General features: G+C 65.2%; 38 protein-coding genes, 4 tRNA genes and 1 riboswitch (2 of these 43 only partly in view). Of the genes, 13 read left to right on the top strand and 29 right to left on the bottom strand.

Annotated features, from left to right (window positions below):
• The 4 genes in view from AC07WS_RS03595 to AC07WS_RS03580 are tightly spaced (at most 38 nt apart) and all read right to left on the bottom strand, a layout consistent with a single transcriptional unit that may run on beyond the window.
• A protein-coding gene (locus AC07WS_RS03595; RefSeq protein WP_494727741.1) for a chemotaxis protein CheA crosses the window boundary here: on the bottom strand, positions 1–928 show its beginning. 1,256 nt of this gene lie to the left of the window's left edge; the window shows 928 of its 2,184 coding nt (coding positions 1–928); it begins with the start codon at positions 926–928; the stop codon falls past the left edge of the window.
• 38 nt (positions 929–966) lie between these two features.
• The gene (locus tag AC07WS_RS03590) at positions 967–1,275 is read right to left on the bottom strand and encodes an STAS domain-containing protein (protein ID WP_494727740.1); all 309 of its coding nucleotides are present in this window, start codon (positions 1,273–1,275) and stop codon (positions 967–969) included.
• A 16-nt stretch (positions 1,276–1,291) separates the two neighbouring features.
• Entirely contained in the window at positions 1,292–1,660 is a 369-nt protein-coding gene (locus AC07WS_RS03585) for a response regulator (protein ID WP_116993658.1), read from the bottom strand.
• A gap of 21 nt (positions 1,661–1,681) precedes the next feature.
• Positions 1,682–2,812: a methyl-accepting chemotaxis protein gene (locus AC07WS_RS03580; RefSeq protein ID WP_494727739.1), complete on the bottom strand. Its 1,131-nt coding sequence runs from the start codon at positions 2,810–2,812 to the stop codon at positions 1,682–1,684.
• Between the two features lie 303 nt (positions 2,813–3,115).
• On the opposite strand from AC07WS_RS03580, the gene AC07WS_RS03575 reads away from it, so the two are divergent.
• Both AC07WS_RS03575 and aqpZ read left to right on the top strand, forming a co-directional pair.
• On the top strand, positions 3,116–4,663 hold the full coding sequence (locus AC07WS_RS03575) for a response regulator (protein WP_494727738.1): 1,548 nt from the start codon (positions 3,116–3,118) through the stop codon (positions 4,661–4,663).
• Between the two features lie 95 nt (positions 4,664–4,758).
• On the top strand, positions 4,759–5,451 hold the full coding sequence (gene aqpZ / locus AC07WS_RS03570; RefSeq protein WP_494727737.1) for an aquaporin Z: 693 nt from the start codon (positions 4,759–4,761) through the stop codon (positions 5,449–5,451).
• Between the two features lie 5 nt (positions 5,452–5,456).
• Here aqpZ and AC07WS_RS03565 read toward each other — a convergent pair whose 3' ends face one another.
• Complete coding sequence (locus AC07WS_RS03565) at positions 5,457–7,076, bottom strand: methyl-accepting chemotaxis protein (protein WP_494727736.1); 1,620 nt, start codon at positions 7,074–7,076, stop codon at positions 5,457–5,459.
• A gap of 275 nt (positions 7,077–7,351) precedes the next feature.
• On the opposite strand from AC07WS_RS03565, the gene AC07WS_RS03560 reads away from it, so the two are divergent.
• Positions 7,352–7,939 (top strand): Crp/Fnr family transcriptional regulator, encoded by a 588-nt coding sequence (locus AC07WS_RS03560; protein WP_494727735.1) that lies wholly within the window; start codon positions 7,352–7,354, stop codon positions 7,937–7,939.
• A 163-nt stretch (positions 7,940–8,102) separates the two neighbouring features.
• On the opposite strand, the gene panD is transcribed toward AC07WS_RS03560, so the two are convergent.
• Complete coding sequence (gene panD, locus AC07WS_RS03555; protein WP_117012711.1) at positions 8,103–8,459, bottom strand: aspartate 1-decarboxylase; 357 nt, start codon at positions 8,457–8,459, stop codon at positions 8,103–8,105.
• A 200-nt stretch (positions 8,460–8,659) separates the two neighbouring features.
• Between panD and AC07WS_RS03550 the strand changes: the two genes are divergently transcribed.
• Complete coding sequence (locus AC07WS_RS03550; RefSeq protein ID WP_494727734.1) at positions 8,660–10,384, top strand: GGDEF domain-containing protein; 1,725 nt, start codon at positions 8,660–8,662, stop codon at positions 10,382–10,384.
• Position 10,385: 1 nt separating this feature from the next.
• On the opposite strand, the gene AC07WS_RS03545 is transcribed toward AC07WS_RS03550, so the two are convergent.
• Together AC07WS_RS03545 and AC07WS_RS03540 are read right to left on the bottom strand one after the other, a co-directional pair.
• Positions 10,386–11,972 carry a serine hydrolase gene (locus AC07WS_RS03545; protein WP_494727733.1) on the bottom strand — a complete coding sequence of 529 codons (1,587 nt, stop codon included), beginning with the start codon at positions 11,970–11,972 and terminating at the stop codon, positions 10,386–10,388.
• Between the two features lie 2 nt (positions 11,973–11,974).
• Positions 11,975–13,819: a M1 family metallopeptidase gene (locus AC07WS_RS03540; RefSeq protein WP_494727732.1), complete on the bottom strand. Its 1,845-nt coding sequence runs from the start codon at positions 13,817–13,819 to the stop codon at positions 11,975–11,977.
• A gap of 91 nt (positions 13,820–13,910) precedes the next feature.
• Positions 13,911–14,095, top strand: a riboswitch (yybP-ykoY riboswitch).
• A gap of 12 nt (positions 14,096–14,107) precedes the next feature.
• Here AC07WS_RS03540 and AC07WS_RS03535 point away from each other — a divergent pair.
• Both AC07WS_RS03535 and AC07WS_RS03530 read left to right on the top strand, forming a co-directional pair.
• Positions 14,108–14,683 carry a TMEM165/GDT1 family protein gene (locus AC07WS_RS03535; protein ID WP_494727731.1) on the top strand — a complete coding sequence of 192 codons (576 nt, stop codon included), beginning with the start codon at positions 14,108–14,110 and terminating at the stop codon, positions 14,681–14,683.
• A 107-nt stretch (positions 14,684–14,790) separates the two neighbouring features.
• Positions 14,791–15,045: a hypothetical protein gene (locus AC07WS_RS03530; protein WP_494727730.1), complete on the top strand. Its 255-nt coding sequence runs from the start codon at positions 14,791–14,793 to the stop codon at positions 15,043–15,045.
• A 6-nt stretch (positions 15,046–15,051) separates the two neighbouring features.
• On the opposite strand, the gene AC07WS_RS03525 is transcribed toward AC07WS_RS03530, so the two are convergent.
• The 3 genes from AC07WS_RS03525 to AC07WS_RS03515 form a co-directional block, all read right to left on the bottom strand.
• Complete coding sequence (locus tag AC07WS_RS03525; RefSeq protein WP_494727729.1) at positions 15,052–17,208, bottom strand: CehA/McbA family metallohydrolase; 2,157 nt, start codon at positions 17,206–17,208, stop codon at positions 15,052–15,054.
• 206 nt (positions 17,209–17,414) lie between these two features.
• The gene (locus tag AC07WS_RS03520) at positions 17,415–26,087 is read right to left on the bottom strand and encodes a glycoside hydrolase family 94 protein (RefSeq protein ID WP_494728045.1); all 8,673 of its coding nucleotides are present in this window, start codon (positions 26,085–26,087) and stop codon (positions 17,415–17,417) included.
• Between the two features lie 177 nt (positions 26,088–26,264).
• Positions 26,265–28,310 carry an aminotransferase class V-fold PLP-dependent enzyme gene (locus AC07WS_RS03515; protein ID WP_494727728.1) on the bottom strand — a complete coding sequence of 682 codons (2,046 nt, stop codon included), beginning with the start codon at positions 28,308–28,310 and terminating at the stop codon, positions 26,265–26,267.
• 120 nt (positions 28,311–28,430) lie between these two features.
• Here AC07WS_RS03515 and AC07WS_RS03510 point away from each other — a divergent pair, with 120 nt between their 5' ends.
• Entirely contained in the window at positions 28,431–28,907 is a 477-nt protein-coding gene (locus tag AC07WS_RS03510; RefSeq protein WP_494727727.1) for an Lrp/AsnC family transcriptional regulator, read from the top strand.
• A 62-nt stretch (positions 28,908–28,969) separates the two neighbouring features.
• Positions 28,970–30,133, top strand: a complete 1,164-nt coding sequence (locus tag AC07WS_RS03505; protein WP_494727726.1) for an HPP family protein — start codon at positions 28,970–28,972, stop codon at positions 30,131–30,133.
• 59 nt (positions 30,134–30,192) lie between these two features.
• Here AC07WS_RS03505 and AC07WS_RS03500 read toward each other — a convergent pair whose 3' ends face one another.
• Positions 30,193–30,840, bottom strand: coding sequence for a PEP-CTERM sorting domain-containing protein (locus AC07WS_RS03500; protein ID WP_494727725.1), 648 nt, complete (start codon positions 30,838–30,840; stop codon positions 30,193–30,195).
• 223 nt (positions 30,841–31,063) lie between these two features.
• On the opposite strand from AC07WS_RS03500, the gene AC07WS_RS03495 reads away from it, so the two are divergent.
• Positions 31,064–32,881, top strand: a complete 1,818-nt coding sequence (locus AC07WS_RS03495; RefSeq protein ID WP_494727724.1) for a DUF885 domain-containing protein — start codon at positions 31,064–31,066, stop codon at positions 32,879–32,881.
• 35 nt (positions 32,882–32,916) lie between these two features.
• Here the strand turns inward: AC07WS_RS03495 and AC07WS_RS03490 are convergent, their stop codons facing one another.
• Positions 32,917–33,375 (bottom strand): acyl-CoA thioesterase, encoded by a 459-nt coding sequence (locus AC07WS_RS03490; protein ID WP_494727723.1) that lies wholly within the window; start codon positions 33,373–33,375, stop codon positions 32,917–32,919.
• 200 nt (positions 33,376–33,575) lie between these two features.
• Between AC07WS_RS03490 and AC07WS_RS03485 the strand changes: the two genes are divergently transcribed.
• The gene (locus tag AC07WS_RS03485; protein WP_494727722.1) at positions 33,576–34,982 is read left to right on the top strand and encodes a sensor histidine kinase; all 1,407 of its coding nucleotides are present in this window, start codon (positions 33,576–33,578) and stop codon (positions 34,980–34,982) included.
• On the opposite strand, the gene AC07WS_RS03480 is transcribed toward AC07WS_RS03485, so the two are convergent.
• From AC07WS_RS03480 to AC07WS_RS03415, 14 genes are all read right to left on the bottom strand, one after another.
• Complete coding sequence (locus AC07WS_RS03480) at positions 34,979–35,587, bottom strand: ArsR family transcriptional regulator (protein ID WP_494727721.1); 609 nt, start codon at positions 35,585–35,587, stop codon at positions 34,979–34,981. The two genes, AC07WS_RS03485 and AC07WS_RS03480, sit on opposite strands and share 4 nt — an antisense overlap.
• A gap of 336 nt (positions 35,588–35,923) precedes the next feature.
• Positions 35,924–40,156: a DNA-directed RNA polymerase subunit beta' gene (gene rpoC / locus AC07WS_RS03475; RefSeq protein ID WP_494727720.1), complete on the bottom strand. Its 4,233-nt coding sequence runs from the start codon at positions 40,154–40,156 to the stop codon at positions 35,924–35,926.
• A gap of 74 nt (positions 40,157–40,230) precedes the next feature.
• A complete protein-coding gene (gene rpoB / locus AC07WS_RS03470; RefSeq protein ID WP_494727719.1) occupies positions 40,231–44,337 on the bottom strand; it encodes a DNA-directed RNA polymerase subunit beta in 4,107 nt (1,368 codons plus the stop codon).
• A 268-nt stretch (positions 44,338–44,605) separates the two neighbouring features.
• A complete protein-coding gene (gene rplL / locus AC07WS_RS03465; protein WP_161098688.1) occupies positions 44,606–44,977 on the bottom strand; it encodes a 50S ribosomal protein L7/L12 in 372 nt (123 codons plus the stop codon).
• 71 nt (positions 44,978–45,048) lie between these two features.
• The gene (gene rplJ / locus AC07WS_RS03460; protein WP_026334850.1) at positions 45,049–45,588 is read right to left on the bottom strand and encodes a 50S ribosomal protein L10; all 540 of its coding nucleotides are present in this window, start codon (positions 45,586–45,588) and stop codon (positions 45,049–45,051) included.
• A 261-nt stretch (positions 45,589–45,849) separates the two neighbouring features.
• Complete coding sequence (gene rplA, locus AC07WS_RS03455) at positions 45,850–46,545, bottom strand: 50S ribosomal protein L1 (RefSeq protein WP_117012693.1); 696 nt, start codon at positions 46,543–46,545, stop codon at positions 45,850–45,852.
• Between the two features lie 2 nt (positions 46,546–46,547).
• Positions 46,548–46,979: a 50S ribosomal protein L11 gene (gene rplK, locus AC07WS_RS03450; RefSeq protein ID WP_117012692.1), complete on the bottom strand. Its 432-nt coding sequence runs from the start codon at positions 46,977–46,979 to the stop codon at positions 46,548–46,550.
• A 121-nt stretch (positions 46,980–47,100) separates the two neighbouring features.
• The gene (nusG, locus tag AC07WS_RS03445; RefSeq protein WP_117012691.1) at positions 47,101–47,715 is read right to left on the bottom strand and encodes a transcription termination/antitermination protein NusG; all 615 of its coding nucleotides are present in this window, start codon (positions 47,713–47,715) and stop codon (positions 47,101–47,103) included.
• Positions 47,715–48,098 (bottom strand): preprotein translocase subunit SecE, encoded by a 384-nt coding sequence (gene secE / locus AC07WS_RS03440; protein ID WP_008444107.1) that lies wholly within the window; start codon positions 48,096–48,098, stop codon positions 47,715–47,717. Before secE ends, nusG begins: the two co-directional genes overlap by 1 nt.
• A gap of 36 nt (positions 48,099–48,134) precedes the next feature.
• A tRNA-Trp gene (locus AC07WS_RS03435) sits at positions 48,135–48,210 on the bottom strand.
• 66 nt (positions 48,211–48,276) lie between these two features.
• A complete protein-coding gene (gene tuf / locus AC07WS_RS03430; RefSeq protein ID WP_117012690.1) occupies positions 48,277–49,467 on the bottom strand; it encodes an elongation factor Tu in 1,191 nt (396 codons plus the stop codon).
• Between the two features lie 106 nt (positions 49,468–49,573).
• Positions 49,574–49,648, bottom strand: a tRNA-Thr gene (locus AC07WS_RS03425).
• 30 nt (positions 49,649–49,678) lie between these two features.
• Positions 49,679–49,752 (bottom strand) — tRNA-Gly (locus AC07WS_RS03420).
• A 58-nt stretch (positions 49,753–49,810) separates the two neighbouring features.
• Positions 49,811–49,894, bottom strand: a tRNA-Tyr gene (locus tag AC07WS_RS03415).
• A 206-nt stretch (positions 49,895–50,100) separates the two neighbouring features.
• Between AC07WS_RS03415 and AC07WS_RS03410 the strand changes: the two genes are divergently transcribed.
• Positions 50,101–53,373 carry a bifunctional diguanylate cyclase/phosphodiesterase gene (locus AC07WS_RS03410; RefSeq protein WP_494727718.1) on the top strand — a complete coding sequence of 1,091 codons (3,273 nt, stop codon included), beginning with the start codon at positions 50,101–50,103 and terminating at the stop codon, positions 53,371–53,373.
• Here AC07WS_RS03410 and AC07WS_RS03405 read toward each other — a convergent pair.
• Both AC07WS_RS03405 and AC07WS_RS03400 read right to left on the bottom strand, forming a co-directional pair.
• Positions 53,360–54,889: an HDOD domain-containing protein gene (locus tag AC07WS_RS03405; RefSeq protein WP_494727717.1), complete on the bottom strand. Its 1,530-nt coding sequence runs from the start codon at positions 54,887–54,889 to the stop codon at positions 53,360–53,362. The genes AC07WS_RS03410 and AC07WS_RS03405 overlap by 14 nt on opposite strands.
• Before the next feature lie 43 nt (positions 54,890–54,932).
• Complete coding sequence (locus AC07WS_RS03400; protein ID WP_494727716.1) at positions 54,933–56,516, bottom strand: DUF3369 domain-containing protein; 1,584 nt, start codon at positions 56,514–56,516, stop codon at positions 54,933–54,935.
• A gap of 239 nt (positions 56,517–56,755) precedes the next feature.
• Here AC07WS_RS03400 and AC07WS_RS03395 point away from each other — a divergent pair, with 239 nt between their 5' ends.
• Both AC07WS_RS03395 and AC07WS_RS03390 read left to right on the top strand, forming a co-directional pair.
• Entirely contained in the window at positions 56,756–57,235 is a 480-nt protein-coding gene (locus AC07WS_RS03395) for a chemotaxis protein CheW (protein WP_494727715.1), read from the top strand.
• A 19-nt stretch (positions 57,236–57,254) separates the two neighbouring features.
• On the top strand, positions 57,255–57,671 hold the 5' portion of the coding sequence (locus AC07WS_RS03390) for a methyl-accepting chemotaxis protein (protein WP_494727714.1). Its footprint extends 1,320 nt past the window's final position; 417 of the gene's 1,737 nt are visible here — the first part of the coding sequence; its start codon is at positions 57,255–57,257; its stop codon lies off the right edge, out of view.

Below are 57,671 nucleotides of genomic sequence, written 5' to 3'. Positions count from 1 at the left end.
GCTGCTGCGGCGGCGTGTCCTCGGCGCGGTTGCCGGGATTCGATTGCTGCTGCAGCGCGCCCTCCAGCTCGTGCGCGGTGACGCTGCCGCAGCGCACCAGGATCTCGCCCAGCCGCGCGGCCTGCTCCGGCAGCGCGCGGATCAGGTCGACGTAGTGCGACACCTTGCTGTGGGGCGGGATGATGCGGATCTCGCAGTCGTCCTGCACGAACTCGAACACGCCGGCGATGGCCTCGCGGTCGGCCGTGCTGTCGAAGGCGATCTCGAAGCCCAGGTAGCACAGCTCGGCGTCCATGTCGTCGGCGGCCGGCAGCGCGTCGGGCACGGTGGCGATGCCGACGATCTTGCCCAGCTTGGCCAGGTAGCGCAGGAAGGCGATCGGGTCCATGCCGTTCTGCAGCACGCCGCGGCCGAAGCGCAGCGAGATGTGCCAGTAGTCGCTGTCGCCCCGTTGCTGGTCGATGCGCTCGACGCCCGGCTCGGCGTGCACCGCCAGCGGCGCCTCCGGCGGCGGCGCGTGCGTCTCGGCCGAGCCGCCGGCCATGTGGCGGCGCAGCTGCTGCAGCAGCATCTCGCCCTCGGGCGCGGTGTCGGGGTCGGCCTCCAGCTGGCCGGCGGCCAGCGCGTCGGTCATGCCGGACAGGTAGTCGCAGCACGACAGCAGCAGCACGATCATCTCGTCGTAGAGCGTGACGCGGCCGTCGCGCACCTCGTCGAGCAGGCTCTCGACCACGTGAGTGAAGGCGACGATGTGGTCCAGGCTGAACAGCCCGGCCGAGCCCTTGATGGTGTGCGCCGCGCGGAAGATGGCGTTGATCGCCTCGCCCTGGTCGCCGGCGATGTCGACGTTGAGCAGCGCGTTCTCCATGTCTTCCAGCAGCTCGCGGCTCTCGGTGATGAAGGTCTGTAGTGCTTCGTCCAGGTTCATGGTCATGCCCTCGGAACAAAAATAGACAGATGAATGGTTCAGGCGTGTATCAGCAGGGCGTCGCCGAAGAAGGCGCCCAGGTCCAGCATTTGGAAGATCTCCACCACCGCCGGGCTGTGCTTGACCAGGCGCAGCTCGCGCTGGTGGGCGTTGGCGGTCTGCTTGGCCAGCATCAGCACCTGCAGGCCGGCCGTGTCGAGCTCGGTCACGCCGGACAGGTCGATCTCCAGCACCTGGGTCTTGCGCAGCGCGTCCAGCACGGCCGTCTTCAGGTCGGCCGCGCGGTAGATGGTCAACTCGCCGTCGAGGGCGAGGCGGGCGACGGCGCCGCCGCTTGCATCGGACATGGCGTCCTCCGTTTGGTTAGGGCATCACAAGTTTGGCCACCGCGCCCAGCAGCACCTCGGGCTTGAACGGCTTGACCACCCAGGCCTTGGCGCCGGCCGCCTTGCCCTCCTCCTTCTTGCTCTCCTGCGACTCGGTGGTGAGCATGATGACCGGGGTGAATTTGTACAGCGGCAGCTGCTTGAATTCGCGCACGAAGGTGATGCCGTCCATATTCGGCATGTTGACGTCGCACACCACCAGGTGGATCTTCTGGCCGGTGCATTTGGACAGCGCATCGACGCCGTCGCGCCCTTCGATGACATCGTAGCCGGCGCCCTTGAGCGCGATGCCGACCACTTGGCGCAGGGAGGCCGAATCGTCGACCACCATGATGGTTTTAGCCATGTTCCGTCCCTCGTTTAAACGTCAGAAAAAGGTGATCTCGTCGGCCGCCGCGGCCACCGGCGCGGCGTGGCTGGAACCGCTGTGCACCGCGTGCTCCTCGGCCATGGCATAGGTCTTCTGCAGATCGCTCAGCAGCGGCTGGGCGTCCAGCGGCTCCAGCACCTGGGCCGCGTGGTAGCGCTCGCGGTTGTCGCGCAGCAGCGCCGGCAGCTGCTCCATGTTCTCGCGCACATGCGCCATCACCTGGCTGACGCGGTCCTGGAACTGCAGCTGCACCAGCGCCTCGCCCACCTCGCCCTGGATGCCGATGCTGTCCTGCTTGAGCTTGTCGGCCGACTGCACCAGCGCGTCGGTCATGGCGCGGAAGTCCTGCAGCACCGAGACGATCATGCCCTCGGCCGACTGCATGGACTTGTCCTCCTGCTCGCTCGACTGCTCGGCCGCCTGGCTGGCGGCCAGGATGGCGCTGCTGATCAGGCCGACGCGGTTGGAGATGTTGCGGCCGGTCTCGGCCGAGCGGCTCGACAGGTTGCGCACCTCGGTGGCCACCACCGCGAAGCCGCGCCCGGCCGGGCCGGCGCGCGCCGCCTCGATGGCGGCGTTGAGCGCCAGCAGATTGGTCTGGGCGGCGATGCTGGCCACGCCCTCGGCCATGTCGCGCAGCTCGCGCGTGAAGCGTTCCAGGTCCTTGATCTGCGCCAGCATCGCGTGCTTGGACGACATGGCCGACTTCATCGACGTCACCACCGAGCCGAGCTGGGTTTCGCTGCGCGCGAAGATTTCCGTCATGGCGTTGCCGCCGCCCTGGCCGCGGTCGTGGCTGGAGACGTGGACCGCGTCGTCGAGCTTGTCGACGATGCTGGAGAAGCGCCCGGCCAGGTCGGCCACCGCCTCCTCCATCTGGCTGCGGGAATTCTCGATGTGGCGGCACCAGATCGGCAGCACGGCGTCGCCGAAGCGTTCGCGCGCGGCCAGGTAGTCCTCGATCATGGCGCGCTCGCCGCCGCCGGCGCCGCCGGCACCGCGCACGCTCCAGGCCGCGGCGGCCAGCAGCAGCGCCGCCCACAGCACGGTGTACCAGCCCCACGCGCTCCAGCCGGCCGCGATCGTCCCCAGGGCGCCCCCGCCGGCCAGACCGAAGGGGACCAGCATCTTACTGTCGAATCCGCTATTGTTCTTCACTGGACGCCACCCCACTGTAGTCTCCCGGCGCCTCGTTCGGGGGACGCCGTGAATCCAACTGTATCTCAGAAACAAAGCCCGCGCCACAATGTAGGTGGCGATTTAATTGTATCGGTTGTTTTACGCGACAGCACTCTAAATTGCTTCCGAAGAGAAATAATTTAACGTTAAGATGTGGGCCTGTGCGCCCGCTCCCGCGCCCCTGTTGCACCCGCGCAACCGCCTGCCGGACGGCGTCCGCCGGACCACTCACTATCACGTTGGAACCTGCCTATGCCCGCCTTGAATATCGATCCCTCGCTGCCGCTGCTGGTGGTGGACGACAACCAGCAGATGCGCTCCGTGGTCAAGGGCATCCTGGCCGACCTCGGCTTCGTCAACGTGTTCCTGGCCGGCAGCGGCGAGGAAGCCTGCCGCATCCTGGCCGAGCGGCCGATCGCCGCCGTCATCTCCGACCTCGACATGCCGGGCATGAGCGGCCTGCAACTGCTGCAGTGGGTGCGCGCCAGGCTGGCCGACGCCGAGCTGCCCTTCCTGCTGCTGCCGAGCGAGGCCAACCGCGAAGGCTTGCGCGCGGCGGCCCAGGCCGGCGTGACCGATTGCCTGATCAAGCCCTTCACCTTGGCCACCTTCCACAGCAAGCTGCAGGCGATGTTCCAGTCGCGCGGCGACGCCGCGGCGCGGCGCGCGGCGCTGCGGCGCGCCGCCATGGCGGCCGAGCCGGCGCCGCTGATCGGCCTGGAGCGGCCGCTGGAGGAGCGCCTGCGCGAGGCCACCGTGCTGGTGGTGGACGACATCGCCAGCAACATCAAGGTGATCGCCGGCATGCTGGCCGAGGACGGCTACGGCGTGAAGGTGGCGATCTCCGGCAAGAAGGCGCTGGAGATCATCCCGGCGCACCGGCCCGACCTGATCCTGCTCGACGTGATGATGCCGGAGATGGACGGCTTCGAGGTGTGCCGCCGGCTCAAGGCCGACCCGGCCACGGCCGACATCCCGGTGATCTTCCTGTCGGCCAAGGACCAGGCGGACGACATCGTCGGCGGGCTGGAGCTGGGCGCGGTGGACTACGTGACCAAGCCGGTCGATCCGGCCATCCTGAGGGCGCGCCTGCGCACCCACCTGCGCCTGGCCGGCACCATGGCCGAGCTGCGGCGGCAGAACTGCGCGGTGGACGACAACGCCCGGCTGCGCGAGGAAGTCGAGCGCCTGAGCCGCTACGACCTGGCCACGCCGCTGGCCGAGGTGCTGGACGCCAGCGCCCGGCTGCTGGCCGATCCGGCGCTGGCGGCCAGCCCGGCGCAGCGCGTCCAGCTCGACGCGCTGGACCAGGCGGCGCGGCGCGCGCTGCGGCTGGCCGGGCTGTCGCTGGAACTGTGCCGCATCGAACAGGGCGCCTGCCAGCCGCGGGCGGTGCCGGTGGCGCTCAACCCGCTGCTGGCGCGCGCCACCGCCGCCGTCGCCCACAGCCATCCGGTGATGCTGCCGGCCGCGGCCGCCACGCTGCTGGGCGACCCGGCGCTGTGCCACCTGCTGTTCGAGCACCTGCTGCTGAACGCGGCGGCGCAGACCCCGGCCGGCACCTCGATCGTGCTGGGCGCCACGCTGGAGGACGGCGGCTGGGCGCTGACGCTGGAATACGCCGGCGTGCTGCCGGCCGCGCAGCGCGCCTGCCTGCACGGCCTGGCCGAGCGCCCGGCCGCCGAGGGCGCGCTGCCGATGTACGCGGCGCGCCTGCTGGCGCAGGTGCAGGGCGGCGCGCTGGGCGCCCAGGACGACGGCGCGCGCACCCGTTTGCTGCTGCGCTTGCCGTCCGCTTGAAAACTCTGCACTCGACATTTGCGCGCTTCCCGGTTAGATTGCCAACGTTGCATGGAAATGATGCAAATTTGACTATCAAATTTATGGGGAATCAAATGAAACAATATGGCGCGGAATTTTTTGGAACGTTTTGGCTGGTGCTCGGCGGCTGCGGCAGCGCGGTGCTGGCGGCGGCTTTTCCCGGCGTGGGCATCGGCCTGCTGGGCGTCTCGCTGGCCTTCGGCCTGACGGTGCTGACCATGGCCTACGCCATCGGCCACATCTCGGGCTGCCACCTGAACCCGGCGGTGTCGATCGGCCTGTGGGCCGGCGGCCGCTTCCCGGCCAATAAGCTGGTGCCCTACATCGTGGCGCAGGTGCTGGGCGCCATCGTCGCCGGCGGCGTGCTGTACACCATCGCCAGCGGCAAGGCCGGCTTCGACGTCATGGGCGGCTTCGCCTCCAACGGCTACGGCGCCCATTCGCCGGGCGGCTACTCGCTGCTGGCCGCGCTGGTGACCGAGGTGGTGATGACCATGATGTTCCTGCTGATCATCCTGGGCGCCACCGACGAGCGCGCACCGAAGGGCTTCGCGCCGCTGCCGATCGGCCTGGGCCTGACGCTGATCCACCTGATCAGCATCCCGGTCACCAACACCTCGGTCAACCCGGCGCGCAGCACCGGCGTGGCGCTGTACGTGGGCGACTGGGCCACCAGCCAGCTGTGGCTGTTCTGGGTCGCGCCCATCGTGGGCGCGCTGCTGGGCGCCGCGATCTACCGCTACATCGGCGCGCCGGAAAAGGCGTAAACCGTTTAGACCGTTCCGGCCAGCGCGGGGCGCGCGCCGCCGCAGCCCCGCGGCGCCGGCCGCCCCGGCCCGGCGCCGTCCAGCTTGAAGATGCTGACGGCCGCCGCCAGCTGGGCCGCCTGCTCCTGCATGGCGTCGGCCGCGGCGGCGGCCTGCTCCACCAGCGCGGCGTTCTGCTGCGTCACCTGATCCATCTGCGTGATCGAGCTGTTGATCTGCTCGATGCCGTTGGTCTGCTCGCCGCTGGCGGTGCTGATCTCGGCCATGATGGCGGTCACCCGGCCGATGCTGCTGACCACCTCCTCCATCGTGCTGCCCGCCTGGCCCACCAGGCGCGTGCCGGCCGCCACCTTGCCGACCGAATCGTCGATCAGCGCCTTGATCTCCTTGGCCGCGCCAGCCGAGCGCTGCGCCAGGTTGCGCACCTCGGACGCCACCACCGCGAAGCCGCGCCCCTGCTCGCCCGCGCGCGCCGCCTCGACCGCCGCGTTCAGGGCCAGGATGTTGGTCTGGAAGGCGATGCCGTCGATGACGCCGATGATGTCGACGATCTTCTTGGACGAGGCGTCGATCGAGGCCATGGTCTGCACCACGTCCGACACCACGGCGCCGCCGCGCTGCGCCACGTCCGAGGCCGACGCCGCCAGCACGTTGGCCTGGCGCGCGTTGTCGGCGTTCTGCTTGACGGTGGCGGTGAGCTGCTCCATCGACGAGGCGGTCTCCTCCAGCGAGCTGGCCTGCTGCTCGGTGCGCGCGGACAGGTCCAGGTTGCCGGCGGCGATCTGCGAGGAGGCGGTGGAGATGGCGTCGGTGCCGCTGCGCACGTCGCTGACGATGCGCACCAGGCCGCCCGACATGCGGTGCAGCGCCTGCAGCAGCTTGCCCGGCTCGTCCTGGCTGTAGCTGGCGGCGCTGCGTCCGCGCTCGACCAGGTCGCCGCCGGCCACGCACTCGGCCAGCGCCACCGCCTCGTTGATGGGACGGGTGATGCCGGTCGTCAGCCACCAGGCGAACGCCACGCTGAAGGCCACCACCAGCGCCGCCATCGCCATCAGCAGCAGGCGGCTGTCCTTGGCCACCTGGTCGATGCGGGCGGCGGAAGCGTCGATTTCCTTGCGCTGGTGGTCCAGCATTTTCTGCAGCATCGCCTCGTAGGTCTTGGCGGCCGGGAGGTAGACGTTGTCGAGCAGGCGGGTGGCCTCGTCGGCGTCGCCGGCGGCCTTGGACTTCATGACGCCGTCGCGCGCGGCCACGTAGGCCTTGCGGGTGTTGACCAGGTCGGCCATGAGGGCCTTGTCGTCGTCGGTGGCCAGCTCCTCGATCTTCTTGATCAGGCCCTGGGCGTAGGCGGTCGTGGTCTTGGCCTCGTCGGCGAAGAAGGTGGCCAGCACCGGATCGGCGCTCTTGGCCACGGCGGTGGTGCGGCGGATGCCGGCGAACACCAGGCGGTACCAGTCGGCGATCAGGCGCTCCTTGGCCAGCGGCAGCTCCATCATGGCGCGGGTGGACTCGGCCACGCCCTGCAGGCGGTAGATGCCCAAGCCGGTGTTGAGGATCAGGATAGCCAGGATGACGGCGAATCCCAGCGATAAACGCCGCCCGATGCTGAGGTCACTTATCTTCATTCCAGTCTCCGTTCGCTTGAAATGGGGGCCGGCCTGACCCTGCCGGCCGGCGTTTTATCAGTCTATGGTAACGCCGATTCCAGCAGCCGTTCAACTAGTTGAAGTCTGAAATATATTTTCGATTTACATTCCAATTCACAACAAAACTTGCGTTACGGACTGAGAAAACGTTTACACTTCCGGTGTTATGTACGGCCAATTCCATGCCGGGACGAAGACCACCACCAAAAATGAACCAGGCATTCTTAGAACACAGAGCAAAGTACCGGGAGATCGTGGCCCGGCGTTTCAAAGTCACGCCGGACATGTATGACGAGGTGACGCGCCTGCTGGCGCCGCTGGCGGTGGCGGCCAGCCTGCGCAAGGGCGAGTATCTGCAACGCATCGGCACGGTGGCGGGCAGCGTGTACTGGCTGCACAGCGGGGTGGCGCGCACCGGCTTCATCACCGAGACCGGCAACGAGGTGACGCTGCATTTCCTGACCGACGGCGAGACGGCGGCCGCGCACGACGACCTGCTGCGCGCGCGCGACGACGAGCCGGCGCTCAATTTCGTGGTGGCGGAGACGGCGGTGCACGGCTATCGGCTGGACTGGCTGGAGATCAGCCGGCTGGCGCACAGCAACGGCCTGCTGCGCGATTACTACCTGAAGGTGTCGGAGCGCGGCATCATCGACCAGAGCCGGCGGCGCTACCTGAGCGCCTCGCCGGCGCAGGGCAGGCTGAGCGCGTTCCGGCGCGAGTATCCGGGGCTGGAGCAGCGCATCTCGCAGAAGGTGGTGGCGTCCTTCCTGGGCATCACGCCGCAGTACATGTCGCAACTGCTGCGCAACGACGAGAACAAGATCGGGGGTCAAGTCTGACATTCGGACACGAGCCCGGCTGTCGCACGGGGGTCAAGTCTGACATTCGGACACGAGCTCAACCGTAGGCGCCGCCTACGGTTGAGCTCGTGTCCGAATGTCAGACTTGACCCCCAGCCCACGGCGCAGTTCGTGTCCGAATGTCAGACTTGACCCCAGTCGTTTATTTCATGCCCTTGATCTTGTTCTTGTCGTCGACGAACACGACCTTCGGCTTGTAGTCCCTGGCCTGCTCTTCGCTCATCGGCGCGTAGGTGCAGATGATCAGCAGGTCGCCCAGCTGGGCGCGGCGCGCGGCGGCGCCGTTGAGCGAAATCTCGCCGGTGCCGCGCAGGCCCGGGATCGCATACGTGGCGAAGCGCTCGCCATTGTTCACGTTGTACAGCTCGATCTTCTCGTTGACCCAGATATCGGCCGCGTCCAGCAGATCCTGGTCGATCCCGCACGAACCCTCGTAATTCAAATCCGCCTGCGTGACCGTCACCCGGTGCAGCTTGGAGCGCAGCATAACTCGTTGCATAGACATCTTCTTCTTCCCTCAATTATTAAACATTCAAGCTTTGCATCCACACAAACCGCCGTGCCGTGACGCGAGGCCGCCATCCTACCATTAGCCGCACGCCGCCGTCTCATTTCGCGCCGAGGCCGCCCTCAACAACCACAGCGGCCGCGCTTTGTGGCATATTGCCAACTAGCAAATAGGAATGCAGGTTGGCAGCAATGAGATTAACCCGATTATTCGCCCTCACCGGCGCGGTGCTGGCGTTGCTGGTATGCGGCATGCTGGGACGGCTGTTGTGGGGCGAGTGGGTACACTACCGCGCCGCCGGCACCGGTCACCAGACGCTGCAACTGATGCGGCGCGCCATGATCGCCGCAGAAAAACTCTCCTTCGAACGCGGCCCGGTCAACGCCGTGCTGGGCGACGGCGTGCCGGCCGACCCGGCCTACCGCGAGCGGCTGCGGCGCGCCCGCGCCGACACCGACCTGGCGCTGGCCCGGCTGCGCGACGAGCTGGCCGTAGACAGCGGCCCCGGCATCCCCGCCACCGCGCTGGCGCCGCTGCGCGCGGCGCTGGCCACGGCGCGCCTGACGGTGGACCAGCTGGCCGCGCAGCCGCCGCCCGAGCGCACGCCGGAACGCCTGAGCGCGGCCGTCGAACGCATGTTCGCGCTGGTGCCGCTGGCGCTCGACGCCGTGACCGGCTACACGCGCGCCTCGGAGCAAGTCTATCCCAGCATCGCCCGCATCCTGATGAAGGCGCGCCTGACGGTCGAGCTGCGCGAGTACGCCGGCCGCCTCGGCTCGGCGCTGACGGTGCCGCTGGCGGCCGGCAGCCCGCTGGCCGAGAGCGACCACCAGCGCCTGCAGTTCCTGCGCGGCCGCATCGAGCAGCTGCGCCAGCTGATCAAGATCCCCGGCAGCGACAGCGACAGCGAGCCGCGCGTGCTGGCGGCGCTGGCGCGCATGGACCAGGCCTATTTCGAGGCCGGCCTGCGGCTGGTGGCCGACATCGAGCAGGCCAGCCGCGCGGGCCGTCCCTACGGCATGAACACCGGCCAGTTCGCGCAGCGCTACGTGCCGTGCATGGGGCCCATCCTGGCGCTGCGCGACGTGCTGCTGGACGAGGCCCAGGCCCAGGCGCTGCGCGACTTCGAGGCGGCGCGGCGCGAGCTGATGCTGGCCGTGATGGTGGGCGCGGCCATCCTGCTGGCGCTCACGCTGCTGCTGCTGATCGTGCGGCGGCGCGTGGTGATCCCGCTGCTGCGCGCCACGCGCGCCGTGGTCCGGCTGGGCAACGGCGACTTCTCGCCGCCGCCCACCGGCGCCCGCCGCGACGACGAGATCGGCGACATGCTGCGCGCGCTGGCCACGCTGCGCGCCAACAGCATGGACCGCCAGCGGCTGGAACTGGAGCGCGTGCGCCTGATCGAGGAACTCAAGCTGCGCGCCGACACCGACTATCTGACCGGCATCCTGAACCGGCGCGCCTTCACCGCGGCCGGCAACCTGCGCCTGCGCGGCGCGCGCGAGCACGACGAATCGCTGGCAGTGATCCTGTTCGACGTCGACCACTTCAAGTCAGTCAACGACTCCTACGGCCACGACGCCGGCGACCAGGTGCTGATCCGCATCGCCGAGGTGGTGCGCGACAGCCTGCGCGACGGCGAGATCGTGGCGCGCTACGGCGGCGAGGAGTTCGTGGTGATGCCGGCCTACTGCGGCATGGAGGCAGCACGCGCGCTGGCCGAGCGGCTGCGCGAGGCCATCGCGCGCGAGCCGCTGACGCTGAGCGACGGCCATATCCTGCGCGTGACGGCCAGCTTCGGCGTGGCCGTGGCGCACGGCCCGTACGCGGCGCTCGACGACCTGTTCCACTCGGCCGACCTGGCGCTGTACCGCGCCAAGCACAATGGCCGCAACCGGGTCGAGAGCCAGGTCTAGCCTACTTCGCGACCTTGTCGGCCTTGGCCGGCTTGACCGGCGTGAAATTGAGGTCGCGGAAGTCGTAGCTGAAGTCCGTCTCCATCGACACCGGCTCCATCTTCATGCGCTCGATGCTGGCGTCCGGATTGAGCGCGAACGTGACGTAGGCGTCGGCGTTGAAGTTGCGCTCCTTCCAGCGCACGATGAAGGTGTCGTGCTGGAAGTGCTCCAGCTCCCCCGTCAGGTCCGGCGTGCGGCTGAAGCGCATGATGTGCTTCCCGCCTTCGGCGCGTATGGTCGCCTTGCCGTACCACGGGTCTTCATACTCGCCGTCGTAGGACGCCAGCGGCAGCGACGGCGTCGACTTGGCGGTGCGCGCGCTGACCTCCTTGCCCTGCCGTTCCAGCTCCTCCTTGTGCGCGGCCGCTTCCTGCTCGGCGTACAGCTTGATCCAGTCGCTGGCCGGCACGTCCAGGTACTGGTCCAGGATGCGCCAGTACAGCGACGCCATCGCCGGACTGTTCTCGGCGTTGGTCAGGATGGCGATGCCCAGCCTCTCTTCCGGCACCATCAGCACCGTCGAATAAAAGCCCTGCAGCGCGCCGCCGTGCATGGCGATCTTGCGGCCCTTGTAGTCGCGCAGGCTGAAGCCCAGGCCATAGGCCGAGAAATTGGGCTTGGTCGCGGCCAGCGCGGGCTTCGGTTCGCGGATGCGCATCGGCGTCTGCTCGGACCACAGCTCGCCCAGCTGCTTGGCGCTGATCAGCTGCGTGCCGTTTTCCAGCTTGCCGCCGCCCAGCAGCATCGTCATCCAGCGCGCCATGTCTTCCGCGCTGGTGTTGATGCCGACCGCGCCCACCGCGTTCTCCACCGGCATGGGCTTGACCACCGCGGCCTTGTCGTTGATCTTGCTGTGCGGCGCGGAGTAGTCGGCGCTGGCCAGCATTTCGGCCACGCTGGTGGTGGTGCTGTTCATGCCCAGCGGCGCCAGGATGCGCTCGCGGATGGCCGCGCCCCACGGCTTGCCGGCCTTGGCGGCGACGATCTTGCCGGCCACGATGTAGAGCAGGTTGTCGTAGGCGTAGCTGTTGCGGAAGCTGGTGGCCGGCTTCACGTAGCGCAGCCGCGCGATGATCTCGTCGGTGCTGAAATTGGTGGTCGGCCACCACAGCAGATCGCCCGCGCCCAGACCCAGGCCGCTGCGGTGCGTGAGCAGGTCGCGCACCGTCATCGCGCCGGTGACGTAGGAGTCGTACATCTGGAAGTCCGGCAGGTGCTTGGTGACCGGATCGTCCCAGGCGATCTTGCCCTCGTCGACCAGCATCGCCAGCGCGGCGGCGGTGAAGGCCTTGGAGTTGGACGCCACTTCGAACAGCGTCTTGCCGTCCACCGGCGCCGGGTCGCCCAGCTTGCGCACGCCGTAACCCTGGGCGGAGATTACCTTGCCGTCCTTGACGATGGCGATCGCCATGCCGGGCACGTCGAAGGTTTTCAGCGCGAGCTTGACGTCGGCGTCGAGGTTGTAGGCCGGCGCGGCGGCCAGCGCCGGGACGGAGACCGCCAGCACCAGCAGCGCGGCGCTCAGGGTACGTGAGATTTTCAGCATCGTTATTTTTTGAATTGTTTGTCGACCGATCCCTGGGTGACCGGATGATAGTGCTCGCGCGCCTTGGCGTAGACCGACTTGGCCCATTCCCGGTCGCCCGGATTCTTCAGCAGCGCGGTGTACAGCGGCACCACGAACTTCTGGCGGCCCACGCTCATCAGGAAGGTGTTGAGCGGCTCGCGCACGTTGTAGCCGGCCTTGATCGACGCCAGGTAGAAGCGGTAGGCGATTTCGTTGTTGCCGCTCTTGCCCAGCGCGAAGGCCTGGTCCAGCTCCTGCAGCTGCGTGGCGTTGGCCTTGCCGTCGATATCGTTCAGAAAGTGCATCCACTCCAGCGCGATCCAGTTCTTGCCGTTCAAGTCCCTGGTCGGCAACTCGCCCTTGAGCCACGCGGTGCGCTGCGCGTCCAATGCGGCCAGGCGCGGCGAGGCCGCGTGCTTCGCGCTGGCCGGAATGCCGGCGCCGTACAGCCACTCGTCGAGCTCCGCCTGCGGCATCACGTCGGGATGCGCGTCCAGCAGGTTCTTCTTCAGGTAGGCCACGAATTCGTCGGTGGTGGCGGACTTGAACGCGTGCTGGTCGAACCAGCCGCGCAGGAAGGGATCGAACACCTCGCGGCCGGCGCGCTGCTCCAGGGTGCGCAGCAGCCACGCGCCCTTGGGATAAACCAGGCCGCTGTCGGTGTAGCTGGCGGAGCTGGTGTCGGCATCGCGCGTGACCAGGGCCTGTTTGGCGGCCGGGATGGACGGCAGCGAGGCCATGGCCTCCTCCTGCTCCACCTGCAGGTTCATCTCCGCCACTTCCTCGCCGTACAGCTTCTCGACGATGCGGGTGGTGACGTAGGTGGTGAAGCCCTCGTTGAGCCAGAAGTGCTTCCACGAGGCGTTGGTCACCAGGTTGCCGGACCAGGAGTGCGCCAGCTCGTGCGCGATCAGGTCCACCAGGCTGCGGTCGCCGGCGATCATGGTCGGCGTGAGGAAGGTCAGGCGCGGGTTCTCCATGCCGCCGATCGGGAACGACGGCGGCAGCACGATCATGTCGTAGCGCTCCCACCGGTACGGGCCGTACAGGCCCTCGGCTGCGCTGATCATCTTCTCGGTGTCGGCCAGCTCGTAGGCGGCGGCGTCGATGCGCGCCGGCTCGGCGTAGACGGCCGAGCGCGGGCCGAGGTTGCGCACGTCGATCTCGCCGATGGCGATCGCCAGCAGGTAGGATGGAATCGGCTGCGCCATCTTGAATTTCCAGCCGCCGGCGCCGGTCGATTGCTGGTCGTTCTCGGCGCTCATCACCACCCGCATGCCGGCCGGCGCCTCGATGCGGGCGCTGTAGGTGAAGCGCACGGCCGGCGTGTCCTGCACCGGCGCCCACGAGCGGGCGTTGATCTCCTCGGACTGGCTGAACATGAACGGACGCTTGCCGGACATGGTCTGCTGCGGTGACATCCACTGCAGCGCGGCGGCCGACGGCGCGGTGCGGTAGTACACGCGCACCTTCTGCGGCTGGAACGACAGCGCGATGCGCAGCGCCCGGCCCTTCTCGGCGTCCGGCTTGTCGAGCATGAAGGAGGCGGCGCTCCAGCGGCCGTTCGGATTGAGCACCTGCACCTTGGCGATATTGAGTTCGTTCGTGTCCAGCACCAGCGTGCGGGCGGACGGATCGATCCAGGACAGCGTCAGCTCGGCGTAGCCGGCCAGCGTCTTGTGGCCGAAGTCGGCCTTCAGGTCCAGATACAGGTCGCTGGTGCGCACCTGGTCGTAGCGGGCGTAGCTCAGCGGGTCGGCATGGGCGGCGCCCAGCGCCGCCAGGGCGGCCAGGACGAACGCGGACAGTTTTTTCTTGATAGGCATGGCGGTCTTTTCAATGTTGGCTGAAGCGCCAAGCAGAATAGCATAGCCATGTATCGGCGATGTGTACTCGGATGCGCCTTATGCTATCATTCGGGCCGTAAGTGGGGAGTAGTCGGCTTGCGCCGCCACGGCGCAAGAACCTGTGTCAACATAATCGGTCCACAGACCGTGGTGCAGGTGGTTGAAAAACTTGACGAGACCATGATCGAGGTGCGGCCATGATGGGCCGGAGTCGCGCCTGGATCATTGGTTAATCGTTTCCGGCCCGCGTACTACATACACTATCCCATGGAAGCCTTCCTCGTCTCTACCGGCATCGTCGCCCTCGCAGAAATCGGCGACAAAACCCAGCTGCTCGCCTTCTGCCTGGCCGCCAAGTTCCGCCGTCCGCTGCCCATCGTCGCCGCGATCTTCGTCGCCACCATCGCCAACCATGCATTCGCCGCCGCCGTCGGCGCCTGGATTACCAGCCTGCTGGGACCCGACATCCTGCGCTGGGTGCTGGGCGCGTCCTTCCTGGCGATGGCCGCGTGGACGCTGGTGCCGGACAAGATCGACGACGACGACATGCCGCTGGCGAAGTACGGCGTGTTCCTGACCACGCTGATCGCCTTCTTCGTCGCCGAGATGGGCGACAAGACCCAGGTGGCCACGGTGGCGCTGGCGGCGCGCTATCACAGCCTGGTGGCGGTGGTGTGCGGCACCACGTTCGGCATGATGCTGGCCAATGTGCCGGCGGTCTACCTGGGCGACCGCATCGCCCACCGCATCTCGCTCAAACTGGTGCACGGCATCGCCGCGCTGGTGTTCGCCGTGCTGGGCGTGGCGACGCTGCTGGGCGCAGGGTCCGGCCTCGGCGCGTAAGGCCGGGTGATTATGCGGCGCTGCGTGTGTTACCGCACGGATGCGCGAGAATTAACAATCTATTATACTTGTCACTTGATTATTGGCAGGGGCAAGGAATGCGATTGATGAGCAAAATAGCGGCGCTCTGTTTGAGCGCCTCCGCGTTGACCGTTCACGCTTATGCAGCCGAACCGGCGCCGGTGGCCGTACACGCCACCAGCGCCACCGGCATCGCCAAACCGGTCAAGCCGGCGGCCCGGAAGGCCGACATGGTGTCGGTGCCGGAGCCGGTCAACTACAAGCTGATACTGCTCGGTATCGTGGTCCTGCTGCTGTTCGCGCGCAACAGCAGGAAGCGCGAACAGCCGTGGACCAAGTAAGCGGGCTTACTGCACGTTGAGCGTGACGTCGTCGATCAGGAACGCCGTCGATGCCGACGTATCCTCCACTCCCTCAAAGTATATCCTCACCGTCTGGCCTTTGTAGGCCGACAGGTCGAAACTCTTCTGCACATACGTGCTGCCCTTGTTCAGGTTCGAATAGGTCGCCAGCGTCGCCAGCACCGCGTTGGCGCCGCTGCGCACCTGCACCTTGAGCGTGTCGTAGGCGGTGCTCGTGGTGGTCTCGTCGGACACCACCTTGAGCCAGAACGCCAGCGTGGCGCTGGTGGCGTCGGCCGGTATCGTCACGGTCTGGTACAGCGTGTCCGTGTGGGCGCTGCCGTAGCCGTCCAGCCAGGCCTTGTAGCTGCCGCCATGCGCGGCCTGGCTGGCATCGTTGCTGATGACACCCGACGTCGCGGTCCATGACGAGGCGCCCGATTCGAAGTCGCCGTTGACGATCAGCTGCGTGGCGGCCGGCGGCGTGGTGGTACCGCCGCCGCTGGTCTGCGTGACCCACACCGGCGCCGACCACAGGATGTTGCCGTCGTTCTGGGTGATCTTGGCGTAGTAGAAGTGCTCGCCCACGGCCGGCGTGACGGTGGTGCTGGCGGTGGCCGACAGCTGCGTCACCGTGCCGTTGCGGCCCGGTACACCCTCGTACATCTTCACCGACGATACCGTCTTGCCGCTGCTGCTGGCGAAGTTGGCCACCAGGTTCAAGGCGCCGCTGTTGGTGAAACGCTCGCCCATCACATGGCCGTTGGCGGTCAGGATCAGCTGCGAGGTCTTGTCCATGGTGGCGAACACGCGGCGCGCCTTGATGGCGGCGATCATGCTGGCGGTGGTCAGCGGCGTGCCGGTCGGCAGCAGCACGCCGGTGCGGTTGGTGTAGGACGCGCCCCAGTTGGCGCAGTGGTTGTCCTGGTCGCTGGAGAAGGCGACGTGGTAGCCCGCCTCCAGCGCCTTGTTGCAGGCGCCTTCGTAGGTGCTGCGGCCGGTCTCGCTCTCGCTGGTGTTGGTGGAGAAGGCCGAGGTGTTGAGCACTTCGCACAGCGCCATCGCCTGGTCGCCGTCGGCGGTGTAGCCCAGCGGCGTGCCGTTGACCAGGAACTGGCCGGACGCTTCGGGATGGTTGAACTGGCCGATGTAGCCGCGCTGGCGCATCAGCGTGTACAGCGAAGCGTAGTCGCTCTTCGGCGTCAGCGTGTCGGCGATCAGCTGGCCGCTGCTGTTGCTCTCCCATCCCAGCAGCTCGGTGGTGTTGAAGATGTTCATATGGCCGCCGTTGTTGATCACGCCCCACTCCAGCCCATACATGCCGAGGAAGCTGGCGTGCGCGCTGTTGAAGTTGGCGGCTGCGGCCAGGCCGGATTGGAACAGCGCCTTGGCGGCGGCCGGATCGGCCGAGGCGTTGGTGCCGTCGGAGCCGTCGTACATGTGATTGTGCTCGGAGGCCATCAGGAAATCGAGGCCCTTGTTCATCGCGTACTGGTAGGCGTCGGCCGGTCCCAGGGCCGCGCTTTGCGGCGCCTGCGCGCCGGTGCAGCTGCCCAGCGGGCCGCCGCCGTCGCTGTGGTTGGTCTGGCTGTGCAGGTTGCCGAGGTAGACGGTGTAAGGCAGCGCTGATGTCGCGGCCACCGCGCCCTGCACCATGCGGCCGGCGCGCGCGGCGCGCACCGGCGCGGCGTTGGTCGGCAGCGCCTTGAAGGCCGGCATGGCCTGCGCCGGATTACGGCCCACCGAGATGTCCCAGCTTTGTTCGACCGTCTCGTCGCCGGTGACGGCCTGCATGCGCGCCAGGTAGACGCCGTCGGTCAGGATCAAGCCGTCGGCGCGGCCGTCCCACGCGATGCTGACGTCGACCGGCTTGCCGGCGATGCGCTGCAGGCCCTGCCACTGCTGGACCACCACGCCGTCCGGGCTGACCAGCTCCAGGCGCCAGCGCACATCCTGCTCGCGCTCCAGCAGCGGGAAATCGAAGGCCAGCTTGAAGGTGCGGGCTTCGGGGCGGTCCTGGTCGGCGCCGTCGGCGGCGAAGGGCGCGTGCAGCGTGGCCTCGAACTCGTGGTGGTCGGCCTTGGACGCGTGGACCGCGCCCATCACGCCGGAGGACAGCATCAACATCATCGCAAGCCGGGACAGCATCTTAGATTTGTTCATCGGGTTCTTTCTCTCTGCGGTTGGGAAGCCAAAATATTGGCAACTATGCATGACAGGAAGATGACGAATCAATTCGAATTTGCTTGGCTATTCAGAGGTCTTTTGAATAAATGCGGTGGCGACTGGGGGCGTGCGCTACAACGGCGCGAAACTTTATTTTCGCGCCGTTGTACCGATGATGAAAATGTCCAGAATGGGACACTCTGTTAAGAATTTAACTTGGCCGGCAGGTACAGTTCGACCTTATGGATGCTGGCGGTATCGTGCAGGTCGATCGCCAGCGCCAGCTGGCGCACGCCGTCTATCGTCATGACCGGCGCGCCCGCTTCCGCCGACTTCATCACGCGGATCACATACGATCCGGCGCCGTAGCGATAGGTCAGCGTGAAGTGATCCCACTCGGCCGGCATGCGCGGCGCCAGCGTGATCTGGGTCGCGGTGCGGGTCAGGCCGAGCAGCGACTCCAGGATCAGCCGGTACATCCAGCCGGACGAACCGGTGTACCAGCTCCAGCCGCCGCGCCCCACGTGCGGCGCCACGGCGTAGACGTCGGCCGTGACCACATACGGTTCGACCTTGTAGCGCGCCATGCCGTCCGGCGTGCCGCCGTGCTGCACCGGGTTGATCATGCGCGCCAGCTCCCAGGCGCGCTCGGTGTCGCCCAGGCGGGCGAAGGCCATCGCGGTCCAGATGGCGGCGTGGGTGTACTGGCCGCCGTTCTCGCGCACGCCGGGCACGTAGCCGCGGATGTAGCCCGGGTTCGGGCCGGACTTGTCGAACGGCGGATCGAGCAGCTGGATGATGCCAGAATCGCGCCGCACCAGGCGCTGGTTGACCTGCTCCATCGCGCCGCGCACCCGCACCGGATCGGCGGCGCCGGACAGCACGCCCCAGCTTTGCGAGATCGAATCGATCTGGCATTCCTCGTTGCTGTGCGAGCCGAGCGGCGTGCCGTCGTCGAAATACGCGCGGCGGTACCACTGGCCGTCCCACGCGTTCTGCTCGACGTTGAAGGCCAGCTTCTTGGCCTCGCCGCGGCACTCGGCGGCGAACTCCGCGTCCTGCATCAGCTCCGCCACCTCGGCGAAGCGCTGCAGCACCTCGCACAGGAAGAAGGCCAGCCACACGCTCTCCCCTTTGCCATGCTCGCCCACCTTGTCCATGCCGTCGTTCCAGTCGCAGGAGCCGATCAGCGGCAAGCCATGCTCGCCGAAGCGCAGGCCGTTGCGGATGGCGCGCACGCAGTGCTCGTACAGCGTGCCGCTCTGGCTGGAGCGGCCCGGCAGGTCGTAATAGGAATCCTCCTCCGGCTTGACGGCGCGGCCCTCCAGGTAAGGCATGCTTTCGGCCAGCACGCCGGTGTCGCCGGTGGTGCTGACGTAGCGCCAGGCGCCCAGCGGCAGCCACAGATAATCGTCCGAGCAGTGGGTGCGCACGCCGCGGTCGGACGGCGGATGCCACCAGTGCTGCACGTCGCCCTCCAGGAACTGGTGGGCGGCGCACAGCAGCAGCTGGTCGCGCAGCAGCTGCGGTTGCGTGTGGATGGCGGCCATGGCGTCCTGCAGCTGGTCGCGGAAGCCGAAGGCGCCGCCGGACTGGTAGTAGCCGCTGCGCGCCCACATGCGGCAGGCGATGGTCTGGTACATCAGCCAGCCGTTGGCCAGCAGGTCCAGCTCCGGCTCCGGCGTGTCGATGCGCACCGCGCCCAGGGTGCGCTCCCAGTGCGCGTGCACCGCGGCCAGCGCCTCGTGCGCGGCGCCGGCGCTGCGGTGCTTCTGCGCCAGGCTGCTGGCGTCGGCGTTGCGGCGGCCGGCCACGCTCAGCACGAAGACGATCTCGCGCTCCTGGCCGGGCAGCAGGTCGAACGGCACCTGGATGGCGGCGCAGGCGTCCAGTCCCGCGCCGACCTTGCCGGACAAGCGGGATCGGCGCAGCGCAGCGGGCGCCGCCAGCGTGCCGTTACGGCCCAGGAATTCGCTGCGGTCGGCGGTATGGGTGCGCAGCGTGGCGTCGCAGTTGAAGAAGGCCACGCGGCCGGTGAACTCGGTGTTGTAGGCGTTCTTGGCGAACAGCGCGCCGCTGACCGGATCGGCCTCGGTGACGATGTGCATGCCGGACTTGGAGCGCATGTCGCCCAGCACCCACTCGACGTAGCCGGTGGCCGACAGGCGGCGCGTCACCAGCGAGTCGTTGCGCACCTTGAGCACCGTGTACTTGATCGGCGCGTCGGTGGCGACGAAGACGGTCATCTCGGTGGCGATGCCGGTCTCGGTGTGTTCGAACACGCTGTAGCCGAAGCCGTGGCGCGTGACGTAGCCGCCGTTGCCGCGCGCCGGCAGGGCGGTGGGCGACCAGAAGCGGCCGCTCTGCTCATCGCGCAGGTAGAAGGCCTCGCCGCTGGCGTCGCTGACCGGATCGTTGTGCCATGGCGTGAGCCGGAATTCGTGGGCGTTCTCGTACCAGGTGTAGGCCTGGCCGCTCTCCGAGATCACGCAGCCGAACTGCGGATTGGCCAGCACGTTGGACCACGGCGCCGGCGTGCGCTGGACGTCGCTGGTGGCGATCACGTATTCGCGCCCGTCCGGCGTGAAGCCGCCGATGCCGTTCTCCAGTATCAGCTCGCGCACCACCGGCGTGGCCGGGCCGGCGTCCGCGTACTCGCCGCGGTTGTCGGCGATCAGCGGCGGCATGCGCATGGCCGGCGGGCCGGGACGCTTGATCTGGTCGGCCAGCGTGCCGCGGCTGTCGCTGAGGATGGCGCGCGCCACCGATTGCAGCAGCACGCGGTCCTCGTTGGCGATCTGGTCGGCCAGGCGCACGAAGATGCCGCCCGGCCGGTCGATGGCCTGGGCGTCGATGCCGGAGGCGATCAGGCCCATGATCTGCTCGTGCAGCAGCTGGCGGTAGCCCGACTGGTCCTCGTACCAGATCACCAGGTCCACCACCAGCCCTTTCAGGCGCCAGTAGGCGTGCGCCTGCACCAGCTGGCGCGCCAGCTCGATGTTGGCCGGGTCCTTGATCTGCAGCAGCACGATCGGCAGGTCGCCGGAAATCGCGTAGGCCCACAGGCCGGACTGGCCGCGCTGGTTCTTGACCAGGGTGCCGGCGTCGGCGCGCAGCGCGGCGTTCGGATAGATGACCGAGTTGGCCAGGCGGCCGTACAACTGGGCGTCCGCCTCGCTGGCGTTGAGCTGGCGCAGCACCACCTGGCTGTGGGTCCACGCCAGCTCGAACACGCGGTCGGCCAGGTGGCGGTCCTGGTATTTGTCGATCAGGTGCAGCGCGGCGTCGCGCTGCTCGGTCATGCCGGTGACGATGTCGACGATGGCCGTCTGGTCCGGCTGCAGCGTGATGGTGTGGCGGATCGCCACCACCGGATCGAGCACCGAGCCCTCGGCGCCGCTCAGCGGCTCGTCGCCCAGCATCGCGTCGGGCGCGGCGGCGGTGTTGCCGCGGCCGATGAAGCGCGAGCGGTCGGTCTCGAACGAGACCGCCGTCACGGCGGCGTCGTGCACCATCATCGAGTGCATCAGCCACGGCATGGCGTCGCCCTGCCCGCGCGGACGGCGCGTGCACAGGATGGCGTTTTCGTCGCGCAGGATTTCGGTCTGCACGAACAGTTTGCTGAAGGCCGGGTGCGCGGCGTCGGCGGCGGCCGGCGCCATCACCACCTCGGCAAAGCTGGTCACCTCGATGGTGCGCACGCGGTCGGACTTGTTGGTGATGCGGGTGCGCCGCAGTTCGATGTCGTCCTCCGGCGAGACCACGATCTCGGTGTACAGGTCGATGTTGCGGTCGGAGCGGCGGAACTCGGCGCGGCCCTCGGAGAAGATCACCTCGTGCCGGCGCGGATCGACCAGCGTCGGCTGATAGGTGGTGGACCAGAACTGGCCGTCGTCCAGGTCGCGCACGTAGCAGAAGTTGCCCCAGTTGTCGCGGGTGCTGTCCTCGCGCCAGCGGGTCACGGCCAGGTCCTTCCAGCGGCTGTAGCTGCCGCCGGCGTTGGTGACCATCACGTGATAGCGGCCGTTGGACAGCAGCTGGGTTTCCGGCACCGGCGTGGTGTGCTGGGACAGGATGCGCATCGGCATGGCCTGCTCCGGCGCGTTGGAGCGCAGCGACGCCAGTTCGGTGGTGCTGGAGTAGAACGCGCCGGCCTGCGGGCTGCGTTCCTGCAGCACCAGCAGCGTCGATTGCAGCAGCGGATCGGATTCGAAGCGGCGCTGCATCGGCCGGTCGTGCAGCAGGTAGCTCAGCGCCAGCAGTCCCATGCCCTGGTGGTGCACCATGAAGGAGCGGATCACGGCGGACGCCTGGCCGCGCGGCAGGCGCGACGCCGTGTAGTCGACCGCCTCGAAGAAGCCGTAGCGGCCCATGTAGCCCAGCCCCGCCATCTTCTGCAGGTTGAGGCAGGCCGCTTCCGGCTGCACCATCAGGCCGAGCATGGTGGCGTACGGCGCGATCACCAGGTCGTCGACCAGGCCGCGCTTCAGGCCCAGGCCCGGCACGCCGAACGCGCGGTACTGGTAATTGAGGCTGGCGTCGACTGTGTTGTAGCCGGACTCGGAGATCCCCCACGGCACGTTGCGGCGCTTGCCGTAGTCGATCTGGGCGTCGACCACCGCGCTATAGGTCTGGTCCAGCAGCGTGCTCGGATAGTTGGGCATGACCAGCAGCGGCATCAGGTACTCGAACATCGAGCCGCTCCAGGACAGCAGCACCGGCTTGCCGGCCACGATGCACAGCTGGCGGCCCAGCGCGAACCAGTGCTCCTGCGGCAGCTGGCCCTGGGCGATGGCGACGAAGCTGGCCAGCCGCACCTCGGACGCCAGCAAATCGTAGTAGCTGGCGTCCAGCCGGCGCTCGCTGACGTTGTAGCCGATGGCCAGCAGGTTGGTGGTGGAGTTGTACAGGAAGCCATATTCCATCTGGGCGTAGGCGCCGCAGCGCTGCGCCAGGCCGGCCAGTTCGCGCATGCGTTCGTGCGCGGCCACGGCGCCCTGCGCGCACAGGCCGGCCAGCGCCAGCTGGCGGTCGCGCTCGGCCGGCGCCAGGTCGTTGGCCAGCACGGCGGCGGCGCTGTCGATCATGGCGGCCAGTTCGCGCAGCGTCGGCACGCGGGCCAGGCCGGTGTCGAACACGGCGTCGGCCGGCAGCTTGACCCAGGGCGCCAGCAGCGCCAGCTCGTCCAGCGCGGCCCGGCATTGCTGCGCCAGCGCGGCGGACCACATGGCCGCCTCGCCATGCGTCTCGGCCGCCGCCGGCGGCGCCAGGCCGGCTGCGGCGGCGGACACGCCGGTCAGCCAGGCGTGCAGCTGCTGCAGGTTGCCGGCGTCCGGCGCCGGCGCCAGCGCCGCCAGCAAGGCGGCCAGCGCGGGCGCGTCGGCGCCGCCCAGCGCTTCCTGCAGCACCTGGCAGGTGGTGACGATGCCGGCCACCGCCTGCGGGCCGACGATGGGCTGGTCGTACAAGCCGGTCAGGCCGGCCTGCAGCGTCAACAGGTGGCCGGCCAGGTTGCCGCTGTCGACGGTGGAGATGTAGATCGGGTGCAGCGGCTTGAGGGTCTGGGTGTCGTACCAGTTGTAGAAGTGGCCCTGGTGGCGTTCCAGCTGGTCCAGCGTGGCCAGCGTGGCGCCGGTGCGCGCCATCAGCTGGCCGACGGTGAGGTAGCCGAAATCGCTGGCGCTCAGGTTGGCCAGCAGCGCCATGCCGATGTTGGTGGGCGAGGTGCGGTGCGCCACCACTTGCGCCGGATGCTCCTGCATGTTATCGGGCGGCAGCCAGTGGTCTTCCGGGCCGACGTAGCGTTCGAAGTAGGCCCAGGTGCGGCGCGCCAGCTGGTGCAGGAAGCGCTGCTGGTCCGGCGTGAGGCGGGCCGGCTTGCGCACGATCGGGCGGCTGATCCGCTCCGCCACGGCCGGCGCCAGCAGCCACGCCAGCAGGAACAGCGCGGCCGGCGCCAGGCTGGCCGGGCGCCAGCCCAGCAGCGCGCCGCCGACGAACAGCGCCAGCACCGGCGACACCCACATGGTGCGCCACACGCCGCCCGCGCCCTCGGCCGCGCGCGCCAGCGCCGAGGCCCGCCACTCCAGCAGGTGCTTGTGCGAGACCAGCAGTCGCCAGGCGCTGCGCAGGATGGCGTCCAGGCTGAACCAGGCCTCGTAGGGCAGGAACATCAGCATCAGGATGGCGTGCGCGAACTGCATGCCGCCGCGCCGCAGCGCGGCCCGCAGATGCTGGCTCCACAGGGTGTCCTCCGGGCGGCGCAGCAGGTCGTGCGTGGTGCTCGCCAGCGGCGGCACGAAGATCACGGCCAGCACGGCGGCAGTCCACAGCCACGGGTCCGGCAGCCAGCGCCAGGCGGTGATCAGCGACAGCACCAGCGCCGGCGCGGTCAGGCTGCGGCGCAGATTGTCGAACAGCTTCCAGCGCGACAGCAGCGACAGCGGATTGCGTTCGCGCTTGCGGTTGGGGCCCGGCACCCGGCCGAACAGCCACGAGGCCAGTTGCCAGTCGCCGCGGATCCAGCGCTGGCGGCGGCTGACATCGTCGCTGTAGCGGGCCGGATAGGCCTCGTACAACTGGGCGTCGCTCAGCAGGCCGGCGCGCAGGTAGCAGCCCTCCAGCAGGTCGTGGCTGAGGATGCGGTTGTCCGGCAGGCGGCCGCCCAGCACCTGCTCGTAGACGTCGACGTCGTAGATGCCCTTGCCGATGAAGGAGCCTTCGAAGAACACGTCCTGGTAGACGTCGGACACGGTGCGGGTGTAGGGGTCGATGCCCGGCTCGCCGCCGCACAGCTTTTCGTACAGCGAGGCGTTCTCGCTCGGCAGGCTGACCGTGACGCGCGGCTGCAGGATGCCGTAGCCTTCCACCACGCGGCCGCGCGCGCCGTCGATGCGCGGCTGGTTCAGCGGGTGCTGCATGGTGGCGACGAACTGGCGCGCGGCGTCGCGCGGCAGCTGGGTGTCGGTGTCGAGCGTGATGACATACTTGATGTCTTCCAGTTCGCCGATGTCGCCCACCACCACGCTGAAGCGGTCGCGCGCGCCGCCGCGCAGGAAGCGGTTCAGGTCCTGCAGCTTGCCGCGCTTGCGCTCCTCGCCCATCCACACGCCCTCCTGCGGATTCCAGCGGCGCGGCCGGTGCAGCAGCAGGAACGGCGAGGCGGCCTGGCCGTTGGCGTGGGTGGCGTACTTGCGGTTCAGGTGGCCGACGCAGCGGTGCATCTGCTCCACCAGCGCGGCGTCGGCGGGCAGGGTTTCGGCGGCGGCGTCGGCGAAGTCGGTCAACAGGCAGAACACCAGGTTGGGATCGCGGTTGGCGAGGAAGCGCACCTCCAGCTGCTCGCACAGCTCCTCGATGTTGTCCTTGCTGTAGGCCAGCGTCGGCACCACCACGATGGCGCGGGCGTCGGCCGGCAGGCCGTCCTTGAAGTCCATGCGCGGCAGCGGGTTGGGGCGGGTCACCAGCGTGGCGACCCAGTTCACCAGGCTCAGCGCCAGCTGGCAGCTGCCCGACAGCGCCAGCACGCCGAGCAGCACGATCACCGCGCCGTGCACGCCGTTGTGCGCGGCGCGCTCGAGCAGCAGCGCGGTCGACACCAGCGCGATGGCGGCGATGGCGCCCAGGTAGGAGGTCAGCGGCGAGGCGCGCGAGGTTTGCTGCAGCGCCTCCAGCCAGGGGCGGCGCATGCCGGTCTGCTTTTCCAGCGCGGCCAGGCCGCCGCCGATCAGGTAGTAGCCCACGTGGCCGTGGCGCGCGTCGCCGCCCTCGTAGTGCGCCTGCGCCAGCTGCAAGGCTTGCTGCGCCACTTCGACTTCCGAGTAGCGCGAGCGCTTGGCGATTTTTTCGATCGCGTGGCGGTACAGGTCGCGGGTGGCGAATTCCATGCGGCCATAGATCGCGGCCGGGTCCTGGCGCAAGGTCTGCTCGACCACGCTCATGGTCTCGACGAACTCCTGCCAGTCCATGGTGCCGAGGAAGCGCAGGCTGCCGATGCTGTTGGCGATCGAGACCTGCTCGGTCGACTGCTGCTGGATCTCGGCCTGGATCTGCTGCTCGATGGTCTGGTCCGATTCGGCCAGGCGGTGCGTGATCCACGACAGCGCCAAGGTCAGCGCCGGGCTTTGTCCCTGCAGGCGGCGCGCCAGTTCGGCCACGAAGGCGCTGGAGATGGGCGGATTGGAGCGCGCCATGTCGGCCACCATCAGTATCAGGCCGCTGGGATTTTTTTCGGCCACGTCGGTCATCTGGTCGGCCCAGGTGTTGGCCAGGTCGCGGTGGATGCGGTTGTCGGCCACGCGCGCGGCCACGCGCCGCAGGTTCTCGATCAGCGCCAGGCGCAGCATGATGGGGATGGCCCACAGCTCGCCCAGCTGCAGCGTGGCCACCTCCTGGTAGGCGTCGACGAAGCGGCACAGCGATTCGGGATCGACGCGGCCGTCGCCGTGGGCGATGATTTCCAGCGCGATCTTGTAGACGCGCGGCGTGCCCTCCGGCGCGCCCTTGCCCAGGCGCGGCAGCTGCGCGCTGTAGTTCTTGGGCAGGTGGCGGCGGGCGATGCGGATCTGGTCCTCGATCAGGTAGAAATTATCCAGCAGCCATTCGGAGGCGGGCGTGATCTGGCGCCCGGCCTTGACGGCGGCGGTCAGCTCGTCGCAGGTGGCGTTGATGACGGCGGCGTTTTCGGCCAGCCGCGCCAGCAGGCGGTCGCGGCCGCCGCGCTTGCTCAGCTCGTGGTGCGTGGCCAGCGTCTTGCCGTGCGCGGCCATCTGCGCCGCGCTGAACAGCTCGGCGCGCAGCGGCAGGTCCTGGTCGTCTTCGTCGGACAGCAAGGCGCCTGAGGGAGATTCGCGGAAGCCCAGCGCGATGCCGGGCATGAGGGGGGCGGACTTGTTCAACGGTGTACCTCGTTTTGATTCTGCGAATAGGAAATTATCTGCCTAGGCATCCTACGGGGGCGCACGCCACGCGACTGTGCGGTGACGTACATACAGAATTTCCACGAAAAAAAAGGCCGCTTGCGCGGCCTTGTAAAGGAAGAAAACTTGAACGTATCAGGCCGCGTGTGCCAGCGGCGCCAGCGCCAGACCGCCGCCGAGGCTGTAGGCCTGGGCGTGGCCCAGGCGGCGCAGCAGCTGCGCGGCCTTCAGGCTGCGGTTGCCGCTGCGGCAGAAGAACACCAGCGGCGCGGGCTCGCCCCGCAGCCAGGCGCTGGCGTGCTCGGCCAGGCGGCCCAGCGGCACGCTGAGGGCCTGGCGTCCGCCTGGACCGGGCGCGGCCGTGGCGGCGAATTCATACGGCTCGCGCACGTCGACCAGCTTGGCGTCGGGATGGGCTTGCAGGAAGACGTCCAGCGCGGCGCTGTCGAGTTGCAGATCCGTCGGCGCAGCCGCAGTGGCGGGCGCGGCCATGCCGACGCAGAACTGGTTGTGTTCGTCGCGGGTCGGGCACAGCAGCGTCTGCGCGCAGGTCAGCGGGCGCAGCGCGTCGACGGCGGGCCGCGCGCTGAAGGCGAAGCGCACCGCGTGCGGCGCCAGCGCGCCGCCGGCTGCGTTGCCCAGCAGGTAATGGCGCGCGGCGCCGTCCGCCACGCTGGCCAGCGTCTGCGCGCCGAGCTGGAGGCTGGTGGCGGCGGCCGGCCAGCCGTAGGCGTCGGTGGCGGCGTGGTGGTCGTAGTGGCGGCCCAGCGCCTCGATCAGCGGGCCGCGCTCGGCGCCGGGCAGGGTGCTGACGATGGCCTGCACGTGGTAGTTCTGGCAGCGCACATGGGATTCGATGCGCTCCGTCATTTCCGGCAGGGGATCGATGACGATGCAGCTGCGGCTGGCGGCGTCCAGCACCAGCCAGCTGCACGCGCCCTCGACGCCCAGTTGCAGCAAGGCGTCGTGCGGGACCGCGCTGGGCTCGGACGGGATCAGGCAGCTGGCGCGCAGGGCCGCGCCGCAGCGCTCGATGCGGCGGCAGGCGTCGGCGATGGTGGCCTCGTCGGCCAGCGGGCCGAAGGACATGCGGATGGCGCCGGCGCTGCGCCACAGCGGCGCGTGCATCGCGTCCAGCACGTAGCTGGGCGCGGCCTTGGCGGCCGAGCAGGCGCTGCCGGAGCTGACCCGCACCTGGGCGGCGTCGAACACGTCCATCAGTTCGCGGCTCGACAGGCCGGGCACGGAAAAGTTCAGCGTGGTCGGCAGCGACTTGTCGAAGGGATGGTTGAACACCACGCCGGGCAAGGCGGCGCGCAGGCTCTCGGCCAGGCGGGCGCGGAAGCCGGCCAGCTGGCGATGGCTGCGGAAGGTGTCGCCGCGTTCCAGCGCGGCCAGCACCGCGCCCAGCGCGGCGATGCCGGCCATGTTCTCGGTGCCGGAACGCTGGCCGCCCTCCTGGCCGCCGCCCATGATCAGCGGCGTGAACGGTGCGCCGGCGCGCACGTACAACATGCCCACGCCTTTCGGCGCGTACAGCTTGTGGCCGGAGAACGGCGCGTAGTCGATGCGGGTGGCGGCCAGGTTCAGGTCCAGCTTGCCCAGCGCCTGCACGCAGTCGACCAGCCAGTAGGCGGCGCTGCCGGTCTCGGCCAGCACGGCTTCGATGGCGGCCAGGTCGGTGATGACGCCGGTTTCGTTGTTGGCGGCCATGGTGCACACCAGCGCGGCCTGCGGCGCCAGCGCGCGCAGCTGGGCCAGGTCGTGCGCGCCGTCCTGGTCGACCGGCAGCTTGTGCAGCGTCAGGTTCAGGCCCAGCAGGCGGTTCCAGTGCGCCAGGCTTTCCGGCACGGCCTTGTGCTCGGTCGCGCCGTAGACCAGCAGGCTGCCGATGGCCTCGCCGCGCTCGCGCCGTTCGCGCAGCGCCACCAGCGCCGACAGCACGGCGGTCTGGATGCCTTCGGTGGCGCCGCTGTTGAACATCAGGCGGCCATCGCCCACGCCCAGCAGGCGCAGCGCGCAGGCGCGCGCCTGGTCCAGCAGCACCTTGGCCTTGAGGCCGGTGCCGTGGCTGCTGCTGGGATTGCCGTAGCGCTGGCCCATGGCGTCGGCCGCGGCGGCGATGGCGGCCGGCAGCACGGCGGTGGTGGCGTTGCCATCAAGGTAGATTTCGGTGCTCATGGGAATGCCTGTGTATGCGATCCCTATAGCTTACCCAGTCGCGGCGAAATAGATGTACTAAAATACTCCTATTGTGCACGCCTCATGGCATTTTCATGCTGTATTTGACGGAATAAGAGAATGAACCAACTCGATCGCTACGATTATGCAATCTTGTCTGCCTTGCAAGGCGACGGCACGCTGTCGATCGCCCAGCTCAGCGAGCGGGTCGGGCTGTCCACCACGCCGTGCTGGAAGCGGGTGCGGCGGCTGGAGGAGGAAGGCTATATCGAGAGCCGCGTGGCCATCGTCAACCGTCGCAAGGTGGGCTTGCCGGTGACGGTGTTCGTCAGCGTGCGCACCAGCCAGCACGACGACAAATGGCTGGCGCGCTTCGCCGCCGCCGTCGTCGCCCTGCCGGAGGTGCAGGAATTCCACCGCATGAGCGGCGACATCGACTATCTGCTGAAGGTGGTGACCAGCGATATCGAAGGATATGACAGGTTTTACAAGAAGTTGATCAAGGCGGCGCAGCTGAGCGGGGTGTCGTCGGCGTTCTCGATGGAACAGATCAAGATCACCACGGCGTTGCCGCTGGAACTGGTTTCGCACCAGTAATGTGCGCCGGCGGGCCGGGCATGGGATAATCTTTGTCCCATTTCAAATACTTGATTAAGCCCATGCGCGCACTGCTCGACCGCTGGCTGCCCAGCCCCACCACCGCCAGCCGCCGCGAGCAGTTGCGCGCGGCCGGCGGCGCCCTGTTCGGCCTGCTGCTGACCGCGCTGCTCGGCCAATCGATGGCGCCCGGCGCGCTGTTCCTGGTCGCGCCGATCGGCGCCTCCTCGGTGCTGCTGTTCGCGCTGCCCGCCAGCCCGCTGGCCCAGCCCTGGTCCGCCATCGGCGGCAATGTGGTCAGCGGCGTGATGGGCGTGCTCTGCGTGCGCTGCTTCGGCGACGTGCTGCCGACGCCGCTGCTGTGCGCGCTGGCCGCCAGCACGGCGATCGCCGCCATGTTCGCGCTGCGCTGCCTGCACCCGCCCGGCGGCGCGGTGGCGCTGACGGCGGTGATCGGCGGCCCGGCCATCCACGCGGCCGGCTTCGCCTTCCCGCTGGTGACGGTGCTGGCCGACACCACGCTGCTGGCGATCATGGCCATGCTGTACAACAATCTGACCGGACGGCGCTATCCCCATGCGCAGCAGAGCGCGCATCCGAACCCGCACGCGACCAGGGACGCCGTGCCGACCGTGCGGCTGGGCTTCAAGCCGGAAGACCTGGACGCCGTGCTCAAGCAGTACAACCAGGTGCTGGACATCAGCCGCGACGAGCTGGAATCGCTGTTCATGCAGACCGAGCAGCGCGCCTACCAGCGCCGCTTCGGCATCATCAGCTGCGCCGACATCATGTCGCGCGACATCATCAGCGCCGAGTTCGGCACCAGCCTGGAGGAAGCCTGGCAGCAGATGCGCGCGCACCGCGTGGCCGCGCTGCCGGTGCTCAACCGGGCGCGGCGGGTGATCGGCATCGTCACCCAGACCGATTTCCTGGAGCACGGCGGGCTGGACGACTATCGCAGCATCCGCCATCAACTGCAGCGATTCCTGCGCAAAAGCGGCGTAACGCACACTGAAAAGGCCGAAGTGGTCGGACAGATCATGAGCCAGCATCCGACCACCGCGCGGCTGGACACGCCCATCGTCGACCTGGTGCCGCTGATGGCCGACTCCGGCTTCCACCACATCCCCATCGTCGACGAGGAACAGCGCTTCGCCGGCATCATCACCCAGTCGGACCTGGTGGCGGCGTTGTACGAGAGCCGTTTCGCCGAAGCGGCGGCCTGAATAAAAAAGGCCGCTCCCCGAGGGCAGCGGCCAGGCTGTGCTGCTTTGTTATGCTTGAATCAGGATGCGGTCTTGCGGCGGCGGGCGAGCGCGCCCAGCAGGCCCAGTCCGGCCATCAGCATGGCGTAGGTTTCCGGCTCCGGCACGGCAGCCGTGATGCCCGCCCCGACCGTGGCGCCGTAGTAGTACTCGCTGTTGGGGGTAATGAAGCTGATATCGGTATAACTTCCGCTAAATTTCAGCAAACCATTCCCTTCGAGGCCGGTGACGGTCAGGCCGCTATTGCTCAGCGTGCCGCCGCCCCAGTGCCCGGCGCCCTGGCTGAGGATGGTGAGGCTGCCGTTCAGGAACACAAAGCTCACCGGCACCCCGCCCTGGCCGACGCTGAAGAGGTCGATATACGGATCGACCACCGCCTGGCTGAAGTGGAAGTTATTGACGGTGGCATTGCCGCCAACCATCAGGATGGTGCCGTTGCTGCCGGGCGTGTTGGTCACCTCGGCGTTGGTGAACGACGAGGGCACGTCGTAGATATTGGCGCTGTAGTCGACGCCGATGTTGTCGCCGGTGTAGGTGACGGTGATGGTCTGGGCATTCTGCGTCAGGCTGCCGCTGCCGGCGTTGGCCCAGGCAGTCCAGCTGACGGTCGGTGTGATCGCGGACGCCGCCAACGGTGCGGTCAACGCCAGCGCCAATACAGTCTTCATGATTTTTTTCATGCCATCCCCCTGTGTGTAGTGCGGTGCAAGTGACGCAACCGAGTTCTCAGCATACGCCGATTTTTTATGCGCTTTGAACAATTATGTTTGCAAATTCGAATCTAAATTTTCCCAAGAAAAACAATGTATCGCCGATACAAAAATTGTCCCAGCGCCGCCCCACAATGGCTTATGCTAGGCGCCAATTTTGTGAAATTCCGAGGAAGAAACTATGACGCATCGCCGCAACACCTTTGCTTCTCTTGCCCCGCTGGCCGCCGCCGTGATGCTGGCGTTCGCGCCGATGGGCGCCGGCGCCGCGGCGCCGGCCGCCGCCGTGCCGCAGGTGAGCGCCGCCCCCGCGCACAAGGCGCTGCTGGCCCTGGCCGACCAGTACTACGATGCCGACGCCCGCTTCGAACCGCTCAGCGCCACGGAAAACGGCGACAACCGTTTCGACGACCAGCTCGGCCTGAGCATCGCCCCCGCCAAGCGCGCCCAGCAATTCAAACTGTACCGCCAGTTCGCCGCCCGCCTGAAGGCGATCAAGCGCGCGCAACTGGACAACGGCGACCGCATCAACTACGACATCCTCAACTACGAGTTGAACGAAGTGCTGGCCATGGAGCAGTTCCCCGAACACTTGCTGCCGATCAACCAAATGGACAGCGTGCCGGTGACGTTGGCCAACTACGCCGGCGGTGAAGGCTCGCAGCCGATCGGCACCGTCAAGGAATACGACGCCTACCTGAGCCGCATCGGCCAGCTGCCGGCGTGGATAGACCAGGCCATCGCCAATATGCGCGAAGGCATGAAACAAGGCATCACCGAGCCTAAGGCCATCATGGAGTCGGGCTTGCCGCAGTTCCAGAAGCTGGTCAGCGCCACGCCGGAAAGCAATATCTTCTACACGCCGATCACCAAGCTGCCGGCCGCCTTTGCCGACGCCGACAAGCAGCGCCTGACCGCCGCCTACCGCAAGACCGTCGGCGAGCAATTGATGCCGGCGCTGGCCCGCCTGGCGACCTTCCTGGAAAAGGAATACGTGCCGGCCTGCCGCACCACGACCGGCCTGGGCGCGCTGCCGAACGGCGCGGCCTGGTATCAGGCGCGCGTCGCCGGCGCCACCACGACCTCGCTCAAGCCCGATGAAATCCACGCCATCGGCCTGAGGGAAGTGGCCCGCATCCAGGCCCAGTTCGAAGTGCTGGGCCCCAAGCTCGGCTACACCGGCCCCGCGTCCGGCCTGCCCGTGTGGGTGGCGGCGCAGCCGAAGTTCTATCCGTTCAAGACCGAGGACGAAGTCCAGGCCGTCTATCGCAAGCTGAACGGCGTGCTGGACACCAAGCTGCCGCTGATGTTCACGCTGCTGCCGAAAGCCAAGCTGGACCTGCGCCTGGAACCTGAACTGAGCCGCGCCACCGCGTCCGACCACTACACGGCGCCGGCCGGCGACGGCTCGCGCCCCGGCGTGTTCTGGTCGGTGGTGAGCGATCCGGGCAAGTACGGCAGCACCGGCATGACCACGCTGTTCCTGCATGAAGGCAAGCCCGGCCACCACTTCCACATCGCCTTGATGCAGGAGCTAAATCTGCCTAACTTCCGCAAATATGGCGGCAACAACGCCTTTACCGAAGGCTGGGCGCTATACGCGGAAACGCTGGGCAAGGAAATGGGGCTGTTCGACGATCCGGCCCAGTACTTCGGCCACCTGAACGACGAGTTGCTGCGCGCCACACGCCTGGTGGTCGACACCGGCATGCACGCCCAGGGCTGGACCCGCGAGCAAAGCATCCAGTACATGCACGACACGCTGGGTTACGACAATTCCGCCAAGACCGAAACCGAACGCTATATGGCCTGGCCGGGCCAGGCATTGGGCTACAAGATCGGTTCGCTGAAAATCGTCGAGCTGCGCCAGCGCGCGGCCAAGGCGCTGGGCGACAAGTTCAGCCTGCCGAAGTTCCATGCCGTGGTGTTGGGCGACGGCACGCTGCCGCTGGCCCTGCTGGAAGAAAAAGTGGACCGCTGGATCGCGGCACAGAAGTAATCGACAGGGCGGGCCGCGAGAGCCCGCCCTTCGCCCTATTTGGCGTAACGTTTGATACGGGCGATCACCAGTTCGGGCAGGGCCGTGATCTGCTTTGCGTGGTTGGCAAAGACGATCTGCTGGCGCCCTACCGAAACCGGCTTGCCGTCCGCATAAAAGCGGAACTCCAGCCAAAATGAACACTTCCTCACGTCATATGCATTCAACTCGCAATGGATTTCCTGGAACGGGAAAGTCTCCTGCAGGTAGTCCTGCTCCGCGCGCTTGGTGATGAACACGCCCTCGTTTTGCAGCATGTCGCGCGAAATGCAATCGAAGAACCACTTTTCACGGCAAATGCCCTGCCACTCGAAATACCGCGCGAAATACGTGTTGCCGTAAGCGTTGGAATCCTTCAGAAAAATCGTCAGGCCATGGGTAAAAGTCTGCTTGGCGTTGGTGGCGTTGGCGGCGGTGATTTCGGACATTTCTACTTCGGTGGCGTGCAGCAGCATGGGAATTCCCCTTTAAGATGAGTTGGATCGCCCTGGCCGACGGCCGAGAACGTTTGCCCGCAATCCGGGCAGGAACACTTAAAGCGGATTTCTCATGTGCTTGTTTGATATAACGCAAACAGTTATTCAATAATCAAGCGAGCTAGATCAACACGGGCAATACTTCGGGCTCACCGTCCTCGTCCGTTGGAAGAAAGCGCATGCATTCCCTGTTGCCCGCCGTGGTCTCCCTGCTGTTCCTGTGCTATGGCGCCTATGTGCTGCATTCGCGCGGGGTGAGCCGCATCAGCCTGACGTTCTTCCTGCTGTGTGCGACCACCTTTTGCTGGCAGTTCACCTGGGCCGTGCTGTTCCAGATCCGCGACGAGCACGAAGCGCTGGCGCTGGCCAAGCTCGGCTACCTGCTCATCCTTTTCCTGCCGACCACGCTGTACCACTTCATCGCCGAGTTGACGGCGCAGCGCAGCGAGCGGCGCTGGGTGGACCTGTCCTATGTGAGCGCCGGCTTGCTGGGCGTCGTCATGCTCGCCACGGACTGGCTGATCGCCGGCCTCTATCCGTATTTCTTCGGCTTTTATCCCAAGGCAGGGCCTCTGCACGCGCTGCATCTGGTGCAGACCAGCCTGGTGGTGGGCCGCGGCCTGTGGCTGCTCTACCGGCGCCAGCAAGTGGCCGTGTCCACCGAGAAAAGCCGGCTGCGCTACTGCCTGGTCAGCCTGCTGATCTATTTCTTTGCCTCGGTCGATTATCTGTGCAACTACGGCGTGCAGTTCTATCCGCCGGGAGTGCTGTTCGTGGCGGCTAGCCTGGGGCTGATCGCCCAGGCCATGGTGAGGCACAACCTGTTGGCCGATCCGATGGAGGTGGCGGCCACCATCGCCCACGAAATGCGCACGCCGCTGGCAACCATCCGCAACCAGTCGCGGGTACTGGCCAAATGCCTGCCGGATCTGCTGGCAGGCTATCAAAGCGCGGTGGAGAACCAGCACATCAAGCCACTGTTGCAGCCGGCGCAACTCAATTACCTGAGCAAGCTGACCCAGCATATCGAAGCTGAAATCAGCCGCTCCAATTTCATTGTCGACATGATGCTGGCTTCCGCCCGCGCGGGCAGCTTGAATCGCAATGACTTCGCCAACCATTCAATCAAGAAATGCGTGGATGAAGCCCTGGCCTGTTATCCGTTTGAAAGTTCGATGCGCGACAAGGTCGTGGTGAAGGCGTCCGAGGATTTTACGTTCTTCGGCTCGGATGTATTGCTGGTTTATGTGCTGTACAACCTGTTTAAAAACGCGCTGCACGCGATTAAATCGGCCGGACGGGGCGAGGTGGAAATCGCCTTCTTCACCAACGGGAATAGCAAACAATTATTGGTGACGGATACCGGCGCCGGAATACCGGACGATGTATTGCCGCATGTGTTTGAACCGTTTTACAGCACCCGGCATAATGGCGGCGGCACCGGCATGGGATTGGCATTCTGCCAGCGTGTCATTACCGCATTCGGCGGCAAGATACATTGCGAATCGCAGGCCGGGCATTATACGAGATTCTCGGTATTATTCCCGCAGCGCCAGGCATGGGCCGGCGATCGGATATTGGATTAATTTACCGCGATTTCTTCGCCGCTGATCTTTTCCAGATCGGTTTCATCGCCCAATACGTATATCTTCTGTTCCCGCAATACCTGGAGAATAAAAGGCTGCTGTTCGCGCAGGCGGCGTTTAAAGTCCGGAATGGAATACAGGTTGGGATTGATCTTACGCCGCAATAAACGCTCGGCGACCGGCAGGCGGGATAATAACTCGCCATAGCTGGTGTTATCGCCGATCAGCATTAATTCCACCGGCGTATCCATGCCTTCGTGTTCTTTGGCCGTGGCGCCATAAACAAAAGCCACATTCAGCACATGTTGCAGGGGCGCCAGCGCCGAATTCAACACGCTCACCAGGCCGAAGGTTTTCTTGACCAGGTTGCTTAATTCCCCGAACACGATGCATTCCTTGTTGGGCTTAAACCGGCGCACGTTGCCGATGCGCTCGGACACGATGACGCCCGACTCATGCAGCCGTTTCAGCTCCCGCTGGGCCGAGGCGCTGCCCAAACCGGTCAGGCGCATGATCTCGTTCAAGTGGAATCCTTGATTGACACGTACAAATAGCAAGCCCAGCAGCTTCTGCTGGGCAGGGGTGAAGAGTGCTTGAGCGATCATGAACCAAATCTTAGCATGAACACACCACAGTCTGGCGTGTTAAACGTAGTGTTTCCGAGTCAACTTGCATTGGGCTAGGCTCAGGCGACTTCGACATACCGTCATTCCCTCCGTGCGCAGTATGACCAGAGGCGAAGCATGGATTCCCGCCTGCGCGGGTATGACGAATTGACGGTAATTCAAGCAGCCTTTAAGGCTGGCTAGTGGTATTTTAAATCTGCCAGCGGTTGATCAAAGCCACGAACAGAGATTGATTACCCTTTTAACGGCAGAGTTAATGGAATAAAAAAACGGCACCCGAAGGTGCCGTTTTTATTTGCGGGACTAAAAGCTGAATTACGCTTCGCCGTCGTGCGGAATAACCGATTCGGTCGTATCCACATCGCTGCTGGACATCGAGGCTTTCTCGGCCAGCAGCAGAGCTTGACGCTCTTCCACTTCCCACTGCTCTTTCTCTTTGCGGGCGCGGTGGAATGCCAGACCGGTGCCGCCTGGAATCAGACGACCAACGATGACGTTTTCTTTCAGACCACGCAGACCATCGCGTTTGCCCATAATCGCGGCTTCGGTCAGAACGCGGGTGGTTTCCTGGAACGATGCGGCCGAGATAAACGAATCGGTCGACAGCGATGCCTTGGTAATACCCAGCAGAACGTTTTCGTAGGTTGCAGGGATCTTATTCTCTGCAATCACGCGATCGTTTTCATCCAGCAGTTCCGAACGCTCAACCTGCTCGCCAACGATATAGTTGGTGTCGCCGGCATTAACGATCTGAACGCGACGCAGCATCTGACGCACAATTACTTCAATGTGCTTGTCGTTAATCTTCACGCCCTGCAGACGGTACACGTCCTGCACTTCGTCAACGATATAACGCGCCAGCGCTTCGATACCCAGCAGACGCAGAATGTCTTGTGGATCGGCCGGGCCGTCGACAATCATCTCGCCCTTATTCACCACCTGGCCGTCGTGGACCAGCACTTGTTTATCCTTGGTAATCAGGAACTCGTGCTTGTTGCCGTCCATGTCGGTGATTTCCAGACGCTGCTTACCCTTGGTTTCTTTACCGAAGGCAACAGTACCGGTGACTTCCGCCAGCATACCTGCGTCTTTTGGCGAACGTGCTTCGAACAGCTCGGCAACGCGCGGCAGACCACCGGTAATATCGCGGGTCTTCTGCGATTCGGTCGGGATACGCGCCAGCACTTCACCGACGGACACTGCCTGGCCATCTTTCACCATGATCAGCGCGCCGACCTGGAAGCCGATCGCCACAGCGTGTTCGGTGCCGGCGATCTTCACTTCGTGGCCGTCTTCGTTCAGCAGCTTGACCTGTGGACGCAGGGTCTTGGTCAGCGAACCGCGACGCTTGGCATCGATTACCACCAGGGTCGACAGACCGGTCACTTCGTCCACCTGACGGGCAACGGTCACGCCTTCTTCGACGTTCTCGAAACGCACCGTACCGGCGTACTCGGTGATGATCGGACGGGTCAGCGGATCCCAGGTCGCCAGGGCCGTGCCGGCCTTGATGACCATGCCGTCCTTGACGATCAGGGTCGCGCCGTACGGCACCTTGTGACGCTCGCGCTCACGGCCGTGGTCGTCGGTGATCAGTACTTCGCCCGAACGGGAAATGACGATTTGCGCGCCCTTGCCGTTGGTGACGTAACGCATGGTCGAGGTGAAGCGGATGGTACCGTTCGACTTCGCTTCCACCGACGATGCCACTGCCGCACGCGACGCCGCACCACCGATGTGGAAGGTACGCATGGTCAGCTGGGTACCTGGTTCACCGATCGACTGCGCTGCGACCACACCGACGGCTTCGCCGGCGTTGACCAGCATGCCGCGGCCCAGATCGCGACCGTAGCACTTGGCGCACAGGCCGAAGCGCGTGTCGCAAGTCAGCGGAGTGCGAACCTTGACTTCGTCGATCGACAGACGCTCGATCTCTTCGACCATGTCCTCGTCCATCAGCGTGCCGGCTTCGTACAGCGTAGCCTGGGTCTCTGGGTTGACGACATCGTTGACCACCACGCGGCCGAGGATACGGTCGCGCAGCGCTTCGATCACTTCACCGCCTTCGACCATCGCCTTCATCAGCGTGCCGTTCGAGGTGCCGCAATCATCTTCGATGACGACCAGATCCTGGGTCACGTCGACCAGACGACGGGTCAGGTAACCCGAGTTCGCGGTCTTCAGTGCCGTATCCGCCAGACCTTTACGAGCGCCGTGGGTCGAGATGAAGTACTGCAACACGTTCAGGCCTTCGCGGAAGTTCGCGGTAATCGGCGTTTCGATAATCGAACCGTCCGGTTTCGCCATCAGACCACGCATACCTGCCAGCTGGCGAATCTGCGCTGCGGAACCGCGGGCGCCCGAGTCGGCCATCATGTAAATCGCGTTGAAGGATTCCTGGGTGGACTTGGTGCCGTCACGCTTGATGACGTCTTCCACTTTCAGTTGGTCCATCATGGCCTTGCCGACTTCGTCCGAGGTCTTGCCCCAGATGTCGACCACCTTGTTGTAACGTTCGCCGGCGGTGACCAGACCCGAAGCGTACTGCTGCTCGATCTGCTTAACTTCGGACTCGGCGGCCGAAATCAGGGTCACTTTCTGAGGCGGTACCAGCATGTCGTCCACGCAGATCGAAATACCGGCGCGGGTCGCCAGGCGGAAGCCCGACTGCATCAGCTGGTCGGCAAACACCACCGTCGCGCGCAGGCCGCACTTACGGAAGGACGTGTTGATCAGCTTGGAAATCTCTTTCTTCTTCAGCGCGCGGTTCAGCACGGAGAATGGCAGGCCTTTCGGCAGGATTTCCGACAGGATGGCGCGGCCGACCGTGGTCTCGTAACGGGTCACGGTGCGAACGAATTCGCCCGTCGCTGGATCTTTTGGATTCTCAACGATACGTACGGTGATACGGGTGGTCAGTTCCACTTCCTTGTTGTCGTAGGCACGGATGACTTCCGACACGTCGGGGAACAGCATGCCTTCGTTTTTCGCATTGATCGCCTCGCGGGTCGCGTAGTACAGACCCAGCACGATATCCTGCGAAGGAACGATCGACGGTTCGCCGTTCGACGGGAACAGGATGTTGTTCGAAGCCAGCATCAGCGTGCGGGCTTCCATCTGTGCTTCGATCGACAGCGGAACGTGAACTGCCATCTGGTCACCGTCGAAGTCGGCGTTGAATGCCGCGCAGACGAGTGGGTGCAGTTGGATGGCCTTGCCTTCGATCAGGACCGGCTCGAAAGCCTGGATACCCAGACGGTGCAGCGTAGGCGCACGGTTCAGCATGATCGGATGTTCGCGGATCACGTCTTCCAGGATGTCCCAGACGACCGGTTCCTGGATCTCGACCAGCTTCTTGGCGGCCTTGATCGTGGTAGCCAGGCCCATCAGTTCCAGCTTGTTGAAGATGAACGGCTTGAACAGTTCCAGCGCCATCAGCTTCGGCAGACCGCACTGGTGCAGTTTCAGCTGCGGACCCACCACGATGACCGAACGGCCCGAGTAGTCGACGCGCTTACCCAGCAAGTTCTGACGGAAGCGGCCGCCCTTACCCTTGATCATCTCAGCCAGCGATTTCAGCGGACGCTTGTTGGCGCCGGTCATCGCTTTGCCGCGACGGCCGTTGTCCAGCAGCGAGTCGACCGCTTCCTGCAGCATGCGCTTTTCGTTGCGCGTGATGATCTCTGGAGCACGCAGCTCCATCAGGCGTTTCAGACGGTTGTTACGGTTGATCACGCGGCGATACAGATCGTTCAGATCCGAGGTCGCGAAACGGCCGCCGTCCAGCGGGACCAGCGGACGCAGTTCCGGCGGCAGCACCGGCAGCACTTCCATGATCATCCACTCAGGCTTGATGCCCGAACGCTGGAACGCTTCCAGCACTTTCAGACGCTTGGCGTATTTCTTGATCTTGGCTTCGGACTTCGATTCCTTCAGTTCCACGCGCAGGGTCTCGGCATCGCGGTGGATGTCGATCGAGCGCAGCAGTTCGCGGATACCTTCAGCGCCCATGAAGGCGGTGAAGTCGTCGCCGTACTCTTCGTACTTGGCGGCGTAGTCGTCTTCCGACATGATCTGGCACTTCTTCAGCGGGGTCATGCCTGGATCGGTCACCACGTATGCTTCGAAGTACAGCACGCGTTCGATGTCCCGCAGGGTCATGTCCAGCACCATGCCCAGACGGGATGGCAGCGACTTCAGGAACCAGATGTGGGCGGTCGGCGAGGCCAGCTCGATGTGGCCCATGCGCTCGCGGCGCACCTTGGCCAGCGTGACTTCGACGCCGCACTTCTCGCAGATCACGCCGCGGTGCTTCAGGCGCTTGTACTTGCCGCACAGGCATTCGTAGTCCTTGATCGGGCCAAAGATCTTGGCGCAGAACAGACCGTCGCGCTCAGGCTTGAAGGTACGGTAGTTGATGGTTTCCGGCTTTTTAACTTCGCCGTAGGACCACGAACGGATTTTTTCAGGCGAAGCGAGACCGATCTTGATCGCGTCAAAGGTCTCGTTCGTCTGTACTTGCTTGAATAAATCGAGCAGTGCTTTCATGTATCACTCCAGGTAGTGATGAATTCTTTAAACTGCCCCGCCGGCAACGACCGGCGGGGCCCGTGCTTGATGTCTTAGTTGCGTTCCAGGTCGATATCGATACCCAGGGAACGGATCTCTTTCACCAGCACGTTGAACGATTCCGGCATACCGGCGTCGATCACGTGGTCGCCCTTGACCAGGTTCTCGTACACTTTGGTACGGCCGTTCACGTCATCCGACTTAACGGTCAACATCTCTTGCAGCACATACGATGCGCCGTATGCTTCCAGTGCCCACACCTCCATCTCACCGAAGCGCTGGCCGCCGAACTGGGCTTTACCGCCCAGCGGCTGCTGCGTCACCAGCGAGTATGGACCGGTCGAACGCGCGTGCATCTTGTCGTCGACCAAGTGGTGCAGCTTCAGCATGTGCATCACGCCGACGGTGACCTTGCGCTCGAACGCTTCGCCGGTGCGGCCGTCGTACATCGTGACCTGATTCTTCGACGGGGTCATGCCCAGCTTGGCGGCGATGTCGTCCGGATACGCCAGGTCCAGCATGCGGCGGATTTCCGATTCGTGCGCGCCGTCGAACACCGGAGTAGCGAACGGAACACCCTTCTTCAGGTTGTTCGCCAGCTTCATGATCTCTTCGTCGTCGAACTGGTCCAGGTCTTCCGGACGGCCGTTCTCGTTGTAGACGGTGGTCAGGAACTTGCGCATCTCTTCGACCTTGATCTGCTGTTGCAGCATCTCGCCGATACGGATACCCAGGCCCTTGGCTGCCCAACCCAGGTGGGTCTCGAGAATCTGACCCACGTTCATACGGGAAGGAACACCCAGCGGGTTCAGCACCACGTCGGCCGGCGTACCGTCGGCCATGTATGGCATGTCTTCCACCGGCACGATGCGGGAAACCACACCCTTGTTACCGTGGCGGCCCGCCATCTTGTCGCCCGACTGCAGGCGGCGCTTGACGGCCAGGTAGACCTTGACCATCTTCTGCACGCCAGGTTGCAGCTCGTCGCCCTGGGTCAGCTTCTTGCGCTTCTCTTCGAAGGCCAGGTCGAACTGGTGGCGCTTCTCGTTGATCGATTCCTTGATCGCTTCGAGCGCGGTGGCCGATGCGTCTTCCGCCGGGCGGATGTCGAACCAGTGGTACTTGTCCAGATCGGCCAGGTATTCCTTGGTGATCTTGGCGCCCTTGGCCAGCTTTTTCGGGCCGCCGTTGACCACTTGGCCGATCAGCATTTTTTCCAGACGCTGGAAGGCGTCGCCCTCGACGATACGCATCTGGTCGTTCAGGTCCAGGCGGAAACGCTTCAGTTCATCGTCGATGATCTGTTGCGCGCGCTTGTCGCGAACGATGCCTTCACGGGTGAAGACCTGGACGTCGATCACGGTGCCGATCATGCCCGATGGCACGCGCAGCGAGGTGTCTTTGACGTCCGAAGCCTTCTCGCCGAAGATCGCGCGCAGCAGCTTCTCTTCCGGGGTCAGCTGGGTTTCGCCCTTAGGCGTTACCTTGCCGACCAGGGTGTCGCCCGCTTGCACTTCCGCGCCGATGTAGACGATACCGGACTCATCCAGACGAGCCAGCTGGTTCTCAGCCAGGTTCGAGATGTCGCGGGTGATTTCTTCCGCGCCCAGCTTGGTATCGCGTGCCACGACGGACAGCTCTTCGATGTGAATCGAGGTGTAGCGGTCGTCCTTGACGACGTTTTCCGAGATCAGGATCGAATCTTCGAAGTTCAGACCATTCCATGGCATGAAGGCCACGGTCATGTTCTGGCCCAGAGCCAGTTCACCCAGGTCGGTCGATGCGCCGTCGGCGATCACGTCGCGCTTGGCCACACGGTCGCCCACCTTGACGATAGGACGCTGGTTGATGTTGGTGTTCTGGTTCGAACGGGTGTACTTGATCAGGTTGTAGATGTCCACGCCGACTTCGCCAGCTTGCGCTTCGTCGTCGTTTACGCGGATCACGACACGGCCCGCATCGATGTAATCGACGATACCGCCGCGCAGGGCCTGCACGGTGGTGCCCGAGTCGACTGCCACGGTGCGTTCGATGCCGGTACCGACCAGTGCCTTCTCTGGGCGCAGGCAAGGAACTGCCTGGCGCTGCATGTTGGCACCCATCAATGCGCGGTTCGCATCATCGTGTTCCAGGAACGGAATCAGCGACGCCGCCACGGAAACGATCTGGCCCGGCGCCACGTCCATGTACTGGATGCGCTCTGGGGACACCAGGATGGTTTCGCCGGCTTCACGGGCCGAGACCAGCTCGTCGCTCAGCATGCCTTCGTCGTTGATGGTCGCGTTCGCCTGAGCGATGATGTAGCGGCCTTCTTCGATGGCGGACAGGTAGTCGATCTGGTCGGTGATCTTGGAGCCTTCGACCTTGCGGTACGGGGTTTCCAGGAAGCCGTATTCATTCAGGCGGGCGTACAGCGCCAGCGAGTTGATCAGACCGATGTTCGGGCCTTCAGGCGTTTCGATCGGGCACACGCGGCCGTAGTGGGTCGGGTGCACGTCGCGTACTTCGAAGCCTGCGCGTTCGCGGGTCAGACCGCCAGGGCCCAGGGCGGAGACACGGCGTTTGTGCGTGATTTCCGACAGCGGGTTGGTCTGGTCCATAAACTGCGACAGCTGGGACGAACCGAAGAACTCGCGGATTGCGGCCGAGATCGGCTTCGAGTTGATCAGGTCGTGCGGCATCAGGTTGTCCGCTTCGGCCTGGCCGAGGCGTTCCTTGACGGCGCGCTCAACGCGCACCAGGCCGGCGCGGAACTGGTTCTCTGCCAGTTCGCCGACGCAACGCACGCGGCGGTTGCCCAGGTGATCGATATCGTCGACTTCGCCGCGGCCATTGCGCAGTTCCACCAGGATCTTGATCACGGCCAGCACGTCTTCGTTCGACAGCGTCATGGCGCCGGTCAGTTCATCGCGGCCGATGCGGCGGTTGAACTTCATGCGGCCCACGGCCGACAGGTCGTAACGGTCGGCGCTGTAGAACAGGCCGTTGAACAGCGCTTCGACGGAGTCTTCCGTTGGCGGTTCGCCAGGACGCATCATGCGGTAGATCGCGACACGGGCGGCCATCTGGTCGGCGGTGTCGTCGATGCGCAGGGTTTGCGAAATGTAGGCGCCCTGGTCCAGATCGTTGGTGTACAGGGTCTGGATTTCGGCGATGTTGGCTTCGCGCAGGCGGCCCAACACGTCTTCGGTCAGCTCGTCGTTGGCGGACGCGACGACTTCGCCGGTCTCCGGATCGACGATGTTCTTGGCCAGCACGCGGCCCAGCAGGTAGTCTTCCGGCACGGAGATGTGCTTGATGCCGTTCGACTCGATGTCGCGCACGTGCTTGGCGTTGATGCGCTTGTCCTTCAGGACCAGCGTCTTGCCTTCCTTGTTGACGATGTCGAAACGCGCGACTTCGCCACGCAGGCGCTCGGCGACGAATTCCATTTCCGCGCCTTCGGAGCGCAGGTTGAAATTGTCGAACACGAAGAAGTTCGCCAGGATCTGCTCGTGCGACATGCCGATCGCCTTCAGCAGGATCGTCACCGGCATCTTGCGGCGGCGGTCGACGCGGAAGAACAGGATGTCTTTCGGGTCGAACTCGAAGTCCAGCCACGAACCGCGGTAAGGAATGATACGCGCGGAGAACAGCAGCTTGCCCGACGAGTGGGTCTTGCCGCGGTCGTGCTCGAAGAACACGCCAGGGGAGCGATGCAGCTGCGAAACGATAACGCGCTCGGTACCATTGATCACGAACGAACCGGTGGTGGTCATCAGGGGCAGTTCGCCCATGTAGACTTCCTGTTCCTTCATCTCTTTGACCACCGGCTTGGTCGGCGATTCCTTGTCCAGGATCACCAGGCGCACCTTGGCGCGCAGCGGCGACGCGAACGTCAGGCCACGCAGTTGGCATTCCTTGACGTCAAAGGCAGGATCGCCCAGGACGTACGACAGGAATTCGAGACGCGCAAAGCCATTGTGCGAAACGATAGGGAATATCGAGGTAAAGGCCGACTGCAGGCCGTCGTTCTTGCGTGTCGACGGTGCTACGTCTTCTTGCAAGAAACTATGGTAGGACTCGAGCTGGGTAGCCAGCAGGAACGGAACGTGGTGAACGTTGGCGCGCTTCGCGAATGATTTGCGAATGCGTTTCTTCTCAGTAAATGAGTAGTGCATGGACACTCCGTGAGTGACAGAAAGGATAAAAAATTCAGGTTTTGCCAGTGCAATGTGAGCCACTTCAGCAACAAGATCGGCTGCATGTCACACAGACGAAACCTGAAACTTCTACCATTTCCAGCTGATTCGATAAAACTGCGGCGTTGGACAAACGCTACAAATACGACGAGGACGACAAAGGAGCCAAAGCCGGATTTCCTCCCTTTCGAGAGGAAATCCGCAGCTTTGGCTCGAGGCGCTAACTAGTAGCCGCCGTACAACTTGATTACTTCAGGTCGGCCTTGGCGCCAGCTTCTTCCAGCTTCTTCTTAGCGGCTTCAGCGTCAGCTTTCGACAGGGCTTCTTTAACGGTCTTAGGAGCGCCATCAACCACGTCTTTGGCTTCTTTCAGGCCCAGACCGGTGATTTCGCGAACTGCTTTAATCACGCCAACTTTGTTTGCGCCGACTTCGGTCAGAACAACGTTGAACTCGGTCTGCTCTTCAGCAGCCGCTGCGGTTGCGCCGCCAGCTGCTGGAGCAGCCATTGCAGCGGCCGAAACGCCGAATTTTTCTTCGAAAGCTTTGACCAGTTCGTTCAGGTCCATTACGGACATTTCGCTAACTGCGTTCAGGATGTCGTCTTTGCTAATTGCCATTTGAAACTCCAATAATTTTTTGATTCGTTAATACATCAGATTGGTACTTGAGAAAAAACCGGCGGCTACAATTAAGCAGCTGCTGGAGCTTCTTCTGCGGCCACTTCGGCAACAGCTGGAGCACCTTCGGATTTTTTCGCTGCCAGAGCAGCCAGACCACGTGCAAAGCCCGACACCGGAGCCAGCATAACGCCCAACAGCTGCGAGATGAGAACTTCACGGGAAGGAATGCTCGCCAACGCTGCAACAGCTGCTTTATCCAGCTGCTTGCCTGCGTAGTTACCTGCGGTGATGACCAGTTTGTCGTTGGTTTTAGCGAAGTCAGCGATGACTTTAGCTGCTGCAACGGCATCGTCCGAGATCGAGTAGATCAGAGGACCGGTCATGCTGTCTGCCAGGCTGGCGAACTGCGTGCCTTCGACGGAGCGACGAGCGAGGGTGTTTTTCAACACTCGCAGGTACACGCCTTGAGCGCGCGCTTTGGCACGAAGTTGCGTCAAGTGAGCAACCTGGATGCCACGATATTCGGCCACGACGATAGTTTGCGCAGTTGCTACTTTTGCGGAAACTTCGGCGACTACGGCCTTTTTGTCATTCAGATTGAGACCCACGGTCAACCTCCTTAAATGATGACGGGCAAACTGCCTGCCATCGGTTCGAACAACGGCGTCCGAGGTTTAGGAGTCCAATGGACTACGAAACTTGATCGGGTACACCATCTGCGTTGGGTGAAAAATTCAATTAACCGGTTGCCTGCCTGATGCACCCGGCCCAACGGTCTTTGATTGCCTGGCCGTTCCCGAAGAAACGACCAGCCCAAAGAACTGCCCCATATCGCGCAATGGCGACCTGGGGACTTAAACTTTTAAAACTTAGGCAGCCAGGGTAGCCTGGTCAACACGGACGCCAGCGCCCATGGTCGACGACAGGGAAACCTTGCGCAGGTATACACCCTTGCTGGTGGCTGGCTTGGCTTTGTTCAGCGCGTCGATCAGGGCAACCAGGTTGCTCTTCAGATCTGCGTCAGCGAACGATTTGCGGCCGATGGTCGCGTGGATGATACCGGCTTTGTCGGTACGGTACTGAACCTGGCCAGCTTTCGCGTTTTTCACGGCGGTAGCGACGTCAGGGGTTACGGTGCCGACTTTCGGGTTAGGCATCAGGCCGCGTGGGCCCAGGATCTGACCCAGGGTACCAACGATACGCATGGTGTCTGGCGAAGCGATGACGATGTCGAAAGGCATGTCGCCGGCTTTGACGCGCTCGGCCAGGTCTTCCATACCAACGACGTCGGCGCCGGCTGCTTTAGCCTGCTCTGCTTTTTCGCCCGAAGCGAACACAGCAACGCGAACGGTCTTGCCGGTGCCGGCTGGCAGCACGACGGAGCCGCGAACGACCTGGTCCGACTTCTTAGGATCCACACCCAGCTGTACCGACACGTCGATCGATTCGTTGAACTTGGCGGTAGCCAGTTCTTTGATCAGAGCGACTGCGTTGTCGAATGCGTAGGTTTTGGTGCTATCAACTTTGGCTTTGATAGCTTTAGCGCGTTTGGACAGTTTTGCCATGATTACAGACCTTCCACCGTGATGCCCATCGAACGTGCGGAACCAGCGATGGTGCGTACAGCGGCATCCATGTCGGCAGCGGTCAGATCTGGGGTTTTCAATTTAGCGATTTCTTCAGCTTGAGCGCGGGTCAGCTTGCCGACTTTGTCGGTGTGTGGCTTGGCCGAACCTTTAACAACGCCCGAGTGCTTCTTGATCAGGAAGGTTGCTGGCGGGGTCTTCATCACGAAGGTGAAGGACTTGTCAGCGAACGCGGTGATCACGACTGGGATAGGCATGCCTGGTTCCATACCTTGGGTCTGCGCGTTGAACGCCTTGCAGAATTCCATGATGTTCAGACCGCGTTGACCCAGAGCTGGACCGATCGGTGGGGATGGGTTTGCTTTACCAGCTGGCACTTGCAGCTTGATAAAACCAATGATTTTCTTTGCCATGATGGCTCCTATCTTGGATATGAGTAGTAGCGCCCCACCATGCGCAATTGCAGGGCGGGGCTCCTCTTTGCCAGATTTGTCAGGTTTTTACACCGTCGCCCGTTCTGGCGAACGGTGCTGCTTATACTTTTTCGACCTGGCCGAACTCAAGTTCCACCGGAGTGGCGCGACCGAAGATGGTAACCGAGACGCGCACTTTGGATTTCTCGTAATTGACTTCTTCGACATTGCCGTTGAAATCGGTGAACGGGCCATCCTTGATGCGGACTTGCTCGCCCACTTCGTACAACACTTTTGGCCGTGGCTTCTCGACACCCTCTTGCATCTGCTGCATGATCTTGTCGATCTCGCGCGCTGGAATCGGGGTCGGCTTGTTCGATTTGCCGCCGATGAAGCCGGTCACCTTGTTGGTGTTTTTCACCAGGTGCCAGGTTTCGTCGGTCATTTCCATCTCGACCAGCACATAGCCGGGGAAGAAACGACGCTCGGTGACGGACTTTTGACCGTTGCGGACTTCCACCACTTCTTCGGTCGGCACCAGGATCTGGCCGAACTGGTCCTGCATGCCCGCACGCTCGACGCGCTCCATCAGGGCGCGCTGGACGCTTTTTTCCATGCCGGAGTATGCGTGTACAACATACCAGCGCTTATTGCTGACAGGTACGCTGATTGGCGCTGCGCCAGCATCTTGTGCCGGAACTTCGCCCGGCACCTCGTCTTGCACATTTTCGCTCATTATTTTCGTATACCCAGAATGACGTCGTACAACAGGAACTCAAGTGTCTTATCCGTGCCCCACAGGAACAGCGCCATCACCAGCACGAAGGCAAACACGATGCCCGTGATCTGGGTAGCTTCGCGACGAGTAGGCCAGACGACCTTTTTCGTTTCGCGTACGGCTTCTTTGGCGAAATTCAGGAATTCACGGCCAGTCGTCGAGGTCCACAAGAGCAGAACGGCAAAAGCCAAACCAGCTACAAGTGCGCCTGCGCGTACGAGAGCTGGTTTGTCTGACAGGTAATAAAACCCGACCACACCTGCGATTGCAACGGCTATTGCCAGAGCAACCTTAATCTTGTCATTCGACGTGCTGACGGTCTGCACGGATTGATTTGACATTTATATTTACTTTCGGTGCCCTGCACCTGAAAACGGTGGCAGGGACGGAGGGCATCGAACCCCCAACCTTCGGTTTTGGAGACCGACGCTCTGCCAATTGAGCTACGTCCCTACGTAAAACTACAAAGGATATCGATTATACCACCAGAGACGCCCCTGGTGGTACGACCAGTATTCCTTAAGCGATGATCTTCGCTACAACACCTGCACCAACGGTACGACCACCTTCGCGGATAGCGAAGCGCAGACCTTCTTCCATCGCGATCGGGTTGATCAGCTTGACGGTGATCGACACGTTATCGCCTGGCATAACCATTTCTTTGTCCGCTGGCAGTTCGATCGAACCGGTCACGTCAGTCGTACGGAAGTAGAACTGTGGACGATAGTTGTTGAAGAACGGGGTGTGACGGCCGCCTTCGTCTTTCGACAGAACATAGATCTCGCCGGTGAAGTGGTTGTGCGGCTTGATCGAGCCTGGCTTGGCCAGAACTTGACCACGTTCCACGTCTTCACGCTTGGTGCCGCGCAGCAGCAGACCAACGTTGTCGCCAGCTTGACCCTGGTCCAGCAGCTTGCGGAACATTTCCACGCCGGTGCAAGTGGTCTTGACGGTGTCTTTGATGCCGACGATTTCGATCTCTTCGCCGACCTTGATGATGCCGCGCTCGATACGACCGGTCACAACGGTGCCGCGACCCGAGATCGAGAACACGTCTTCCACTGGCATCAGGAAGGCGCCGTCCACTGCGCGCTCTGGCGTAGGGATGTAGGAATCCAGTGCTTCGGCCAGGGCCATGATGGCCTGCTCGCCCATTGGGCCGGTGTCGCCGTCCAGCGCCATACGGGCCGAACCTTTAACGATAGGCAGGTCGTCGCCTGGGAAGTCGTACTTCGACAGCAACTCGCGCACTTCCATTTCAACCAGTTCCAGCAGCTCTGCGTCGTCGACCAGGTCGCACTTGTTCAGGAACACGATGATGTATGGAACGCCAACCTGACGGGCCAGCAGGATGTGCTCGCGGGTCTGTGGCATTGGGCCGTCGGCTGCGGAGCAAACCAGGATCGCGCCGTCCATCTGTGCCGCGCCGGTGATCATGTTTTTGATGTAGTCGGCGTGGCCTGGGCAGTCAACGTGAGCGTAGTGACGGCCAGCGGTTTCGTATTCGACGTGAGCGGTGTTGATGGTAATGCCGCGTGCTTTTTCTTCTGGAGCAGCATCGATCTGGTCGTATGCTTTAGCTTCGCCGCCGAATTTCTTCGACAGAACAGTAGCGATCGCAGCGGTCAGGGTGGTCTTGCCGTGGTCGACGTGGCCGATGGTGCCGACGTTAACGTGCGGCTTGGTCCGCTCGAATTTCTCTTTTGCCATTTTAGACTCCTAACGATTTGGTGTGATTGCCTGGGCTCGCGCCCGACTGTCTTTGATAGTGCTGCGTATTAAATATGCTGCCGGTGCTGCGGGATACTGCGAATTCTGGTGCCCTTGACGTGGATTGAACACGTGGCCTCTCCCTTACCAAGGGAGTGCTCTACCACTGAGCTACAAGGGCTTATGGGGTACATCTGCATTGCAACAACACTGGAGCGGGTGAAGGGAATCGAACCCTCGTCGTAAGCTTGGAAGGCTTCTGCTCTACCATTGAGCTACACCCGCGAGGATTGTTCAATTCTTACTTCATCTACTTGCGTCACCCAGTCTTCTTGCAAAAACTTGGTGGAGGGGGCTGGATTCGAACCAGCGTACTCGAAAGAACAGATTTACAGTCTGTCGCCTTTAACCACTCGGCCACCCCTCCGCGAGGAACCGCAGAGTATGAAGCAACTTCTTCGACCTGTCAACCCTGCATCGCGTTTTTTACTGCCTATTTCACGCTGTGCGGATGAACCGTCTGCTTCGGGGCGAGATTTTAACTGCACCAACTGCAAATGTGCAAGTGTTGTTTTTACGTTGCACGAATTCCTATACAATCGCCTGACGATACTGAGACCTGGAGCCCCGCAGTTGAACAACCGTAGCGGTAGTTTGCGCAGCCTGGTGCTGGCCAATCTGGGCCTGTTGGCCTGTTATTTCGTCGCCGGCCGGCTCGGCCTGCTGTTGGCGCTGCCGCCCGGCTACGCCTCGCCGATCTTCCTGCCGGCCGGCCTGGCGCTGGCCGGCTGCGTGGCCGGCGGCGCCCGCCTGCTGCCGGCGGTGGCGCTCGGTTCCCTGGCGGTCAACCTGATCTACCCCTTCCTCAGCCCCGGCGGCATCAGCGCCACCGCGCTGGCCGGCGCCTGCTTCCCGGCGCTGGGCGCCTCGCTGCAGGCCTGGGCCGGCAGCACCCTGTTCCGCCGCTACATCGACCCGGCCATCGGCTCGGGCCGCGACGTGGTGCGCTTCGTCATGCTGGCGGCCGGCGTCACCGTGGTCAGCAGCACCGTCTCGCTGACCGGCATGGGCCTGGTCGGCATCCTCAGCTGGGACACCATCCTGCTCGACTGGCTGGCCTGGTGGATGGGCGACACCATCGGCATCCTGCTGGCGGCGCCGCTGACCTGGATCGTCATCGGCCGCCCGCGCGCGCTGTGGTCGCGCCGGCGCCTGCTGGTGGGCCTGCCGCTGCTGCTGTCGGCGGCCGCCTTCATCGCCATCTACCTGCAGGCCGACCGCTGGGAAAACAGCCAGCAGCTGCAAACCTTCCGCCTCAAGGCGCAGCAGACCGGCGACCTGCTGCAGGCCCAGTTCAGCGAACACGAACGCTTCATCTACGCCATGGCCAAGGCCCTCAACGATCCGCGCCGCGTCCTCAGCGCCGAGGACTTCGGCAACCTGGCGCACGGCTACCTGGACCAGCGCCCCGAGCTGCTGTCGATGGCCTGGCTGACCCCGGTGGCCGGCGGCGAGCGCGCCGCCTTCGAGGCCTGGGGCCGCGCCCAGGTGGCGCCGGACTTCGCGCTCCGCCAGCGCGGCGCCGACGACACCCTGGTGGCGGCCGCGCCGCGCCAGCGCTACTTCGCCGCCACCTACATCGAGCCGGCCGACAACCGCGTGTTCCAGGGGCTGGACTTCCTGTCCGATCCGCCGCGCCGCGCCGCGCTGGAGCGCGCCGTCCAGTCCGGCCAGCCCACCGCCACCGAGCCGCTACAGCTGATCCACAACCAGGCCAGCGCCGGCCTGCTGCTGCTGCAGACCGTCTACCCCAACAACAACCGCCACCAGGCCATCGGCTCGCTGCTGATCTCGATGCAGTTCGACGCCTACCTGGACCAGGCGCTCAAGCGCTCCGAGTTCGGCTACTTCCTGATGCGCTTCGAGGACATGGACGACGACGGCCCGCGCCACGTGGTGCGCGACAGCCTGCGGCGCGCGCCGGGCGCGGGCGACTTCCAGCGCCAGCTGCACTTCGGCGGCCGCATCTACGAGCTGACGCTGGCGCCGACGCCGGAATACCTGCGCCAGCAGCGCGGCTGGCAGAGCTGGACCGTGCTGACCTGCGGCCTGCTGCTGACCGGCCTGCTCGGCACGCTGATGATGCTCATCAGCGGCGAGCGCGCCCGCATCCAGGCCCAGGTCAAGGACAGCACCTCGCGCCTGCGCGAGCGCGAAGCCAGGCTGCAAGCGATCCTCAACAAGGCGGCCGACGCCATCCTCACCATCGACGGCAATGGCCTGCTGATGTCGGCCAACGCCGCCGCCGGCCGCCTGTTCGGCTACGCGCCCGAGAACATGACGGCGCTGCCGCTGGACCGCCTGATCCCGGTCGGCGTGGGCGACGCCGCCGGCCTGGACGCGGCCGGCCTGCTGCGCATGATCGCCTGCGGCGTCACCCACGAGTACGAGCTGACCGGCTGGCGCAGCGACGGCAACGAGTTCCCGCTGGCGATGTCGGTGAGCGAGGTCGAGCTGCCCGACGAGCACCTGTTCGTCGCCATCCTGCACGACCTGACCGCGCAGCAGCTGGCGCAGGAGCGCATCCACCGCCTGGCCCACCACGACACCCTGACCGGCCTGGACAACCGCCTGTCGCTCAACCTGCGGCTGGACCAGCTGCTGGCCCAGACCCGCCGCGCGGGCGGCGCGGCGGCCGTGCTGTTCATCGACCTCGACCACTTCAAGAAGATCAACGACACCCACGGCCACCAGACCGGCGACCTGCTGCTGGTGGCCGTGGCCCAGCGCCTGCAGGAGCTGCTGCGCGAGGTCGACACCATCGCCCGCCTGGGCGGCGACGAGTTCATCGTCGTCACCTCCGGCAGCGTCACGCCGGACGAGGCGTCCAACATCGCGGTGCGCATCGTCGAGTCGCTGGGCGCGCCCTACCATCTGCAGGGCAAGACCGTGCACAGCGGCGCCAGCGTGGGCGTGGCCATGTTCCCGTCGAACGGCGAGGACGGCAGCACCCTGCTGCGCCACGCCGACACCGCCATGTACGCGGCCAAGAGCCAGGGCCGCGGCAACTTCCAGTTCTTCTCGGCCGAGATGAACAGCGCCACCCACGACCGCCTGATGCTGGAGAACCGCCTGTGGCAGGCGCTCGAGCACAACGAGTTCGAGCTCTACCTGCAGCCGCAGGTGGAGCTGGCGTCCGGCCGCATCATCGGCGCCGAGGCGCTGCTGCGCTGGCACCATCCCGAGCTGGGCATGGTGGGGCCGGACCGCTTCATCCCGATCGCCGAGGAGTCGGGCCTGATCCTGCCGCTGGGCGACTGGGTGCTGCAGCGCGCCAGCCGGCTGCTGGCCTCGTGGCGCGCGCCGGGGCTGGCGCACCTGCGGCTGGCGGTCAACCTGTCGGCGCGCCAGTGCCACGGCGCCGGCCTGCTGCCGCTGCTGGACCGCCTGCTGGCCGCGCACGGCATCGATCCCGCCCTGCTGGAGCTGGAGATCACCGAGTCGGCCGCGATGCAGGACCCGGAACGCAGCCGCGCGCTGCTGGTCGAGCTGCGCTCGCGCGGCATCAAGGTGGCGATCGACGACTTCGGCACCGGCTATTCCTCGCTGAGCTACCTGAAGCTGTTCGAGATCGACCGCATCAAGATCGACCGCGGCTTCGTCAAGGATATCGAGAGCGATCCGAACGACGCTGTGATCGTGGCCGCCACCATCGCGCTGGCGCACTCGCTGGGGCTGGGCGTGGTGGCCGAGGGGGTGGAGACGCTGGCCCAGCGCGACTTCCTCAGCGCCAAGCAGTGCGACGAGGCGCAGGGCTATCTGTACGCGCGGCCGATGCCGGTGGCGCAGTTCGAGGCCATGGTGCGCAGCGAGCGCGCGGCCACGACCGACCTCAGCCCGGCGTGAGCGCCACCAGCACCTGGCCCTTGAGGGCGCGGATCAGCGAGGTCTCGTCGGGCGGCACGCCCTCCGGCGCCGGCAGCGCGCGATCCGCGTAGAACAGGCCCAGCTGCACCGAATTGACCACCAGCGGCAGCACGATGAAGCTGCGGGCGTCCGGCAGCAGGCGCCGGTGCCAGTCCGGCAGCAGCGCGCGGATCTTGGGCGCGCTGGCGTCGGCGATCATCAGGTCGGCGTTGTTCTGCATCGCCAGGTGGAACAGGTCGTCGCCGTGCGCGGTGGGGAACACGAAGCCGGCCTGGCGCTCCGCATGGCGCTCGCCGAACGCCACCCGCGCCCGGTACTGGCCGCTGCGCACATCCTTCAGGCACACGGTGGCGAAGCGGAAGCCCATGCCGCGGTACAGCGTCTCGAGCACCGCCTGGATGATGTCGTTGACCTTGCCGTGGCCGCCGGCGCGCATCTGCGTCACCTCCTGCACCCCGGCCAGCAACAGCTCGCGCGCGTTGTACGGCTTGCCGCTCAGGTGGCTGCCCTGGGGCGCCTCGGCCGCGCCCATCGCCGCCTGCGCCAGCACGCTGGGCAGGCCGGGGGCGCCGTCGTCGGGGTCGGCGTGCGCGCCCATCTGCAGGCTCTCCAGCAGGCCGTCCATGTCGCGCGACACCGTGGCGAACAACTGGGTCAGGCGCTCCCGGTCCAGATTGAGCGCGGCGCCGTAGCGCTGCTCCAGCCCCGCCGCCTCGACGCTGTCGGCGCGCACGCGGCGCGCCAGCAAGCGCGCCGTCTCCATGCTGAACGACACCACCTGCCGCATCCACTCCTGGCGGCTGGCGGCCGGCCTGCAGGCGCCCGGCGGCAGCGGCGCCAGCGAGCGCACGATCACGTCCGGGATCTTCCACTCGTTGAGGATGGCGGCCGACAGGCTGTCGTAGCTGCAGCCGAGCACCTGCAGCGCGGCCTGCGCCTCGCTCAGCTTGCCGGCCGCCGTCAGCAGGCCGATCTCGCGGAACAGGCCGTGCTCGTGCGAGGCCACCACCAGCGCGCCGATGTTCTTGAACAGCGCGCCGATGGCGGCCTCCTCGGCGCCCTGGTAGACGCTCAGGCGCGCCATCTCGCGCCCCACCAGGCTGGCGCACAGCGCCGCCTCCAGCTCGATGCGCACGCTGTGCGCATGGCGGCTGTTGGCCAGCGTGTCGACCAGCAGCATGGCCATGGCCGTGGTCTTGACGTTGTCGAAGCCGAGCAGGGAAATCGCGCGCGAGATGGTGGTGACGGCGGTGCCGCCGGCCGCGCGGTAGGCCGGCGTGTTGGCCAGCCGCAGCACCTTCTGCGTCAGCGCCACGTCCGACAGCACGTAGTAGGCCAGGCTTTGCGTGCCCTGGTCGTCGGAATCGGCCAGCTGCACCACCCGCGCCACCGAGGCGCCCAGCGCGAACATGCCCTCGTCGCCGCTGAGCTTTTTCAGCAGCGCGCTGCGCACGGGGCGCAGTTCGCCGTCGGGCGAGAGCGGTTTCGATGGCATGGCTAACTCCTGGCAGCCGGCCGCGCGCCCGCGCCGGCGCGGCCTAGTCCGGCGTGTGGCCGATGGTCGGGTCGCGTTCGATCAGTTCCAGCAGCGCGCTCACCACCTCGGGGTCGAACTGCTTGCCGGAGCGCTCGGTGATGTAGGTCATCACCTCGGTGTGCGGCCACGGGTCCTTGTACGGGCGCTCGTGCAGCAGCGAGTCGAACACGTCGACCACGGCGACGATGCGCGCCGACACCGGAATGGCGCGCCCGGCCAGCTGGTTGGGATAGCCGTTGCCGTCGAAGTGCTCGTGGTGGCCGCCGGCGATCTCGGCGCCGTAGGTCAGGTAGCTGACGCCGTCGACCATGTTGGCGGCGCGCTCCAGGATGGACTTGCCGACCGCCGCGTGGGTCTGCATCTCGGCCCGCTCCTCGGCCGTGTGGATGCCCCGCTTGAGCAGGATGTGGTCCGGCGTGGCGACCTTGCCGACGTCGTGCAGGATGCTGGCCAGGCCTATCATCTCCAGCAGCTGCGGGGTGAGCTCCTCGGCGTAGACGCCGCGCTCGGACAGCCGCTGGGCCAGCGAGGTCGACAGCAGCTGCACGCGCCGCACATGGCCGCCGGTGCCGCTGTCGCGGAACTCGGCCAGGTCGGCCAGCGCCACCACGGTGGCCTCCTGCGCCTTGCGCAGCTGGCCGAACATGTACAGGTTGTCGAAGGCGGCCGCTATCCTCTGGCAGAACACCTCCAGCAGGTCGCGCTGGATCTGCGCCAGCGGCCACGGCGGCGTGACCGAGATGGCCACCTCGCGGTTTTCCTGGGTGTGGATGAACAGCACATTGGCCGGATGCTCGAACTGGCTCTTCTTTTCCGCGAAGGCCTTGGCGATGGTCGGCCACAGCGGATGGCTGGTCGGCATCAGCTCCGATTCGCCCAGCGCCGCGTAGCCGCCGGTGGCCGCCACCACGCTGGTGACGCCGGTGTCGCCCTGCATCAGGCACAGCACGCCGTCGGCGCCGACGTCGAGGATGGCGCTCACCTGGTTCAGCACGCCGGAGGCGAATTCGCGCAGCGAGTGGATCTGGTACAGATTGGTGGCGCCGGCCAGGATCTTGCCCAGGCCGATGCGGCTGCGTTCGAGCATGTTCAGGCTCTCGTACGCGCGCAGCGCCGAGATCACCGTGGTGAACAGCTTCTGCGTGGTCAGCTCGGTCTTGGCCTTGTAGTCGTTGATGTCATATTCGATGATGACGCGCTGCTCGGGCGCCTGGCCCGGCTGGCCGGTGCGCAGCACCACGCGCACGATGGCGTTGTGCAGCTCCTCGCGGATGCGGCGCGCCAGCAGCAGGCCGGCGTCGTCGGTCTCCATCACCACGTCCAGCAGCACCAGCGCGATGTCGGGCGTGTCGCGCAGGAACTCGTAGGCCTCGCGCCCGCTGTAGGCCGAGAACAGCTCCAGCTCGCGGCCCTTGAACGACACGTTGCGCAGCGCCAGCCGCGTGACCGCGTGCACGTCGACGTCGTCGTCGACGATCAGCACCCGCCACAGGCGCTGTTCCGGCGAGCCCGTTCCGTCAACTGGCGCCGGCTCCTCGTCTTCCTGGATCAGCCAGTTGTCGTCTGCGGCGTTGGATTCGGTCATCACATCTCCTGGCGCTAAGCCCGTGGCTGTCTTAGGCCTAGCATAATCAGATTCCCCCCCTGTGACAACCCCCTTCGAAATTGATAGCAACAGGCGTGCGTTTTTCGCCCGTGCGCCGCGCCGCCGCGCTCGTCAGCGGGCCGCGAACCTGATACGCTAGCGCCGTCATTGTAAGGATTGCGGCGCGTCCGCCGACCAAGGCGGATCGCGGTCAGATCAATATTTCAAGGACCATAATCATGCAAGAAAACGCATCGGACATCGCCGGACGCGAGTTCCTCGCCTTCACCCTCGGCGCCGAGGAATACGGCATCGACATCCTCAAGGTGCAGGAGATCCGCGGCTACGAGACGGTCACCCGCATCGCCAACGCGCCCGAGTTCATCAAGGGCGTGATCAACCTGCGCGGCATCATCATCCCGGTGGTCGACATGCGCATCAAGTTCAAGCTGGGCGAGCCGGTGTACGACCAGTTCACCGTGGTCATCATCCTCAACATCGGCGGGCGCGTGGTGGGCATGGTGGTCGATTCGGTGTCGGACGTGACCACGCTCACGCCCGACCAGGTCAAGCCGGCGCCGGAGATGGGCACGGCCTTCAACTCCGACTACATGATCGGCCTGGGCACCATCGACGAGCGCATGCTGATCCTGGTCGACATCGACAAGCTGATGTCGAGCGCCGAGATGGGCCTGACCGACGTGGCCGCCGCCAACTGAACCCTACCCCGCCATCCCCATGAACCTGACCAACTTCAAGATCAAAACCCGCCTCGGCGCCGGCTTCGGCGTGCTGGTGCTGCTGATGCTCATCATGATAGCCACGGCCATCGGCCGCTTCGGCGCCATCAGCCAGAGCGCCAAGGGCATCGTCGAGCGCGACTGGCCGAGCGCCTCGGCCGCCGCCACCATCGACGCCGCCGCGCGCGAGGATGCGCGCCGCGTGCTGGCCCTGTTCGTCATCAGCGACAAGGCGCAGCGCGCCAAGAGCTACGAGCGGATCGACCAGGACAAGAAAACCATCGACGCCGCCCTGGTGGCGCTGGGCCAGCTGACCGAGACGCCCGACGAGAAGGCGCTGCTGGCCAAGATCCAGGCCGCGCGCGCCAGCTACAACACGGCCTTCCTGAAGGTGGCCGACCTGGTCGAGGCCGAC

This window comes from Duganella sp. GW821-FHT01E12, assembly GCF_059422325.1.
This window is presented reverse-complemented; position numbering and strand designations above follow the sequence as displayed.

Bases quoted from the DNA above. Each gene is read 5' to 3' on its own strand.
- AC07WS_RS03590 (WP_494727740.1), bottom strand. From the start codon at position 1,275: ATGTCCGATGCAAGCGGCGGCGCCGTCGCCCGCCTCGCCCTCGACGGC.
- AC07WS_RS03585 (WP_116993658.1), bottom strand. From the start codon at position 1,660: ATGGCTAAAACCATCATGGTGGTCGACGATTCGGCCTCCCTGCGCCAA.
- AC07WS_RS03580 (WP_494727739.1), bottom strand. From the start codon at position 2,812: ATGCTGGTCCCCTTCGGTCTGGCCGGCGGGGGCGCCCTGGGGACGATC.
- AC07WS_RS03575 (WP_494727738.1), top strand. From the start codon at position 3,116: ATGCCCGCCTTGAATATCGATCCCTCGCTGCCGCTGCTGGTGGTGGAC.
- aqpZ (WP_494727737.1), top strand. From the start codon at position 4,759: ATGAAACAATATGGCGCGGAATTTTTTGGAACGTTTTGGCTGGTGCTC.
- AC07WS_RS03565 (WP_494727736.1), bottom strand. From the start codon at position 7,076: ATGAAGATAAGTGACCTCAGCATCGGGCGGCGTTTATCGCTGGGATTC.
- panD (WP_117012711.1), bottom strand. From the start codon at position 8,459: ATGCAACGAGTTATGCTGCGCTCCAAGCTGCACCGGGTGACGGTCACG.
- AC07WS_RS03550 (WP_494727734.1), top strand. From the start codon at position 8,660: ATGAGATTAACCCGATTATTCGCCCTCACCGGCGCGGTGCTGGCGTTG.
- AC07WS_RS03545 (WP_494727733.1), bottom strand. From the start codon at position 11,972: ATGCTGAAAATCTCACGTACCCTGAGCGCCGCGCTGCTGGTGCTGGCG.
- AC07WS_RS03540 (WP_494727732.1), bottom strand. From the start codon at position 13,819: ATGCCTATCAAGAAAAAACTGTCCGCGTTCGTCCTGGCCGCCCTGGCG.
- AC07WS_RS03535 (WP_494727731.1), top strand. From the start codon at position 14,108: ATGGAAGCCTTCCTCGTCTCTACCGGCATCGTCGCCCTCGCAGAAATC.
- AC07WS_RS03530 (WP_494727730.1), top strand. From the start codon at position 14,791: ATGAGCAAAATAGCGGCGCTCTGTTTGAGCGCCTCCGCGTTGACCGTT.
- AC07WS_RS03525 (WP_494727729.1), bottom strand. From the start codon at position 17,208: ATGAACAAATCTAAGATGCTGTCCCGGCTTGCGATGATGTTGATGCTG.
- AC07WS_RS03520 (WP_494728045.1), bottom strand. From the start codon at position 26,087: ATGCCCGGCATCGCGCTGGGCTTCCGCGAATCTCCCTCAGGCGCCTTG.
- AC07WS_RS03515 (WP_494727728.1), bottom strand. From the start codon at position 28,310: ATGAGCACCGAAATCTACCTTGATGGCAACGCCACCACCGCCGTGCTG.
- AC07WS_RS03510 (WP_494727727.1), top strand. From the start codon at position 28,431: ATGAACCAACTCGATCGCTACGATTATGCAATCTTGTCTGCCTTGCAA.
- AC07WS_RS03505 (WP_494727726.1), top strand. From the start codon at position 28,970: ATGCGCGCACTGCTCGACCGCTGGCTGCCCAGCCCCACCACCGCCAGC.
- AC07WS_RS03500 (WP_494727725.1), bottom strand. From the start codon at position 30,840: ATGAAGACTGTATTGGCGCTGGCGTTGACCGCACCGTTGGCGGCGTCC.
- AC07WS_RS03495 (WP_494727724.1), top strand. From the start codon at position 31,064: ATGACGCATCGCCGCAACACCTTTGCTTCTCTTGCCCCGCTGGCCGCC.
- AC07WS_RS03490 (WP_494727723.1), bottom strand. From the start codon at position 33,375: ATGCTGCTGCACGCCACCGAAGTAGAAATGTCCGAAATCACCGCCGCC.
- AC07WS_RS03485 (WP_494727722.1), top strand. From the start codon at position 33,576: ATGCATTCCCTGTTGCCCGCCGTGGTCTCCCTGCTGTTCCTGTGCTAT.
- AC07WS_RS03480 (WP_494727721.1), bottom strand. From the start codon at position 35,587: ATGATCGCTCAAGCACTCTTCACCCCTGCCCAGCAGAAGCTGCTGGGC.
- rpoC (WP_494727720.1), bottom strand. From the start codon at position 40,156: ATGAAAGCACTGCTCGATTTATTCAAGCAAGTACAGACGAACGAGACC.
- rpoB (WP_494727719.1), bottom strand. From the start codon at position 44,337: ATGCACTACTCATTTACTGAGAAGAAACGCATTCGCAAATCATTCGCG.
- rplL (WP_161098688.1), bottom strand. From the start codon at position 44,977: ATGGCAATTAGCAAAGACGACATCCTGAACGCAGTTAGCGAAATGTCC.
- rplA (WP_117012693.1), bottom strand. From the start codon at position 46,545: ATGGCAAAACTGTCCAAACGCGCTAAAGCTATCAAAGCCAAAGTTGAT.
- rplK (WP_117012692.1), bottom strand. From the start codon at position 46,979: ATGGCAAAGAAAATCATTGGTTTTATCAAGCTGCAAGTGCCAGCTGGT.
- nusG (WP_117012691.1), bottom strand. From the start codon at position 47,715: ATGAGCGAAAATGTGCAAGACGAGGTGCCGGGCGAAGTTCCGGCACAA.
- secE (WP_008444107.1), bottom strand. From the start codon at position 48,098: ATGTCAAATCAATCCGTGCAGACCGTCAGCACGTCGAATGACAAGATT.
- tuf (WP_117012690.1), bottom strand. From the start codon at position 49,467: ATGGCAAAAGAGAAATTCGAGCGGACCAAGCCGCACGTTAACGTCGGC.
- AC07WS_RS03405 (WP_494727717.1), bottom strand. From the start codon at position 54,889: ATGCCATCGAAACCGCTCTCGCCCGACGGCGAACTGCGCCCCGTGCGC.
- AC07WS_RS03400 (WP_494727716.1), bottom strand. From the start codon at position 56,516: ATGACCGAATCCAACGCCGCAGACGACAACTGGCTGATCCAGGAAGAC.
- AC07WS_RS03395 (WP_494727715.1), top strand. From the start codon at position 56,756: ATGCAAGAAAACGCATCGGACATCGCCGGACGCGAGTTCCTCGCCTTC.